56 protein-coding genes (1 of these 56 only partly in view) are annotated in these 56,106 nt (G+C 64.0%); 28 read left to right on the top strand and 28 right to left on the bottom strand.

The features are described 5' to 3' along the window. A partial coding sequence (locus AC1DX4_RS30535; protein WP_477223860.1) for a transposase occupies window positions 1-227 on the top strand: 227 nt, incomplete at its 5' end. A gap of 183 nt (window positions 228-410) precedes the next feature. Here AC1DX4_RS30535 and AC1DX4_RS30540 read toward each other — a convergent pair. The 6 genes from AC1DX4_RS30540 to AC1DX4_RS30565 form a co-directional block, all read right to left on the bottom strand. After that, entirely contained in the window at window positions 411-2,051 is a 1,641-nt protein-coding gene (locus AC1DX4_RS30540) for an ABC transporter substrate-binding protein (RefSeq protein WP_477223861.1), read from the bottom strand. A gap of 522 nt (window positions 2,052-2,573) precedes the next feature. Beyond that, window positions 2,574-3,080 (bottom strand): protein-export chaperone SecB, encoded by a 507-nt coding sequence (gene secB / locus AC1DX4_RS30545; protein WP_477223862.1) that lies wholly within the window; start codon window positions 3,078-3,080, stop codon window positions 2,574-2,576. A gap of 136 nt (window positions 3,081-3,216) precedes the next feature. Further along, a complete protein-coding gene (locus AC1DX4_RS30550) occupies window positions 3,217-4,683 on the bottom strand; it encodes an FGGY family carbohydrate kinase (RefSeq protein ID WP_477223863.1) in 1,467 nt (488 codons plus the stop codon). Further along, entirely contained in the window at window positions 4,680-5,645 is a 966-nt protein-coding gene (locus AC1DX4_RS30555; RefSeq protein WP_477223864.1) for an NAD(P)/FAD-dependent oxidoreductase, read from the bottom strand. Before AC1DX4_RS30555 ends, AC1DX4_RS30550 begins: the two co-directional genes overlap by 4 nt. 10 nt (window positions 5,646-5,655) lie before the next feature. Beyond that, window positions 5,656-7,059 carry an FAD-dependent oxidoreductase gene (locus AC1DX4_RS30560; RefSeq protein ID WP_477223865.1) on the bottom strand — a complete coding sequence of 468 codons (1,404 nt, stop codon included), beginning with the start codon at window positions 7,057-7,059 and terminating at the stop codon, window positions 5,656-5,658. Between the two features lie 108 nt (window positions 7,060-7,167). Beyond that, complete coding sequence (locus tag AC1DX4_RS30565; RefSeq protein ID WP_477223866.1) at window positions 7,168-7,668, bottom strand: FxsA family protein; 501 nt, start codon at window positions 7,666-7,668, stop codon at window positions 7,168-7,170. Between the two features lie 217 nt (window positions 7,669-7,885). Here AC1DX4_RS30565 and AC1DX4_RS30570 point away from each other — a divergent pair, with 217 nt between their 5' ends. From AC1DX4_RS30570 to AC1DX4_RS30585, 4 genes are read left to right on the top strand one after another with little or no spacing between them, the layout of a single operon-like run. Continuing rightward, window positions 7,886-8,593 carry a Tim44/TimA family putative adaptor protein gene (locus tag AC1DX4_RS30570; RefSeq protein WP_477223867.1) on the top strand — a complete coding sequence of 236 codons (708 nt, stop codon included), beginning with the start codon at window positions 7,886-7,888 and terminating at the stop codon, window positions 8,591-8,593. Window positions 8,594-8,615: 22 nt separating this feature from the next. Beyond that, the gene (gene mltA / locus AC1DX4_RS30575) at window positions 8,616-9,716 is read left to right on the top strand and encodes a murein transglycosylase A (protein ID WP_477223868.1); all 1,101 of its coding nucleotides are present in this window, start codon (window positions 8,616-8,618) and stop codon (window positions 9,714-9,716) included. Beyond that, window positions 9,713-10,243 (top strand): Smr/MutS family protein, encoded by a 531-nt coding sequence (locus AC1DX4_RS30580; protein ID WP_477223869.1) that lies wholly within the window; start codon window positions 9,713-9,715, stop codon window positions 10,241-10,243. Before mltA ends, AC1DX4_RS30580 begins: the two co-directional genes overlap by 4 nt. 25 nt (window positions 10,244-10,268) lie before the next feature. Beyond that, a complete protein-coding gene (locus tag AC1DX4_RS30585) occupies window positions 10,269-10,637 on the top strand; it encodes a helix-turn-helix domain-containing protein (protein ID WP_095205062.1) in 369 nt (122 codons plus the stop codon). A 93-nt stretch (window positions 10,638-10,730) separates the two neighbouring features. Here AC1DX4_RS30585 and AC1DX4_RS30590 read toward each other — a convergent pair whose 3' ends face one another. The 4 genes from AC1DX4_RS30590 to AC1DX4_RS30605 form a co-directional block, all read right to left on the bottom strand. Continuing rightward, a complete protein-coding gene (locus tag AC1DX4_RS30590; protein WP_477223870.1) occupies window positions 10,731-10,976 on the bottom strand; it encodes a hypothetical protein in 246 nt (81 codons plus the stop codon). 398 nt (window positions 10,977-11,374) lie between these two features. Further along, window positions 11,375-11,989 carry a transglutaminase-like cysteine peptidase gene (locus AC1DX4_RS30595; protein ID WP_477223871.1) on the bottom strand — a complete coding sequence of 205 codons (615 nt, stop codon included), beginning with the start codon at window positions 11,987-11,989 and terminating at the stop codon, window positions 11,375-11,377. 159 nt (window positions 11,990-12,148) lie between these two features. Next, the gene (locus AC1DX4_RS30600; RefSeq protein ID WP_477223872.1) at window positions 12,149-13,426 is read right to left on the bottom strand and encodes a polyhydroxyalkanoate depolymerase; all 1,278 of its coding nucleotides are present in this window, start codon (window positions 13,424-13,426) and stop codon (window positions 12,149-12,151) included. 289 nt (window positions 13,427-13,715) lie between these two features. Then, window positions 13,716-14,084, bottom strand: coding sequence for a septal ring lytic transglycosylase RlpA family protein (locus tag AC1DX4_RS30605; RefSeq protein WP_172221832.1), 369 nt, complete (start codon window positions 14,082-14,084; stop codon window positions 13,716-13,718). 309 nt (window positions 14,085-14,393) lie between these two features. Here AC1DX4_RS30605 and AC1DX4_RS30610 point away from each other — a divergent pair, with 309 nt between their 5' ends. Then, window positions 14,394-14,570 carry a hypothetical protein gene (locus AC1DX4_RS30610; protein WP_475455408.1) on the top strand — a complete coding sequence of 59 codons (177 nt, stop codon included), beginning with the start codon at window positions 14,394-14,396 and terminating at the stop codon, window positions 14,568-14,570. Window positions 14,571-14,864: 294 nt separating this feature from the next. Here AC1DX4_RS30610 and AC1DX4_RS30615 read toward each other — a convergent pair whose 3' ends face one another. From AC1DX4_RS30615 to tauA, 8 genes are all read right to left on the bottom strand, one after another. Beyond that, on the bottom strand, window positions 14,865-15,662 hold the full coding sequence (locus tag AC1DX4_RS30615) for an ATP-binding cassette domain-containing protein (RefSeq protein ID WP_477223873.1): 798 nt from the start codon (window positions 15,660-15,662) through the stop codon (window positions 14,865-14,867). Between the two features lie 7 nt (window positions 15,663-15,669). Further along, window positions 15,670-16,446: an ABC transporter permease subunit gene (locus tag AC1DX4_RS30620; protein ID WP_475436973.1), complete on the bottom strand. Its 777-nt coding sequence runs from the start codon at window positions 16,444-16,446 to the stop codon at window positions 15,670-15,672. Beyond that, window positions 16,443-17,615, bottom strand: a complete 1,173-nt coding sequence (gene ssuD / locus AC1DX4_RS30625) for an FMNH2-dependent alkanesulfonate monooxygenase (RefSeq protein ID WP_477223874.1) — start codon at window positions 17,613-17,615, stop codon at window positions 16,443-16,445. Before ssuD ends, AC1DX4_RS30620 begins: the two co-directional genes overlap by 4 nt. A 71-nt stretch (window positions 17,616-17,686) precedes the next feature. Continuing rightward, window positions 17,687-18,652, bottom strand: coding sequence for a sulfonate ABC transporter substrate-binding protein (locus AC1DX4_RS30630; protein ID WP_477223875.1), 966 nt, complete (start codon window positions 18,650-18,652; stop codon window positions 17,687-17,689). Window positions 18,653-19,006: 354 nt separating this feature from the next. Beyond that, window positions 19,007-19,195 carry a hypothetical protein gene (locus AC1DX4_RS30635; protein WP_258588406.1) on the bottom strand — a complete coding sequence of 63 codons (189 nt, stop codon included), beginning with the start codon at window positions 19,193-19,195 and terminating at the stop codon, window positions 19,007-19,009. Between the two features lie 25 nt (window positions 19,196-19,220). Beyond that, entirely contained in the window at window positions 19,221-20,081 is an 861-nt protein-coding gene (locus AC1DX4_RS30640; RefSeq protein ID WP_477223876.1) for an ABC transporter permease subunit, read from the bottom strand. After that, on the bottom strand, window positions 20,078-20,851 hold the full coding sequence (locus tag AC1DX4_RS30645; protein WP_477223877.1) for a taurine ABC transporter ATP-binding protein: 774 nt from the start codon (window positions 20,849-20,851) through the stop codon (window positions 20,078-20,080). The genes AC1DX4_RS30640 and AC1DX4_RS30645 overlap by 4 nt, the downstream gene beginning before the upstream one ends. A 183-nt stretch (window positions 20,852-21,034) precedes the next feature. Continuing rightward, window positions 21,035-22,048 carry a taurine ABC transporter substrate-binding protein gene (gene tauA, locus AC1DX4_RS30650; protein WP_477223878.1) on the bottom strand — a complete coding sequence of 338 codons (1,014 nt, stop codon included), beginning with the start codon at window positions 22,046-22,048 and terminating at the stop codon, window positions 21,035-21,037. Between the two features lie 920 nt (window positions 22,049-22,968). Between tauA and AC1DX4_RS30655 the strand changes: the two genes are divergently transcribed. After that, entirely contained in the window at window positions 22,969-23,418 is a 450-nt protein-coding gene (locus AC1DX4_RS30655) for an RrF2 family transcriptional regulator (RefSeq protein ID WP_477223879.1), read from the top strand. 25 nt (window positions 23,419-23,443) lie between these two features. Then, window positions 23,444-24,802 carry an FAD/NAD(P)-binding protein gene (locus AC1DX4_RS30660; protein WP_477223880.1) on the top strand — a complete coding sequence of 453 codons (1,359 nt, stop codon included), beginning with the start codon at window positions 23,444-23,446 and terminating at the stop codon, window positions 24,800-24,802. Window positions 24,803-24,816: 14 nt separating this feature from the next. Here the strand turns inward: AC1DX4_RS30660 and AC1DX4_RS30665 are convergent, their stop codons facing one another. Continuing rightward, complete coding sequence (locus AC1DX4_RS30665) at window positions 24,817-25,587, bottom strand: type 1 glutamine amidotransferase domain-containing protein (RefSeq protein ID WP_477223881.1); 771 nt, start codon at window positions 25,585-25,587, stop codon at window positions 24,817-24,819. A 112-nt stretch (window positions 25,588-25,699) separates the two neighbouring features. Between AC1DX4_RS30665 and AC1DX4_RS30670 the strand changes: the two genes are divergently transcribed. After that, window positions 25,700-26,053, top strand: a complete 354-nt coding sequence (locus AC1DX4_RS30670) for a winged helix-turn-helix transcriptional regulator (protein WP_477223882.1) — start codon at window positions 25,700-25,702, stop codon at window positions 26,051-26,053. An 8-nt stretch (window positions 26,054-26,061) separates the two neighbouring features. On the opposite strand, the gene AC1DX4_RS30675 is transcribed toward AC1DX4_RS30670, so the two are convergent. Then, window positions 26,062-26,712, bottom strand: a complete 651-nt coding sequence (locus tag AC1DX4_RS30675; RefSeq protein WP_477223883.1) for a cysteine hydrolase family protein — start codon at window positions 26,710-26,712, stop codon at window positions 26,062-26,064. Next, on the bottom strand, window positions 26,709-26,966 hold the full coding sequence (locus AC1DX4_RS30680; protein WP_477223884.1) for a hypothetical protein: 258 nt from the start codon (window positions 26,964-26,966) through the stop codon (window positions 26,709-26,711). The genes AC1DX4_RS30675 and AC1DX4_RS30680 overlap by 4 nt, the downstream gene beginning before the upstream one ends. Window positions 26,967-27,207: 241 nt before the next feature. On the opposite strand from AC1DX4_RS30680, the gene AC1DX4_RS30685 reads away from it, so the two are divergent. From AC1DX4_RS30685 to AC1DX4_RS30715, 7 genes are all read left to right on the top strand, one after another. Continuing rightward, complete coding sequence (locus tag AC1DX4_RS30685; RefSeq protein ID WP_477223885.1) at window positions 27,208-27,609, top strand: RidA family protein; 402 nt, start codon at window positions 27,208-27,210, stop codon at window positions 27,607-27,609. Window positions 27,610-27,753: 144 nt separating this feature from the next. Continuing rightward, complete coding sequence (locus AC1DX4_RS30690) at window positions 27,754-29,193, top strand: pyridoxal-phosphate dependent enzyme (protein WP_477223886.1); 1,440 nt, start codon at window positions 27,754-27,756, stop codon at window positions 29,191-29,193. Continuing rightward, on the top strand, window positions 29,190-30,371 hold the full coding sequence (locus tag AC1DX4_RS30695; protein WP_477223887.1) for a trans-sulfuration enzyme family protein: 1,182 nt from the start codon (window positions 29,190-29,192) through the stop codon (window positions 30,369-30,371). The genes AC1DX4_RS30690 and AC1DX4_RS30695 overlap by 4 nt, the downstream gene beginning before the upstream one ends. 107 nt (window positions 30,372-30,478) lie before the next feature. Then, a complete protein-coding gene (locus AC1DX4_RS30700) occupies window positions 30,479-31,447 on the top strand; it encodes a GlxA family transcriptional regulator (protein WP_477223888.1) in 969 nt (322 codons plus the stop codon). A gap of 265 nt (window positions 31,448-31,712) precedes the next feature. Further along, entirely contained in the window at window positions 31,713-33,017 is a 1,305-nt protein-coding gene (locus tag AC1DX4_RS30705) for a M24 family metallopeptidase (protein ID WP_477223889.1), read from the top strand. A 232-nt stretch (window positions 33,018-33,249) separates the two neighbouring features. Beyond that, a complete protein-coding gene (locus AC1DX4_RS30710) occupies window positions 33,250-33,930 on the top strand; it encodes an isochorismatase family protein (protein WP_477223890.1) in 681 nt (226 codons plus the stop codon). Window positions 33,931-33,942: 12 nt separating this feature from the next. Continuing rightward, window positions 33,943-34,896 carry an alpha/beta hydrolase gene (locus AC1DX4_RS30715; protein ID WP_477223891.1) on the top strand — a complete coding sequence of 318 codons (954 nt, stop codon included), beginning with the start codon at window positions 33,943-33,945 and terminating at the stop codon, window positions 34,894-34,896. On the opposite strand, the gene dnaQ is transcribed toward AC1DX4_RS30715, so the two are convergent. The 5 genes from dnaQ to AC1DX4_RS30740 form a co-directional block, all read right to left on the bottom strand. Next, window positions 34,891-35,589 (bottom strand): DNA polymerase III subunit epsilon, encoded by a 699-nt coding sequence (gene dnaQ / locus AC1DX4_RS30720; RefSeq protein WP_477223892.1) that lies wholly within the window; start codon window positions 35,587-35,589, stop codon window positions 34,891-34,893. The two genes, AC1DX4_RS30715 and dnaQ, sit on opposite strands and share 6 nt — an antisense overlap. Window positions 35,590-35,810: 221 nt before the next feature. Beyond that, window positions 35,811-36,404 carry a dephospho-CoA kinase gene (coaE, locus tag AC1DX4_RS30725; protein WP_477223893.1) on the bottom strand — a complete coding sequence of 198 codons (594 nt, stop codon included), beginning with the start codon at window positions 36,402-36,404 and terminating at the stop codon, window positions 35,811-35,813. Next, the gene (locus AC1DX4_RS30730) at window positions 36,401-37,243 is read right to left on the bottom strand and encodes a shikimate dehydrogenase (RefSeq protein ID WP_477223894.1); all 843 of its coding nucleotides are present in this window, start codon (window positions 37,241-37,243) and stop codon (window positions 36,401-36,403) included. Before AC1DX4_RS30730 ends, coaE begins: the two co-directional genes overlap by 4 nt. Then, window positions 37,236-37,835, bottom strand: coding sequence for a Maf-like protein (locus AC1DX4_RS30735; protein WP_477223895.1), 600 nt, complete (start codon window positions 37,833-37,835; stop codon window positions 37,236-37,238). The genes AC1DX4_RS30730 and AC1DX4_RS30735 overlap by 8 nt, the downstream gene beginning before the upstream one ends. 28 nt (window positions 37,836-37,863) lie before the next feature. Continuing rightward, the gene (locus AC1DX4_RS30740) at window positions 37,864-38,832 is read right to left on the bottom strand and encodes a pyruvate, water dikinase regulatory protein (RefSeq protein ID WP_477223949.1); all 969 of its coding nucleotides are present in this window, start codon (window positions 38,830-38,832) and stop codon (window positions 37,864-37,866) included. Window positions 38,833-39,088: 256 nt separating this feature from the next. Here AC1DX4_RS30740 and hemE point away from each other — a divergent pair, with 256 nt between their 5' ends. From hemE to rho, 3 genes are all read left to right on the top strand, one after another. After that, window positions 39,089-40,120 carry a uroporphyrinogen decarboxylase gene (hemE, locus tag AC1DX4_RS30745; protein WP_477223896.1) on the top strand — a complete coding sequence of 344 codons (1,032 nt, stop codon included), beginning with the start codon at window positions 39,089-39,091 and terminating at the stop codon, window positions 40,118-40,120. Beyond that, window positions 40,120-40,656, top strand: a complete 537-nt coding sequence (gene hemJ, locus AC1DX4_RS30750; protein WP_477223897.1) for a protoporphyrinogen oxidase HemJ — start codon at window positions 40,120-40,122, stop codon at window positions 40,654-40,656. The genes hemE and hemJ overlap by 1 nt, the downstream gene beginning before the upstream one ends. Before the next feature lie 235 nt (window positions 40,657-40,891). Continuing rightward, a complete protein-coding gene (gene rho, locus AC1DX4_RS30755; protein ID WP_027041130.1) occupies window positions 40,892-42,157 on the top strand; it encodes a transcription termination factor Rho in 1,266 nt (421 codons plus the stop codon). Window positions 42,158-42,280: 123 nt separating this feature from the next. On the opposite strand, the gene AC1DX4_RS30760 is transcribed toward rho, so the two are convergent. Continuing rightward, window positions 42,281-44,299 carry a thioredoxin domain-containing protein gene (locus tag AC1DX4_RS30760; protein WP_477223898.1) on the bottom strand — a complete coding sequence of 673 codons (2,019 nt, stop codon included), beginning with the start codon at window positions 44,297-44,299 and terminating at the stop codon, window positions 42,281-42,283. A gap of 61 nt (window positions 44,300-44,360) precedes the next feature. On the opposite strand from AC1DX4_RS30760, the gene mnmE reads away from it, so the two are divergent. The 5 genes from mnmE to AC1DX4_RS30785 all read left to right on the top strand — a co-directional run bounded on the left by mnmE (window position 44,361) and on the right by AC1DX4_RS30785 (window position 50,253). Beyond that, window positions 44,361-45,692, top strand: a complete 1,332-nt coding sequence (mnmE, locus tag AC1DX4_RS30765; protein WP_477223899.1) for a tRNA uridine-5-carboxymethylaminomethyl(34) synthesis GTPase MnmE — start codon at window positions 44,361-44,363, stop codon at window positions 45,690-45,692. Between the two features lie 252 nt (window positions 45,693-45,944). Further along, window positions 45,945-47,816, top strand: coding sequence for a tRNA uridine-5-carboxymethylaminomethyl(34) synthesis enzyme MnmG (mnmG, locus tag AC1DX4_RS30770; protein ID WP_477223900.1), 1,872 nt, complete (start codon window positions 45,945-45,947; stop codon window positions 47,814-47,816). Continuing rightward, window positions 47,813-48,445: a 16S rRNA (guanine(527)-N(7))-methyltransferase RsmG gene (rsmG, locus tag AC1DX4_RS30775; protein WP_477223901.1), complete on the top strand. Its 633-nt coding sequence runs from the start codon at window positions 47,813-47,815 to the stop codon at window positions 48,443-48,445. Before mnmG ends, rsmG begins: the two co-directional genes overlap by 4 nt. Window positions 48,446-48,500: 55 nt before the next feature. Further along, a complete protein-coding gene (locus AC1DX4_RS30780) occupies window positions 48,501-49,301 on the top strand; it encodes a ParA family protein (protein WP_258588435.1) in 801 nt (266 codons plus the stop codon). Window positions 49,302-49,365: 64 nt separating this feature from the next. Continuing rightward, window positions 49,366-50,253: a ParB/RepB/Spo0J family partition protein gene (locus AC1DX4_RS30785; protein ID WP_477223902.1), complete on the top strand. Its 888-nt coding sequence runs from the start codon at window positions 49,366-49,368 to the stop codon at window positions 50,251-50,253. Window positions 50,254-50,556: 303 nt separating this feature from the next. On the opposite strand, the gene holA is transcribed toward AC1DX4_RS30785, so the two are convergent. After that, on the bottom strand, window positions 50,557-51,600 hold the full coding sequence (holA, locus tag AC1DX4_RS30790) for a DNA polymerase III subunit delta (RefSeq protein WP_477223903.1): 1,044 nt from the start codon (window positions 51,598-51,600) through the stop codon (window positions 50,557-50,559). Window positions 51,601-52,065: 465 nt separating this feature from the next. Between holA and AC1DX4_RS30795 the strand changes: the two genes are divergently transcribed. From AC1DX4_RS30795 to lpdA, 4 genes are all read left to right on the top strand, one after another. After that, on the top strand, window positions 52,066-53,298 hold the full coding sequence (locus AC1DX4_RS30795) for a thiamine pyrophosphate-dependent enzyme (protein ID WP_477223904.1): 1,233 nt from the start codon (window positions 52,066-52,068) through the stop codon (window positions 53,296-53,298). 3 nt (window positions 53,299-53,301) lie between these two features. Beyond that, complete coding sequence (locus AC1DX4_RS30800) at window positions 53,302-54,315, top strand: alpha-ketoacid dehydrogenase subunit beta (protein ID WP_477223905.1); 1,014 nt, start codon at window positions 53,302-53,304, stop codon at window positions 54,313-54,315. 1 nt (window position 54,316) lies between these two features. Continuing rightward, complete coding sequence (locus AC1DX4_RS30805; RefSeq protein ID WP_477223906.1) at window positions 54,317-55,627, top strand: dihydrolipoamide acetyltransferase family protein; 1,311 nt, start codon at window positions 54,317-54,319, stop codon at window positions 55,625-55,627. A gap of 196 nt (window positions 55,628-55,823) precedes the next feature. Next, a protein-coding gene (gene lpdA / locus AC1DX4_RS30810; protein ID WP_477223907.1) for a dihydrolipoyl dehydrogenase crosses the window boundary here: on the top strand, window positions 55,824-56,106 show its 5' end (the start). Its footprint extends 1,112 nt past the window's final position; 283 of the gene's 1,395 nt are visible here — the first part of the coding sequence; the start codon lies at window positions 55,824-55,826; its stop codon lies off the right edge, out of view.

The raw sequence follows: 56,106 nt of genomic DNA on the forward strand, positions 1-56,106 counted from the left end.
AAGGTCGCCGCGTCATCTGGGGCGGCCGGCATGCTCTGCGCAGGGTGGTCTACATGGCAGCGCTCACCGCCAGCCGCTCAAATCCCGTACTCAGAGCCTTCCACCAGCGTCTCATTGCCAACGGCAAGCAACCAAAGGTCGCCATCGTCGCCGTGGCCCGAAAGATTATGACCATCCTCAGCGCCATGCTTCGACACAACCAACCCTGGTGTCCAGACAAAGCCTGAAAACACAGTTGCTCATCCGGCCGCTTTGCGGCCACCTTCTCCCCGAGGGGAGAAGAGGGAAGCGCTAGCGCCAACAGTCTCCTCTCCCCTCGGGGAGAGGGTGGCCGGAGCGAAGCGGAGGTCGGGTGAGGGGGTAGCGCCGACCTCGGCTTAGGAAGTTTCAACGCGTCTCGCTGGACGTCATCAACTCTCAATCCAAACCTTCTCGAAGTGCTGCTCCAGCGCCTGGTGCTGCTCGCAGCCTTCGACGCCCTTGCGATAGGTCCGGTAGACCGAGCGCCAGTAGGGTTGGATGATGATGCCGCTGTCGCGCAGATTCTTCTCGATGCCGGCCATGATCTCCTTGCGGGCCTTGGCATCCGGTGTCGCCAGCGCCTTGTCGAGCAGGTCGTCGAACTCCTTGCTGGCGTAGGCGCTTTCGTTCCAGGCGGCGCCCGATTTGTAGGCCAGCGCCAGCACCTGGACGCCAAGCGGCCGGCCCAGCCATTCGGTGCAGGAGAAGGGATATTTGCTCCAGTCGTTCCAGAAGGTGGCGGCGGGCAGCACGGTGCGCTTGACCTTGAGGCCGGCCTCGCGCATCTGCGCCGAGATGGCGTCGGCGGTGCTCTTTTGCCATTCGACGTCGACCGAGATCAGCTCGTATTCATGGTCCGCCTTGCCGGAGGCGGCGAGTAGCTTCTTCGCCTCCTCCACATCGCGCTTGGCCGGGCCGATATCGGCATATTCGGGGTGCATGGGGCCGACATGGTGGTTGTCGGCTGGTTTTCCCCGGCCATCGAGGCCGAGCTGCAGCACGGCGGAATTGTCGATGGCGAGCTGCGCGGCGCGGCGCAGCTTGACGTCGTCATAGGGCGCATTGCCGACATTGAAGCGGGCGACGATGGTGGAGCCGGTGGCGATCTCGGAATTCTTCAGCCCCATCTTGTCGGTCTGCGAGACGGCATCGGTGGCGGTTTCGTGATCGGTGTCGATCTCGCCGGATTCGAAGGCCGACAGCATGGCGTTGGGGTCGGAGCCGTAGTCGATCCACTGGATGCCATCCAGGTAGAAGTCGCCCTTCCACCAGGGCTTGTCCTTGCGCTTCACCTCTGCGCCGGTCTCGGCGTCCCACTTCACCAGTTGGCAGGGGCCGGTGGTGATGGCGAGCGCCTTCATGGGGTCGCCGTCGCCCTCATAGGAGCGGTGCATGATCAAGGCGGGATAGTCGGCCATGCCGGCGATCAGCGAGATGTCGGGCTTGGGCAGGTTCAGCTTGATGGTGAAATCGTCGACCTTCTCGATGCCGCCATCGACCACCTTCTTGGTGTCGGCATTGACCAGCGCGCCCATGCGCGCGGCGACCGAGTTGCCGGCGACGCCGGCCTCGCACCAGCGGGTGAGGTTGTGGACGACATCGTCGGCGTTGAAGGCATCGCCATTCGACCAGGTGATGCCCTTGCGCACATGCAGTGTCAGGGTCTTGGCGTCGTCGCTCATCTCCCATTTTTCGAGCAGCCAGGGCTCGAAGGAAAAATCTGTGTTCCAGCGCACCAGATATTCGTTGCAGTGGCGGGCGACATTCGACATCTCCACGCCGTCGAAGGTGCGCGGGTCCTTGAACCCCTTGACGTTCATGGCGACGCGCAAGGTGCCGCCCTTCTTGGGCTCGGCGGCGCGGGCCGGGGTCGCGGCCAGGCCACCCAGCGCCAGCGCGCCGGCGGCGCTGACGCCGAGACCGGCCATCAGGGCAAGATATTCGCGGCGGTTGATGCCGCCTGTTTTGAAATCGTCGGCGACGGGCTTGGCCCGCGGGTGCAGTTTGCGGTCGGTCAGCATGAATTTCATCGTCGTTCCCCTGATTGTTGGTGCATGCCGCCCAAAAGTGCCTAGCGGTTTTGGGAAAACGGCATGCACAGAAAGAATTCGTCCCGACGAATCGCCAACGCGGGGGCGGCTGCGACCGCCGGGACGCCTTTGCCTGAGAGGCCGATGATAGAGGGGGGTGACGTTGGGGAGTGTTCTGGAATCCGCAGGAGTTGTGCGGTGCTCCGCAGGGAGCAACGGGGTGTAAGTGGGCGATAGAGTAGAAACTCGCCGCCGCCGAGTTCCGTCACACCCCCCTCGGCCCTGCCGGGCATCTCCCCCGCAAGGGGGAGATTGGCAGTTCATGCGTTGCGCCACCTTTGAGACGCATGAGATTGGCGAAGGCCGAGACGACATCCGATCTCCCCCCTTGCGGGGGAGATGTCCGGCAGGCCAGAGGGGGGTGCTGTCCCGCCAGCATTGCCCAGGATCCTGCAAGTAGAAGCACCCAACAAAAAACCCGGCACAAGGCCGGGTTTTTCAGAACATCCGTTCAGGCCGAAATCAGCTCACCTGGACCTTGGACGCCGCGGCCTGGTCTTCGGCGATCTTCTGCTGGAACATCTGCGCAAAGTCGATCGGGTCGAGCATCAGCGGCGGGAAGCCGCCATTGCGGGTGGCTTCGGCGATGATCTGGCGGGCGAAGGGGAACAGCAGACGCGGGCATTCGATGAACAGGATCGGCAGCATGTGCTCCTGCGGGAAGCCCGAAATGGCGAAGACGCCGCCATAGACCAGCTCGACGTTGAACAGCACTTCCTGGTCGAAGGAGGCCTTGGCGTTCAGCGTCAGATTGACGTCGAACTGCTTGTCGGAGAGCGGGTTGGCGTTGACGTTGACGTTGATGGCGATGCCGGGGGCCTTGTCGCGGCCGCGCAGCGAGTTCGGCGCGCCGGGGCTTTCGAAGGACAGGTCCTTCACATACTGGGCCAGGACGTTGAGCGACGGTTGCGCCGCCGTGTTGCCGTTTCCGTTGGCCGCGCCGGCTGGCGCGTCATCATTGCTGGCCATGAGCCTAATCCTTTTCCCCTGGGCAGCCTTGCTGACCGAATTGAAATCGGGCGTTGGCTAGCATGGCCGTGATGACAAGACAAGGTTGGCCGCCTTGTGCACCCCGCGGGCAGGCACGCCGCGGGTCCGGTGCCGATCAACGCCCAACGCCTTGCGGCGAAGCCAGCTTCCCTGCCAGGTCGATCGCCATCTGGAAATACGCGCGCCGCTCGCGGATCATTTGGGATCGGGGGCTTGGCACGACCAGGCGCGGTGGCTCGCCCAATCGGTGCGGCACCGGCAAGCCCGACGCTTGATACGCCATTTCCGCCGCCCCCAGCCCGGTGAGGTCGGCGCTTTCCTGCAAGCGCACCGGACGCGCCATGGCGTCGGCAAGGAACTGGACGAAGTAGCTGTTGCGGGCAAGCCCGCCATCGATGGAGACGGGCTCGTCACCCTCGCCGCCTAGTGCCTCGATGAGCTCCGCCCCGCGATAGGCTATGCCCTCGAGGACGGCCTTGCGCAGATCCGTCGCCGTCGTCGATTGCCTGAGGCCGACAAAGCTGGCGCCGACATCGCGTCGCCAATAGGGGGCGGCGAGGCCGGCAAGTGCTGGAACAAAGGCAATCTCGCGGACGATCGCCGGCGTGGCGTCCTCGAAGGCGAAATCCTCGTAGGAGGCGGCCAGGCCCAGCGAGATTGCCCAGTCGACCGCGGCCGCGGCCGTATAATCACCCCCGTCGAGCGCATAGAGCGGCGCTTGGTCAGCCAATTGCCAGGCGATTGTCGGAACAAGGCCCGGCCTGTCGAGGATCGGCGCGGCGCCCGACAGCGCCAGCGCGAAGCTCCCGGTCCCGAAGGTGATCTTTGCATCGCCCACCGTGCGGCAGCCATGCCCGAACAGCGCAGCCTGTTGATCGACGATGCTGACCACGAGGGGAAGCTCCCGGCCAGAGCGCCGGATCAGGCCGAAGAAGCCCGACGTCGGAACGATTTCGGGCAACAGGTCGCGCGGCACGCCGAAGATCCGGCAGAGCTCATCGTCGAACCGGCAATCGTCGATTTTCATCAGGCTGGTGCGCGAGGCGGTGGTCGGATCGGTCACATACTGGCCGGTCAGCCGGTCGATGAAGAAACTTTCCGACGTGCCGATGCCAAGGCGGCCGGCGCGCGCGGCTTCGCCGACAGCCGGCACGTTCTCCAGCAGCCAGGCAAGCTTGGAGGCGGAGAAATAGGCGTCGACAGGAAGGCCCGACAGCGCCGTGATCCGCGCCTTCGTCGAGGCCGGGAGGGCGTCGAGCTGGCCTTGTGACCGTTGATCCTGCCAGACGATGGCGTTGTAAAGCGCACGTTTCGTCACCCGGTCCCAGGCGACGACCGTCTCTCCCTGATTGGCCAGCGCCACCGCCGAAATTTTGGGGTTGGCGGCAAGCGCGCGATCGATCAGCGTCTCGATATTGCCGATCAATTCCTCCGCGTCATGCTCGACAAGGCCGTCCCGTGGCAGGATCTGGCGATGCGCCAGCCCGCCGCACGACAGGAAATGACCGTCGCCGGTCAGCAAGAACGCCTTGGTGGAGGTCGTTCCCTGATCGATGGCAAGGATGACCGGGGTTTGCGTCATGTCGGGCGGCTCCCTGCGCGTGTCCGGGCCAGATCGGCCGCGATGCTGGCCACGGCGTTGCGCCCATCGATCGCGCAAGGCCCGGAGGACCGCACCGAGCGAAGCACATTGCCCGCCGCATAGATATGCGGATCGGCCGTGCGGAACGCCGCATCGACCGCAGGGCCGCGTGTCGTCGCATCGACCCCCATTGGATGAAGCCGTGCGAGCGTCGCTTCGGGCAGCCAGTCGCCGGAAAACACGACGCCGTCGCAGGCGACTGTGTGGCGCAGGCCGTCATGCTCGAAGGTCAAGGCCTCGACGCGCTTCTCGCCTTCGATCCCGATGATCCGGACATCGGTTTTCACCGCGACGCCAAAGACCACACGCGATCCCAGCGCCACGAGCGCCGGGCTGCGCAATCGTGGTGCTTCGTCGATGATCATGCGCGGCCTGCCGCCGAGATGTCTTAGCGTCAGGATTGTCGAGAAGGCGACGATCTCGCTGCCGACGATGATGGGGTTCCGGCATGGCAGGCGATTGTGCAGATAGACGAAGCGTTGCAGGGCGCCTGTCGTCAGAATGCCGAACGGCCGTCCGCCGGAGATCAGTCGCGCGGCCCGAGGTGTCTCGCGAATACCGCTGGCCAGCAGCACGCGGCGCCCGGCCAACTCATAGGGACCGTCCGGCCCGCTGACGGCAACCACGCCTCCCGGGCGCAGCATCGTCACCGCATGGCCGCAGCGAAGATCGATCCCGTCGGCACGCTCGCGCAAGGCGCTGGCATAGCGCGGCCCGGTCCAGAGACGGGCGAAATCGCGCATTCCGAACCCAATGTGTCCGCAATGACGTGGGGCGCCACCCGCTTCGGCCTCGCGCTCGAGAACCGTAACGGAGAGCCCAAGGCGGCGCGCGGCGATCGCCGCGCTCAAGCCCGCCGGCCCGGCGCCGATGACAAGGAGATCAGGGGTTTCAGGCGTCACTGTTGGTACCTCACGGCAATGGCGGCACTTCCAGCAGCTTGTTGTTCGCCATCTCGCACACCGCCGCCAGGCAGTTGAAGCCCTGGCATCGACCCATCATTGCGCGTGTGCGCCGCTTCAACCCGCCGAGATTGCCCGCAGGCAAAGGGCCGGCGAGCGCCGCACCGATTTCGTCCCCGGTGACGAGTTCGCACAGGCAGATGATGTCGCCGCGTCCCGGCCGTTCGTGGTCTCGCGGCAGATGTTCGGCAAGGTTCGGCAGTGACGGCCAGGTCAAATCCTGCAAAGGCCGGAGTGGAAGAAAATGCTCTCCAACGAGTTCCGTGACATGGTCCGCAATGCCGAGCGCCGCCGTCAGGCCGGTGGAACGGATGCCGGCCACCGTCACCCAGTGACGTTCGGGGATTGCCTCGATGATGTAGTCCTTCTGGTCGCTTGCCGGCCGAAGCCCGGCATAGGTGGCCGTGACCGGCTCTTCGCCAAGGACTGGCACCATGCGCGCCGCCTCGCCGATCAGATGTTCCAGGGCGCTGCGCTCGACCGTCGCCAGGCTGCGGTTGTCCTGGTCCTCCGCCGTCGGCCCGACGAGCACATTACCGAAGATGGTCGGGCAGACGACGACGCCCTTGGTTCGTTCCGTCGGCACAGGCAGCAGGATCGTCGGAACGTGGCGTTGTGCCGTTTTGTCGAAGACGACGAACTGACCCTTGCGTGGCCGAATGGCAAACGAACTCGGTCGCGACAACGCCTCGACATGATCGCCGTGATTTCCGGCGCAGTTGATGACGATACCGGCGTCCACCGTGCTGTTCCCGGCGGAGAGCCGCCAGATCCCGCCAAGTCGCTCGGCCTTGTCGACATCGAAAAGCCGCCGCACCGCTCCGCCATGAGCCATGGCTTGCAAGACGTAGGCCAGCGGCGAAGACCAGGGATCGATGATGTGCTCGCCCGGCACGCTGAGGGCAGCGACCGCCGAGGCGGCGAGCTCCGGCATCCGATGGCGAAGCGCGTCCAGCTCGATTGGCCGCACGTCGGTCACGCCATTGCGGTGCGCCTTGTCGACGATCGCGGGAAGGCGCGTGGCTTCCTCCTCGCTCCAGGCGACAAGCACGGCGTCGGTGTGGAGGATCGGCAGGCCGAAAAGGCTTCTCTCCGCCAGGTAGCGCTTGCGGCCGCCTTGCATCATCCGCACTTCGCGGCTGCCAGGCGGGGCGTCGAAGCCGGTATGAAGGATCGCCGAATTGCCTTTGCTCGCGCCGTCCAGGATATCGGCGCCACGTTCGAGCAGAATGACGGACAGCCCAGAGAGCGTCAGTGCCCGAAACACGGCGCAACCGACCACCCCGGCGCCGATCACAGCGACGTCAAATCCGGCAGCGGCCTTGAGCGGTGGAGGTGGAGCGGAAATCGCCATCCGGCCATTCATATGCGATGTTGGCGATCCACATCAAAGCAAAACTCAATCAGATTGCAAGGCCCGGCGGACTGCAAGGCTGGGCAGCCGGCGCGCCCCGTTCAGGACCTAATCATCCTTCAGACGCCGCCACGGCGAGTTGTGATCCGGTCCGCGCTTGAAATCGTCCGAGCGCGAATAGTCGCCGTCGTCGAGGTCGATGACCTTGTCGCGCTGGCGGCCGCGAAAACCGCCGGCCGAGAAATCGGTGGCGACGACGATGCGGCCCTTGAACCGGCGCCAGGCGAGGTCGCGCACCGGCGGCAGGAACAGCAGCAGGCCGATAATATCCGTGATGAAGCCGGGGATGATCAGCAGGATCGCGGCGACCACGATCATGGCGCCGTGGGCAAGATGGCGGCTGGGATCGTGGCCGGCAGCCATCTCGGCGCGCACCCGCGCCATGACGCCAAAACCCTGGTACCGGAGTACAAGCACGCCGGCAATGCTCGACGCCAGCACCAGGCCGACCGTCGCCAGCGCGCCGACCTCACGGCCGACGATGACGAAACCGGCGATTTCCAGCAGCGGAAGGGCGAGAAGAAAAAGGGGAAGCAGCGAAATGCGCAAGTCTTGCCAATCTTTTTTCGAATGTGTTGGTCGTTTGGATGTTTTGCCCGTCGGCAGCCAATCGCCGCTGGCACTGAGGCTGTTAGATAGGTATGCCTGCCTTTGATTTGAATGATTGCACCTTGCGTTCTATATGCTTTGAATGTTGAACGCTATGCGACCGCGGCCTGTTGGCTGGATGGTCCGGCCTCGAGGCAGGGATTGATTGGCGGAAGATATGGGATTCTTCGACTTCGGCACGATTTTCTTCCTGATCGCGGCGGTGGTGATCTTCTTCCAGCTGCGCAACGTGCTGGGCCGTCGGACCGGTAGCGAGCGGCCGCCCTTCGATCCCTATACCGCGACCCGCACCGACAAGGACGCCACCCAGAAGCCCGAGAATGTCGTTTCGCTGCCGCGCAAGCGGCTGCCGGGCGAGCCGGCGCCGGCCGACGCCTATACGGCGATCGACGCCTTCGCCAAGCCGGACACCGACCTTAACAAGGGTCTGCGCACGATCAAGGACAATGATCCGTCCTTCGAGCCGAAGGGTTTCGTCGACGGCGCCAAGATGGCCTATGAGATGATCGTCATGGCCTATGCCGACGGCGACCGCAAAACGCTGAAGAACCTGTTGTCGCGCGAGGTTTTCGACGGTTTCGTCGCCGCCATCGGCGAACGCGAGGCCAAGGCGGAAAAGATCCAGTCCTCCTTCGTCGGCATCGACAAGGCCGATATCGTCTCGGCCGAGATGAAGGGCGGCGAGGCGCATGTCACGCTGCGCATCATCAGCGAGCTGATTTCGGCGACTCGCGACAAGGCCGGCGCCGTCATCGACGGCGATCCAGAAACCGTGGCCGAGGTCAAGGATGTCTGGACCTTCGCCCGCGACACACGCTCGCGCGATCCGAACTGGAAGCTCGTCGCCACCGAAGAAGAAGACTGAGCCCAGGCAGAGCGGGGCTCCGGTGTCGCTATCGCCTCTCTTTTTGGCAAAGTCTTTCGATGATCTCCCCGGCTGGGGCGACGATGACCATCTGCCGGCCTTCGAGGCTTTTCGCCGTTCCGCTTTCCATATCCTGGTAAAACCCTATCGCAGCGGTGCGCTCGGCGTCGATTTCAGCGCCTTTGCCGAAGCCTATGCGCAAGCGCGCGAGGCTTCTCCCGCCGACCGGTCAGAAGCCCGCGCCTTCTTCCAACGCCATTTTGTCCCCATGCTGGTCCGCGCCGAAACCGGTGCCGGGCTGGTCACCGGCTTCTACGAGCCGCAGGTCGAGGCGTCGCCGGTGCGGACCGAGCGTTTTGCCGTGCCGCTTTTGTCGCGGCCGACCGATCTCGTCGATGTCGATGACGCCAACCGGCCGAAGGGGATGGATTCTTACCTGGCCTTCGCGCGCCGGACCGCCAACGGACTGGCTGAGTATTTCGACCGGGGCGCGATCGAGCGTGGCGCGCTTGGGGGCCAAGGGTTGGAGATCGCCTGGCTGGCCGACAAGGTCGACGCCTTCTTCGTCCATGTGCAAGGGGCGGCGCGGCTCGCCATGACCGACGGCCGGCTTCCCCGCGTCACCTACGCCGCCAAGTCCGGCCAGCGTTTCACGGGGCCGGGCAAGGTGCTGAGTGAGCTGGGCGAAATCCCGCTCGCCGAAGTGACGATGCAGTCGATCCGCGCCTGGTTCAAGGCGCATCCGAACCGCGTCGACGAGATCCTGTGGCAGAACCGCTCCTATATCTTCTTCCGCGAGGCTGATGTCGAGGATGCCGCCCTTGGTCCGATCGCGGCCGCCAAGGTGCCGCTGACGCCGGGCCGCTCGGTCGCCGTCGACCGGCTGCTGCACACTTTCGGCACGCCTTTCTACATCGACGCGCCGACATTGACCGCTTTCGACAAAAACCCGTTCCGGCGGCTGATGATCGCGCAGGACACCGGCTCGGCCATCACCGGGCCGGCCCGCGGCGATCTGTTCGCCGGCTCGGGCGATGCGGCCGGCGAGATCGCCGGCGTGGTGCGCAATGCCGCCGACTTCTACGCGCTGGTGCCACGCGCGCTGGCCGGGGGCGCAAAATGAGTAAGCGTCCCGATAAACTCAGCGAAGACGACCGGGTGCTGTGGAACCTGGTGGCGCGCACGGCCAAGCCGCTCAAAGGCCGGATTTCTGTCGACATCCCCGACCTGGCCATCGAGGCCAAACCGACGGCGCCGCAGACGGCCCAGCCCGCCGCGAATGCGCCGGGTGCGGCAAAGCCGAAGGTCCAGCATGTCACGCACCGGCTCGACGAGCCGACGCTGGACAAATTGTCGAAGGGCCGGCTGCCGATCGAAGGCCGCGTCGATCTGCATGGGATGACGCAGGACGAGGCCTATTCGCTGCTGTTCTCGTTCCTGCACCGGGCGCATGCCGGCGGCATCCGCTATGTGCTGGTCATCACCGGCAAGGGGTCGTCCTCCGGCGGTGATGGCGTGCTGCGGCGCGCCGTGCCGGCCTGGCTGTCGACGCCGGCGTTCCGGCCGCTGGTCTCCAGCCACGACCATGCCGCCCGCAACCATGGCGGCTCGGGCGCGCTCTATATCAGGCTGCGGCGGCTGCGCGCATGAGGGCTGACGCTGGGAGGCGGGGCGCATGACGCCGTTCGGCGAACGGCTGCGGGCGCTGCGAGCCGAGCGCGGCGTCAGCCAGAAGGACATGGCGGCGGCAATCGGCGTCAGCGCCGCCTATCTCTCGGCGCTCGAGCATGGCAGGCGCGGCGCGCCGACCTGGACGCTGATCCAGAAGATCATCGGCTATTTCAACATTATCTGGGACGATGCCGAGGAATTGGCGCGGCTGGCCGAAGCCTCGCATCCACGCGTAAAACTCGATACGTCGGGTCTTAATCCCGCCGCCACCGAGTTGGCCAATCTTCTGGCCGAGAACATCGAAAAGCTGGACGAGGCGGAACTGCGCCGCATCACCGCCTCGATCCGCGCGGCGCTGGGCCGGCTGAAGTAACTGGTTTTTGCCCGGTTGTTGCGACGGCCGGATGTCTGCCTGATCGCAAAACAGTGCCCGCCGGCGAACCGCCAGCGGGCAGCTGTGGCGAGATCAATACTTGCCGGCGGTGCCGCCATTGGGGTTGCCGCCGTTGGTGCCCGGGCGGCCCTGGTCGCCGTGGCCACCGTTGCCACCGCCCAGGCAGTCCGAGGCGCCGACAGTGCCGCAACAACGGCCAGCCCAAAGGTCATTGAGGTTGGTGTGGACGCAGCTGACCGTCTGGTCGGCCATAGCGGATCCGCCCAGGGCCGATACGGCAGCGACGGCGAGAAGGGTGTTGCGCAGGAAAGCAGTCATTTGAAGTCTCCATGGTTGGGTTTTCGTCATTCACGGCTGTGTGTCGCCGGGCGAACGGAAATGGTTCATGGAGAGGTGGAGAAAATTTTCGGGACGGCTGCCGATGGGCACGGTGCCTCGAAGGCGGAGGACCTTCTCGCCTTCGTCATCCACGGGCGGAGCGGGAGCGAAGCGGACGCGCAGACCCGAGGATCCATGCCGCGACTTGCGAGCGCCGCAGCGGTGCAAAATCTAACGATGCTCGGATGAAGACGACGCCCGTTCCTGGGCCGCCGTGTTCTGTGTTGGGGTCACGGCATGGATCCCAGGGTCTCCGCGACGCCGCTTTGCGGCTGCTCCGCCCTAGGATGACGAAGCGACGGGTGCGGCCGCTCGAACTGGGCCGCAGCCCCAGTCCCCTATTCCACCGACCCCACCAGAACCTGCTGGCCGCCGCGGATCGAGACCCAGCGGCCGGTGTTGTCGATCGCCTGCCGCTTGAGGAAGCGGTAGCCGGTCTGGTCCCAGGCCTTGACCTTGTCGGTCAGATTGTCGAGCACGTAGTCGCCCTTGTCGGTGCGCACCGTCAGCACGGAATGGCCTTCGCCGTCGGGCTTGCGCACCACGGTGATGAGAAGATCGGCAAGCGAGATGCCCATGTGGGACAGCCGGCGGCGCTTTTCCAGCACATAGTCCTCGCAATCGCCGACGCCCTTGTCGGGATAGGCCCAGACCTCGTCCTTGCCGTAGATGTCCATGTCGCTCATCGGCTTGACGGCGGCGTTGACCCTGGCGGTAACGCCGGCGAGCTTGCTCATCAGCCCATTGGTCATCCTGGCCGGTGCCAGATTGCTCGGACGGATCGAGCACTCGCCGGGGTGCAGCTTGCAGAAATCATAGTGGCCGATCGGCTGCGAGGTGATGCCCCCGGTCGCCATCGCTCCGGCTGCCATTGCCGGCCAGCTTCCCGTGGCGGCCAGACCGGCCGCAGCCGCGCACAAGCGCAACCTTCTCGCCATTGTTGAGGAATTCATTGTCCCCGCCCACCCTGTTGTTAACGAAACGTTAAGGGCGATTGACAGTCCGTGTCAATTACGGCGACGGCCTGATTTGCAGCATGGTTACCCGCGGGGAGGGACAGCGTCTATTGTGCAACAGAATCGGCCCGAAGGCCGATTTTGCAGCGGAATTACTTAGCGCTTGGCGGTGCGGACCAGCCTTGGCTTCACCGCGACGCGGTTCTGGCGGCCATAGCTGGTGATGAAGTCGACGATGCGCGGCACGATCTCGGAGCGGAAGCGCGAGCCGTTGAAGACGCCGTAATGGCCGACCGCCGGCTGCATGTAGTGCGCCTTCTTGTCCGCCGGAATGTTGACGCACAGATCCTGCGCCGCCTTGGTCTGGCCAAGGCCCGATATGTCGTCGTTCTCGCCCTCGACGGTGAACAGAGCGACGTTGCGAATAACCGAGGGATCGATCTTCGTGCCGCGATGCGTCATCTCGCCCTTGGGCAAGGCCTGGCGGACAAAGACGGTGTCGACGGTCTGCAGGTAGAACTCCGCCGTCAGGTCCATGACCGCCAGATACTCGTCATAGAAGTCGCGGTGCTTCTCGGCATTGTCGCCATCATGCTTCACAAGATGCATGAAGAAGTCCTTGTGGGCGATGATGTGGCGGTCGAGGTTCATGCTCATGAAGCCGGATAGCTGCAGGAAGCCCGGATAGACCTCGCGGCCGAAGCCGGGCACCGGCCAGGGCGCGTGCATGATGACATTGTCGCGGAACCAGTCGATGCCCTTTTCCTCGGCCAGCAGATTGACCGCGGTCGGATTGCGGCGGGTGTCGATCGGGCCGCCCATCAGGGTCATCGTCGACGGCACGAAAGGGTCGCCCTTCGCCTCCATCAGCGCCACCGCCGCCAGAACCGGCACGGAAGGCTGGCACACCGCCATCACATGGGTGTCGGGCCCGAGCGCATGGAACATGTCGATGATGTAGTCGATATAGTCGTCGAGATCGAAGCTGCCGTCGGCCAGCGGCACCATGCGGGCATCGACCCAGTCGGTGATGTGGACATCGGCATAGGGCAGCATGGCTTCCACCGTGCCGCGCAGCAGCGTGGCATAGTGGCCCGACATCGGCGCCACGATCAGAAGCTTCGGATCCGGCTTGCGGCCAGCAGGGACAGCGCGCTCGAAGCGGACGAGATTGCAGAATGGCTTCGACCAGACGGTCTTTTCGGTGACCGCGACGCTCTTCCAGTCGACGACGGTCTTGTCGAGGCCGAAGGCGGGCTTGCCATAGCGGCGCGTGGTGCGTTCGAACAGTTCGGCGCCCGCCGCGATCGAACGGCCCCAGGGGGTGTGCGAGATCGGATTGAGCGGGTTCGAGTAGAACATCCGCACCGCATCGGCGTAGAGGCGCGCAGGCTGCAAGGCAGCGTGGTTCATTTCGTAGAGCTGGTAGAACATTAAGAACCCCGCTGCTGCCTCGACCGAAGGGACGACGAGCAGCGCCGAGCCTCAAATGTCTCGCGGCGAAGTTAACAACTAATTGCTGCGACGCAATACGTCACGTTGCGTGACCAATGGTTCTTTCGTCCAAAGGCTTGCAAATCCGCCTGGAATGGCCGAGCCGGCTCAATGTGCAGTGCCGAAATGTGTAGGAAATGTGTCCGGCCCTGGTGGCGGACACCAGACCATGATCCCGAAAAGTGGTTCCGGTTTTCGGAAGAGATCATGGTCCAAGGAAAAGACTACATCAGACCCGCGCCACGCAGACAGCGGTCTGGCCGGAGCTGATAAAGCCGAGCTGGCCGGCGGCGCCCTTCGACAGATCGAGCATGCGACCCCTGATGAACGGGCCACGATCGTTGATGCGCACGATGACGCTTTTGCCATTGTGCTGGTTGGTGACCCGCAATTTGGTGCCGAACGGCAGTGTGCGGTGGGCGGCGGTCATCGCCGAAGGGTTCATGCGCTCGCCCGATGCGGTCTTCGAGTGCAGCGCGTACCAGGAGGCGCGGCCGCACTGGCCGGCGGCAGCGGTTGCCGAGGTAGCAGAGGCGCCGACCATCAGGCCAGCAGCGATCGTTACCGCGACAAGCGCGGTCTGGTTTAGGTTCTTCATCTTTAGGGGGTGGCTCCGTTTTTGACAGACCCCAGCCGTTAGGTGGCGAATAAGGCAGGAAATGCGGCAAGCATCTGTCCGTTCCGTGGCGAGATCACACGTTTGGAGTCAGCGGGTAACAGTCTGTTAGGGATTTCTTGGCGAGATTTGATCAATTCTCGATGATCTTCGGGCCGATATCCGAGATCGCTTTGACAAGATATCGGATTAATATCCAAGTAGAATTCGGCGTGATTGAGCCAATTCCTTTGGCTCTTTCATCACGCCGGTACCGCCGCAAACGATCGACTTGAAAAGCGAGATCCGTCAATGAGACTGACCAAAAATCTTCTGGCCTTGATTGTGCTGGCTATCGGCGCGGTGTGGTCGCTGCAAGGCATCGGCGTGGTCGGCGGCAGTTTCATGACCGGCCAGTCGCAATGGCTCTATATTGGTCTGGTCGCGATGTTGGTCGGCTTGGCCGGACTGGTGTGGGCGAACCGGTAGGGGCGGCGCTGAAAGGTCGACCCCCACTCCGTCGAGCTTCGCTCGACACCTCTCCCCCGATCGACGAGGGAGAGGAAAGGCGCGAGCTTAACCGAGATTAGCGCCCTTCCTCTCCCTCCGGAGGGGGGAGAGGTGGCGCCGCGAAGCAGCGACGGAGTGGGGGAAGGCGGTCCTCAAATGTGCCGCCGCAAGACAGCAATAGCCCGGCGAGCAAGAAAATAGTCACCCATGCTACCCGGTCGATTCCGTTACCTATCTATCCGGTTCGGACAGAAAGCCTTGCCCCCAACAACCCTAACCGAACAGCTGGTCCAGAATCATGCCTTCGAGGCGGGCGAGCTCGGCGGAGCCGCGCCGGCGCGGCCGGGCTACCGGCACCTCCAGGTCGAGCGCGATCTTGCCTTCGCTGATCACCACCACCCGGTCGGCGAGCGCGACGGCCTCGGCGACATCATGGGTGACCAGCACGGCGGTGAATTTCTGGGCGAGCCAGATGCGTTCCAGCAATTGCTGCATTTCGATGCGGGTCAGCGCGTCGAGCGCGCCGAGCGGCTCGTCGAGCGCCAGGATCTGCGGCTGGCCGACCAGCGCCCGGGCCAGCGCCACGCGCTGTTTTTGGCCACCGGACAGCACCGAGGGCCATTCATCGGCGCGATCGGCGAGGCCGACCTCACCCAGAATGTCGAGCGCGCGTTGCCTTGAGTCCGTGCCGGAAGCGATGCCGGTCAGCCCGACCTCGACATTTCTGACCACGCTGGCCCAGGGCAGCAGGCGCGGCTCCTGGAACATGAAGCGAGTGCGGCTGTGGCCTTCTTCCTCGGCGCCCAGCGTCAGCGATCCCGATGTCGGCCGGTCGAGCCCAGCGAGCAGCCTGAGCAGTGTGCTCTTGCCGCAGCCGCTCTTGCCGATGACGGCAACGAACTGCCCAGCCGGCACGTCGAGGTCGATGCCGTCAAGCACGGTCTTGTCGCCGAAGCGTTTTTCAACGCCCTTGAAGGCGAAGGCACGCCGGCCTTCGACCGATATCGCCGGGCGCGCCGGCGCCGGAGCGGCAACGAAGGAGCGGACGGAGGTCAGGCTGGCGGCTGGCATCGAAGACTCATCCGTTCTGGAAGGCGGGATGCCAGCCGAGCGACAGCCGCTCGAGCAGGCGGGCGAGACTGTCGGCGAGCTTGCCGAGCAGCGCGTAGATCAGGATCGACAGCACGACGACATCGATCAGCAGGAATTCGCGCGCCTGCATGGCCATGTAGCCGAGGCCGGAACTGGCCGAGATGGTCTCGGCGACGATCAGCGTCAGCCACATGATGCCCAAGGCGTAGCGCAGGCCGACGAAGATCGCCGGCAGCGCGCCGGGCAGGATGACGCGGAAGAACAGCGCGCGCCGGTCCATGCCGTAGACGCGGCCCATCTCGACCAGTTGCGGATCGACGCTCTGGATGCCGAGCAGCGTGTTGACGTAGATCGGAAAGAACACGCCGAGCGCCACCAGGAAGAGTTTTGCTTCCTCGTCGATGCCGAACCAGAGGATGACGAGCGGGATCAGCGCCAGATGCGGGATGTTGCGGATCATCTGCAGCGTGGTGTCGGTCAGGCCGCGGCTGAGCCGCGACAGGCCGTTGGCGAGGCCGAGCGCGAAGCCGATCGAACCGCCGACGGCAAAGCCGGCAAGGGCGCGCGCCGTGGAAACACCGATGTTGCGGATCAATTCGCCCGAAAGCGTCAGCCGCCAGAAGGCCTCGGCGACCGCGCTTGGCGCCGGCAGCACATTGGCCGGCATGACACCGGCGCGGCTGGCAATCTCCCAGCCGGCGATGACCAGGACCGGCAGCACCCAGCCGATGGCGTTGGCGTGGAGGCGCGCGGAAAAGCTCATGACGAGGCCTGCAGGCGGGCGGCACCATGGAAGCCGACCGAGAATTCATTGGCGATGTTCTCATGCGCCCGCTGCCGCCTGGTGCCGAGCCCGAGGAGCGGGAACAACAGCTCGGCGACGCGGTAGGCTTCCTCGAGATGCGGGTAGCCCGAACCGATGATGGTATCGATGCCGATCGCCTGGTATTCGCGGATGCGTTCGACGATCTGCTCCGGCGTGCCGAGCAGTGCGGTGCCGGCGCCGCCGCGCACCAGGCCGACGCCGGCCCACAGATTGGGCGCGACGACGAGCTTGTCGCGGCGGCCGCCATGCAGTTCGGCCATGCGGCGCTGGCCGACCGAATCCATCTGGTTGAGGAAGCGGGCCTGGGCATTCTCGATCTGCGCGTCGGTGACATGGCTGATCAGCCGGTCGGCGGCGCGCCAGGCTTCGTCCTCGGTCTCGCGAACGATGAAATGCAGCCGGATGGCGAAACGCAGTTTCCTGCCGCGCAGCGCTGCCTTTTTGCGCGCTGAAGCGAGCTTCTCGGCGACTTGGGCCGGCGGTTCGCCCCAGGTCAGGTACATGTCGACGAGGTCGGCGGCGAGATCCTGCCCGGCGTCGGACGAGCCGCCGAAATAGAGCGGCGGCCGTTCCTGGCTCGGCAAAAGATCGAGGCGGCCATTCTCGACGCGGTAGTATTTGCCGTCGAAATTGACGCGCTCGCCGGACACCAGGGCGCGCCAGATGGTCAGGAATTCATGCGCCTGCGCGTAGCGCTCGTCATGCGGCAGGAAGACGCCGTCGCCGGCGAGCTCGGTCGGATTGCCGCCGACCACGACATTGAGCAGCAGGCGGCCATTGCTCAACCGGTCGAGCGCCGCGGTCTGGCGCGCGGCGAAGGTCGGCAACGTCACGCCGGGCCTGAGCGCCACCAGGATTTTGAGTTTTTCGGTGAGCGTCGCAAGGCCCGTCGCGGTGATCCAGGAATCCTCGCAATTCTGTCCGGTCGGCAGCAGCACGCCGGGAAAACCGAGCCGGTCGACCGCCTGGGCGATCTCCTTGAAATAGCCGAACTCCGGCGGCCGCTGCTGCTGTTCGGAACCAAGATAGGAACCGTCGCCATGCGTCGGGATGAACCAGAAGAAATCGAGCGGCCGTTCTGGCGTGTTCTTGGCTGGCTTGGTCATGGGCGGGCCTTTTCGAGAATACAAACGGCGATGGCGCCGGGCGTTCTCACCCGGCGCCATCGAGGAAAAAATCAGTTGCCTGGCGCGGTCCACACCGCGTCGGAGATGCGGACCGCCTTCGGAATCAGGCCGAGTTTGAAGAAGCGGTCGGCGGTTGCCTGCTGGCTGGCGATGATCTCGTCGGTGATCGGAAAGATGCCGAATTTGCTGCGGTTGGCGGCGATGATCTGGGCGTCGAGCGGCACGCCGGTCACCTCATGCAGCGCCTCGGCCACCTTGTCGCGATTCTGGTCGGCCCATTTCACCGCCTCGCCGAGAGCGGCGACGGTCGTGGTCACGACCTCTGGATGCGCCTTGGCGAAATCCTTGTTGGCGAGGAAATAGGTATTGACCTTGAGCACCTCGCTGGAGCGGGCCAGCACGCGCGGCTGGTAACGCGTCTCGGCGATGGCGAAGAACGGATCCCAGACCGCCCAGGCATCGATCTGGTCGCTGGCGAAGGCGGCGGCGGCATCGGCGGGGCTGAGATAGATCGGCGTGATCTGATCGAACGGGACGCCGGCCTTCTCCAGCGCCGCCACCAGAAGATTGTGCGCGGAGGTGCCCTTGCCGACACCGACGCGCTTGCCCTTGAGGTCGGCGACCGACTGGACCGGCGAGGCCGGCTTGACGAAGATCGCCTCGCCGTCACCATTGGACGGCAGGGCCGCGACATAGACGATGTTGGCGCCCGCCGACTGACCGAAGATCGGCGGCGCGTCGCCGGTCCAGCCGACGTCGATGGCGCCGACATTGAGGGCCTCGATCAGCGGCGGGCCAGCGGTGAACTCAACCCACTTCACGGTGACGCCGGTAAACGCCTTCTCGATCACCTGCTGCTGCTTGGCGATCACCGGCAGGCTGGTCTTCTGATAGCCGATGCTGAGCTGCTTCAGCTCCTGCGCCGAGGCGCCGAACGACAGGGCAACCGTCGCGGCGACAAGGCCGATGCCGAAAACGCGTCTTGTTAGATTGAAGCGCTTGGTCAGATTGAACATGATCCCTCTCCTTCGCTGCGGATCGGCGCCGGGAAAATGTCCTCGCCGGTTGGATGAGGGATCAGGTTAGGTAGTTCTATAAATTTAGTAGAGGAATGATTTTGCGAGTTAGCGCATAGAGATGGAATCGATTTCTCCCTTTGGCGGGACAGCGCCCGCCTCTGCCCTACCGGGCATCTCCCCCACATGGGGGAGATCGGCTGTCACCGCGGTTTTCGCCAATCGCCAACGTTGTAGAAGAGAGCGCGGCGCTGAAGCTGCCAATCTCCCCCCTCGTGGGGGAGATGTCCGGCAGGACAGAGGGGGGCGCGACAGAGCGCGACGCTCGTCATTATCGCTGTGTCGGTGTGCCCCTCACTGCGACCAGTATTGCCAGGCCCAGTAAAAACTCTCGTCGCGTGGCGGCAGGCGGTCGCGGCCGGCCTGGAATTGGACCGGCGCCGGGGAGCGCTGGCTGTCCTGCCTCGCCGCTTTGTCATCGGACGCAAGGCCCAGCAGCCAGGCACCGAAATGGGCAAACAGCACGGCGGTGGAATGGGTCATCTCATTCTCCTGCGCTTGCGGTTGATCACTCGCGCCCCGCCCATGGGACGAGCACGCGCTCGAGCCGGCGGATGATGAATTCGAGCACGAAGGCGATGGCGGCGATCACCAGAATGCCCATGATCACCACATCGGTGACCAGGAACTGGGCCGCCGACTGGATCATGAAGCCAAGCCCGCGCGTCGCCGCCACCAGTTCGGCCGCGACCAGCGTCGACCAGCCGGCGCCGAGCGCGATGCGCAGTCCGGTCAGGATCGAGGGCAGCGCGCTGGGCAGGATGACGTGGCGGACCACTTGCGCGCGCGTCGCGCCGAGTGAGCGCGCGGCGTTGATGCGCTCCTGCGAGACGCCGCGAACGCCCGACGCGGTCGACAGCGCCACCGGCGCCAGCATGGCGATGGCGATCACCAGGATTTTCGACGGCTCGCCAATGCCGAACCAGATGATGACCAGCGGCAGATAGGCGAGCGGCGGGATCGGCCGCAGGAATTCCAGCAGCGGATCGAAGATGCCGCGCCCGACGGTGCTGATGCCGATGGCAAGACCCACCGGCACGCCGATGAGAAGGGCCGCGACGAGTGCTGCAAACACGCGGCCGAGGCTGGCGACGGCGTGCTGCAGCAAGGTTGCATCGACGAAGCCGTCATTGGCGACAACGAAGAATTTGTTCCAGACGGCGGCAGGCGAAGGCAGGAACACCGGCGATACCAGTTGCAGGCGGGCCGACAACGCCCATACCGCCAGAACCACCAGGATGGTGACCGCGCTGATCATGCGCGCCGAAACGCCCTTGCGCTTCGGAGTGGCCGGCGACCATGGCACGGACAGACCATCGACCTCGTCGATCTTCTGGCTCGGTCGCTCGGTATAGGACGTCACGGTCATGCCGCCTCTCCTTCGAAGATGGCGTCGGTCAGTTCGCCGCGCGCCGCGGCGAAGGCTGGGTCGGCCTTGATGGTACGGATGGCTTCGCCCGAGGCGTAGCGCCTGGAGAAGCCCGGCTCGAAGGTCCGCACCACACGGCCGGGGCCCGGTGCCAGCACGACGATGCGGGTGGCAAGCACCAGCGCCTCCTCGATGCCGTGCGTGACCATCAGCACGCCGGCATGGCTTGCCGTCCACAGATCCAGCAGTGTCGTCTGCATGCGTTCGCGCGTCAGCGCGTCGAGCGCGCCGAGCGGTTCGTCGAGCAGCAGGAATTGAGGTTCGGCGGCGAGCGCGCGGGCGAGGCCGACACGCTGGCGCATGCCGCCGGACAGCTCCCAGATGCGCTTGTCGCCGGCGTCGGCGAGCTTGACCAGGTCCAGCAATTCGTCGGCGCGCCGCGCCCGCTCGGCTGGCCTGACACCGCGCAGCCTGAGCGCGAAGGCGACGTTTTCGCGCGCGGTCAGCCAGGGAAACAAGGCATCGTTCTGGAACACCACCGCCCGATCGGAACCGGGGGCGGTGATCGGCTGGCCGTTGATCGTGGCACTGCCGCGCGACGGCGTAACAAGGCCGGCGGCGACATTGAGCAGCGAGGTCTTGCCGCAGCCGGAACGGCCGACAAGGACGACGAAATCATCCCCGGCAATGTCAATCGACACCCGCTCGACGGCCGGTGCCGGCTGGCCGTCATAATGGATCGATATCTTGTCGAGCACGAGATGCGGCATGAGGCCTCGCAGGAGGGATTCCAGAGCATGATCCCGAAAAGTGGCGTCCGGTTTTCGGAAAAGATCATGCTCAAACGAATGGATAATCCGACTGCCCCGGAAAGGCTCCTCGTCAGCAGTTCCGGGGCAGGCAGCACGCGGCGTCAGGGAAGGAGATCCGCGCGTTCAGGTGGCGTCAGGCGCTCAGTTCGAGGCCAGCGCCTCGGTGACGTATTTCGATGTCACATATTTCGAATAGTCCGGCAGCACGACGTCGACCTTGCCCTGCTCCTTGAGGAAGGCGGATGCCGCCGCGACCGCCTTGACCGTGCCGCCGCCGAGGAACTTGTCGGAGGCCTGCTCTTCGAGCGTCGGGAAGACATAGCCCTTCAACAGCTCCGGCACCTCTTCCAGCTTGGCGCCGGTGAGCTTGGCGATCTTGCCGGCCTGCGGCGAGGACACCGACCAGGCGTCGGGCTTGGCGAGGTATTCGGCATAAGCGGCGCCCGTCACCTTGACGAAGTCGCGCACCGCTTCCGGGTTCTTCTCGGCAAAATCGGTGCGCACGATCCAGGCGTCGAAGGTCGGCGCGCCCCAGGCGGCAACCTGCGAGGAATCCAGTACCACCTTGCCTGTCGTCTTGATCTGGCCGAGCGCCGGATCCCAGACGTAAGCCGCATCGATGTCGCCGCGGGCGAAAGCGGCGGCGATTTCCGGCGGCCTGAGATTGAGGATCTGGACCGACTTCGGGTCGACATTCTCGTGCTTGAGCGCGGCAAGCAGGCTGTAATGCGTCGTCGAGACGAAGGGCACCGCCACCTTCTTGCCGGCGAGGTCGGCGACCTTCTCGATGCCGGCACCGTTGCGGGCGACCAGCGCCTCGGACGGCCCGATCAGGCCGACGACGAAGATGGTCTGGATCGGCAGTTCGCGGCTGGCGGCGGCCGCCAGCGGGCTCGAACCGACATAGCCGATATCGACCGAGCCGGAAGCGACTGCGGCGATGACGTCGGCGCCGGAATCGAATTTGCGCCAGTCGATGGTGGCCTTGGTGGCCTTTTCATAGACGCCGTCGGCCTGCGGCACTTTGGAGGGCTCGACCACCGTCTGGTAGCCGATGGTGATCTTCAGATCATCGGCCAAGGCTGGGCTGAGGAAGGCGGCGCCGGCAAGGGCGGCCGACGACAGAAGGAGAATGCGTCGCGAAATGGTGGACATCAAAGGGCTCCATGAAAACAGAGAAAACCGGATTGCCCTATGATAGTCCGCTAATTCTATCGCTCTTGTAGAGTTAAATCCTTCCAACGAAGGTGGGTTTGTTGGAAAAAACCTGTCGGTGGTGGAGCACCCGAGCGCATAGGTCGGCTGCTGCCGCCTCACCGTCCCGATGACAAACCGAACAGGGATGGTACTCCGCGAGCCTCCCCGGCTTCGTCATCCTAGGGCGAAGCAAGGAGCGAAGCGACGCACGCAGACCCTAGGATCCATGCCGTGACATCAAAGCGTCTCGACGGTGATCAGGGATGGCAACGGGACAAGATTTCATTCCTCACCGCTGCACTCTTCGATCAACGTCGCGGCATGGATCCTCGGGTCTTCGCGACGGAGCTTCGCTCCTGCTCCGCCCGTGGATGACGAAGTTGGGAGGCTCAGGCAACTCGATAACCGTCGGCGCCATCACCCACGAAATAACAATTTTCGCTTTTGCGATTGTCACGCAAATCCATACCTCAAACAGTTGCGGAATTGACAACCCGTTCCGCGTGTTCGAGGGTAAGTATAGTATCCTTATCGACATGCGGGAACTGGAGGCGACGATGAGAGGGCACCCCATCACCATGATCGCTCACGGCATGCATCGGCTCCCGGCGCCGCGTGAGTCGGCACGTGACACGGCTGTCATGCGGAAACCATTTGTCGCCTTGTTGCCGTCGACGCGCATTTCTGTGCTCTTAATGGCACAAAGGCCTGACAAAATGGCTACAGCGGCTTGAAAACGAAGCAAATTCAACGTTCCTCGGCTTGTATATCATGTCACTAGAATTTATGTGTCATGGATGCTTGAGCGTGGCGGGGAGGCTCGCCAGGCGTTTCGCAGGGATGGCCCGGCCATCGCATGACAGAGAAACGTTGGATCTATGCTCACCAAAAAAGGCAAGTACGGCCTCAAGGCGCTGGTCCACCTGGCGCAGATACCGGCCGGGCAGCTCGCTTTCGTTGGCGACATCGCCACCGGCAACAATATTCCGAAGAAATTTCTCGACGCCATTCTCGGCGAGTTGCGCAATGCCGGTTTTGTCCAGAGCCGCAAGGGCAAGGATGGCGGCTACCGCCTGGCGCGGCCGGCCGACGAGATCAAGGTCGGCCATGTCGTGCGCGTCCTCGATGGGCCGCTGGCGCCAATTCCCTGCGCCAGCCGCACACAATATCAGCGCTGTGAAGACTGCAACGAGGCGACATGCCAAGTCCGACATCTGATGCTCGAGGTCCGGCAGGCGATCGCCGAGGTGCTCGATCAGCGCAGCCTTGCCGAGATGCGCGATATCGGCCTCGACGACCTGCCGGTCACGGTGAAGGTCCAGGCCTGACGCCTCGCACGCCGCGGAGGCGCGCATGAGCGGGCGTGCCAATTCCATTATCCCCAGTTCCATCATCATTGTCGGCGGCGGCGCCAGCGGCGTGGTGATGGCCGCGCACCTGCTGAAATCATCCAACCCTGATCTGCGCGTGACGCTGATCGAAAGGCGCCCGCATTTCGGACAAGGCGTCGCCTATTCGACGCTGCTGTCGGCGCATGTGCTGAATGTCAGTGCCGCCGGCATGAGTGCCTATGCCGACGATTCCGGCAATTTCTGGCGCTGGCTGCAAGGGCGTGGGCTGGTTAGCCCGGAGCAAACGCCGCAGACGCCCTTCTACGCGCCGCGCAGCATCTATGCCCGCTACCTCGGCGAGTTGCTGGACGACCTCGAAGCGCAGGAGCAGCCGACCGGCAGGCTTCGCCTGATCCACGAGGAAAGCCGGTCGATCACGCCGACCCCGTCCGGCGTCGAGGTGGCGCTTGCCAACGGCACCAGCGTCGTCGCGCATCTGGCCATACTGGCCACCGGCCATGACGAACAGCCGGCGCAGGGCAGTGCAATCCGGATGGGCTCGGAAGCCGACACGGAGCTTGCCCCGGACAGCCGGGTGATGGTGCTGGGCACGGGCCTCAGCATGGTCGATGCGTTCCTGGCGCTGGAACAGCGCGGCCACACGGGCGAGATCGTCGCCGTTTCCCGGCGTGGCCTGCTGCCGTCGCCGCACCGCAAGGGCAACCCGATCAAGCTCGATGTCGCCGACATCCCGCTCGGCACCCAGCTCTCCTATTTCGTCGGCTGGTTCCGCGACCTGATCAAGGAAAACCAGAAGGCCGGCGTCGACTGGCGCGACGTGGTCGACGGTCTGCGGCCGTTCAACCAGAAGATCTGGCAGAACTGGCCGGCTTCGGCCAAGCGCCGCTTCGTCGAGCACACCAAGGCGTGGTGGGACATCCACCGCCATCGCATGCCGCCCGAAGTCTATGCGCGTGTGACCGAGGCGGTGAAATCGGGACGCATCCGCCTTGTCGCCGGCCGCGTCGTCGACATCGCGAAAGGTGGTGACTTCACCGTCCAGGTCCAGTCGCGCCACACACAGCGCCTCGAGACCTTCGACGTCGCCCGCATCTATGATTGCTCCGGAATCGTGCGGGACATTTCGACCTCGTCGAACAGCGTCGTGCGCTCTCTGGTCGACCGTGGGCTCGCGCGGCCGGATCCGATGCGCATCGGCCTCGACGTCTCCGCCAATTGCGAGATCATCGCCGGCGACGGCACGGTCTCGCGAAAGATCCTCGCCGTCGGCCCGCTGACGCGCGGCACCTTCTTCGAGATCGACGCCATTCCCGACATCCGCGTCCAGTGCGCGCGGCTGAGCAAGCAGTTGCTGGGGTAGGCGCTGGCTGGCGTTCAGCCGCCCAGCGCCTCGCAGACAAGGCGTGCGGTCTCGGCGCCGGAAAAATTCTGCTGGCCAGTGATCAGATTGCCGTCGCGTATGGCAAAGCCGCGCCACAACCCGGCCTGGACATAGTTGGCGCCTGCTGCCTTCAACTCATCCTCAATGCGCCAAGGCATCAGGTGCTTGCCGCGCTCAAGCGCGCCCATCTCCCAGGTCGCCTTGTCGGCGAAATCCTCCTCGGCATTGGCGAAACCGGTCACGGTCTTGCCCGTGACGAGCAGGGATCCGTCCCCGCGCCTGGCGTAGCGCAGCAGCGCGGTGCCGTGGCAGAGCGCGGCGGCCACCTTGCCGGCTTCATGGAAGGCGACGAATGTCTGTTGCAGGTCGGTCGCGCTCTCGTAAGTGAACATCGGCGCCTGGCCGCCGGCGACGACGATGGCGTCGAAACTGTCGATATCGATCTCGGCCACCGGCCGCGTGTTGTCGACCAGAGCAGCCAGGTTCGGGCTCGACAGGAAGCCGAGCGAGATGAGGTCTGTCTCGGAGTAACCCGAGGGGTCACGCGGGTCGCTCAACGCGTCGGCCTCGCATCTGCCGCCATCGGGCGAAAAGATCTCCACCGCGTAGCCGCGTTCGGTGAAGGCGAACCAGGGATGCGTCAGCTCGCTCCACCAGAAGCCGACCGGCCAGCCGGTCGTGGTCGAAATGGCCGGATTGGCGATGACGATCGCGACATTTTTCGGCCGACGTGCATTGACCGGATTGGCATCCCTGACACTCATCTTGGCTCTCCCGTTATGAAGCTGTCGCCGACAAAGCCGGGCGCTGCAATCTGGCCATATGGCGGGGCAAAATCCGCTTTCGCCGCGGCGGCGCCTTGCCTAGGATCGGTGCATGACCCAACGCGGAAGACTGTATGGCTGCCCGGTCGAGTTCGCGCTCGACGCGCTCGGCGGCAAGTGGAAAACGGTGATCATCGCGCGGATCAAGCAAGGCCCGTTGCGCTATTCCGAGTTGCGCCGGCTGATCCCCTCGCTGTCCGACAAGATGCTGACGCAGCGGCTCGCCGATCTCGTCGAGATCGGCTTCGTCGCGCTCGAGCCGTCGCCCGACGGCAAGGCACGTTACGCCTTGACCGGGCGCGGCCACGATCTCGCCGCAGCGCTGCAGGCGCTCTACGACTGGGGCAGCGAGCACGGCCGTGCGGAAGGCGTGCGCTTTCGCACCGACATTGATGCCGCCGCCTAACAAAGCGTCTATCTCCTGCTGGCGGCAAGCGAACCGCAAAAGCCCGCGACATCCGACATGACGGCTTCGCCGAGGTAGCGCAGCGTCGCCATCGAGCGGTCGCGCGCTTCGCGGTTGCCGAAGCCGCAGGCGTCCTTGATCACGACAGCCGTAAAGCCGTTGTCGGTCGCCTGGCGGACGGTCGGCTCAATACCGATCTCCATGGCGATGCCGGCAAGGGCAATAGTGCGCACGCCGCAATCGCCGAGCGCGAAGCCAAGCGCCGTGGAATCGAAGGCCGACATGGTCAGCTTGTCGAACACGGCTTCGTCAGCGCGCGGTGCCAGTTCGGGCACAATCCCGGTCGCTTCGGCGTCGCGCAAGAACCACGGCTCGACCGCGTCGGGGCTGTCGCGCCGCTGCCAGGCCATGGCGGTGCGCAGCTGGGTGGCGCCCATCCATTTGCGCGGCAAGGAGAGGTGGCGGGTGAACGCCACCCGCATGCCGGCCGAGCGCGCGGCTTCAAGCACGATGCCGGTGCGCTCGACAATGTCGGCCGCGCCGGCAACCTGGCGGCAGATGCCGACCTGCATGTCGTAGACCACCAGCGCCATGCGGTTGGGATCGCACCATTCGGCCAAGTTGGTCGGGATCTCGATGCCTTCGCTCGACCGGATCATGCCGCGGTCCGGTCCCAGGGTTTGGCGATGTCGACAGTGGGATCGAACAGATATTCGAGCGGCAGAGGTGCGGAGTCGAAGGCCAGGAAAACCCACTCCAGCAGCCCGGCCTTGGACAGTGGAAAGTCGTCGGTGTAGCGGCGCGCTTCCTCGACGCTGTCGAGTTCGAAGACGATAATGACGCCGCCGACATCGGCGCGGGCGTAGTTTTCGCGCACGATGCCGGCCTTCCAGAGCCGCCAGACATTCGACACTTCGTCGCGCAGTAAGGCTTGAGGTCGTCGAGGGTGACGCCGGGCTTGAAATTGTCATAGGCAATGATCTTCATCGGCTGTCTCCTCCTGGGATGTCAGGATCGCGCGGCCCGCTTGTTTCGGCTGGCATCCCGTTCGGCTAGCATGATGAAAATGGCGGCTTCAACGAACGAGATGGTTCGTTGAACGGGGAAACTGATTGCCCTTTCGTGGCGCGGCATTTTTTGGAGGAGGAGACAAAATGGGTATCGAGCGGCTGAACCCGAAAGGCATGCACAGCAACCCGGCCTATTCGCAGGGGGTGGCGCTGCCGGCCTCGGCACGCATCGTGCTGATCGGCGGCCAGAATGGCATCGACGCCAATGGCCAGATCGTCGGCAAGGGCGACATCGCAGCGCAGACCAGGCAGGCGCTCGCCAATCTAGCGATGGTGCTCGAAGCCGGCGGCGCCAGGCCGGAAGACCTTGTCCGCCTGTCGCTTTACATTGTCGGCGACGCCGATATCAGGCCGGCCTTCGGCGTCTGGATGGCGTTCTGGGCAGATCGCGGGCCGCCACCGGTGGTGACGGGCATACGCGTGCTCGGCCTCGCCAATCCGGATTTCCTGATCGAGATCGAGGGCCAGGCGGCGGTTGAGACATAATGGACTAAGCACCTCCTGGAATTTCATTCCCCGTCTGGCCAGTTGATTGGCACGTTCTATCTTCTTTCCCGCGACAAACGGCTGGAAAAGAGGCTACGCTGCCGCTCTGCCCCCGAGCCGGTCGCTTGATCAGGGAGCTTCGATATGAGCGAGCACGGAAAAGCTGCGCCAGGCAGCACCCCCTCGGATGGTCCATTGTCCCGCTTGCGGCCACCTTATGCCTCGGTTCTCGACCTCATCGGCCAGACGCCGGTGGTCGAGCTGACCAAGTTCGACACCGGCAAATGCCGGCTGTTCATCAAGCTCGAAAGCCAGAACCCGGGCGGCTCGATCAAGGACCGCATCGCGCTATCGATGATCGCCGCCGCCGAAAAGCAAGGCAAGCTCAAGCGGGGCGGCACCATCGTCGAGGCGACCGCCGGCAATACCGGCCTTGGGCTTGCGCAGGTCGGCATTCCCAAGGGCTACCGCATCGTGCTGGTCGTGCCCGACAAGATGTCGCGCGAAAAGATCCAGCATCTGCGCGCGCTGGGCGCCGAAGTGCGCATGACGCGTTCGGATGTCGGCAAGGGGCACGCCGAATATTACCAGGACATGGCCGAGAAGATCGCGGCTGAGGTGCCGGGCGCCTTCTACGCCAACCAGTTCGCCAATCCGGCCAATCCGCTGGCGCATGAGACCACCACCGGTCCGGAAATCTTTTCGCAGCTCGATGGCAATGTCGACGCGGTGGTTGTCGGCGTTGGTTCGGGCGGCACGCTGACCGGGCTTGGCCGCTACTTTGCGAAGGTATCGCCGAAGACCGAAATGGTGCTCGCCGATCCGGTCGGCTCGGTGCTGGCGCCGCTGATCAAGACCGGCAAGATGGAAGAGGCGGGCAGTTGGACCGTGGAAGGCATCGGCGAGGATTTCGTGCCGCCCAATGCCGATCTGTCGCTGGTCAAGAAGGCCTATTCGATCACCGATAAGCAGAGCATGCTGGCGGTGCGCGATCTCCTATCCCGGGAAGGCATCCTGGCCGGCTCGTCGTCGGGCACGCTGTTGTCGGCCGCCTTGCGCTATTGCCGCGAGCAGACGTCGGCCAAGCGCGTCGTCACCTTCGTTTGCGACAGCGGCAACAAATACCTGTCGAAAGTGTTCGACGATTTCTGGCTGGCCGAACAGGGGCTGGCCGAGCAGGAACATCATGGCGATCTGCGCGACCTGGTCATGCGCTCGCACCGCACCGGCGATACGGTCTCTGTCGGGCCGGACGAAAGCCTGCTCAACGCCTATGGCCGCATGCGCCGCTCCGATGTGTCGCAACTGCCGGTGCTCGATGAGGGCAAACTGGTCGGCATCGTCGACGAAAGCGATATCCTGGCCAAGGTCGAGGGTCCGCATGACGGGCGCTGGGAACGCTTCAACGGCCCGGTGCGCACGGCGATGACCTCCAATCTGCACACGCTGCAGGCCAGCCAGACGCTGGATGCGCTGCTGCCGGTGTTCGACCGCAACGAGGTCGCCATCATCTTCGACGGCGACGAGTTCGTCGGCCTGATTACCCGCATCGACCTGATCAACCATCTGAGGCGCGCCCGATGACCAAACATACCCCGCCGGCCGGCAAAAACCGCCTGGCCTTCTCGACGCGCACCATCCATGGCGGCCAGAGCCACGACCCGCTGACCGGTGCGGTGATGGTGCCGATCTATGCCACCTCGACCTACGGCCAGCAGTCGCCAGGCGTGCACAAGGGTTTTGAATATGCCCGCAGCCAGAACCCGACGCGCTTCGCCTTCGAGCGTGCCGTGGCCGATCTCGAAAGCGGCACCGCAGCCTTCGCTTTCGCTTCCGGCCTGGCGGCGATCTCGACGGTGCTGGAGCTGCTCGATTCCGGCGCCCATATCGTCGCCACCGACGATATCTATGGCGGCTCGTTCCGGCTAATGGAGCGGGTGCGCAAGCGCTCGGCCAATCTGCAGGTCTCCTTCGTCGATTTCACCGACCTTGCGGCGGTCGAGGCCGCGATCCGACCGGAGACGAAACTGCTCTGGGTCGAGACGCCGACCAACCCGCTGCTGCGCATCGTCGACCTCGAAGGAGTGGCGGCTCTGGCTAAACGCAAGGGCATCCTGTCGGTCGCCGACAACACGTTTTGCAGCCCCTATATCCAGCGGCCGCTGGAACTCGGCATCGACATCGTCGTCCATTCGACAACAAAGTATCTCAACGGCCATTCCGACATGGTCGGCGGCGTCGCCGTCGTCGGCGACAACAAGGAGCTGGCCGCCCAGCTAAAATTCCTGCAGAACGCCATCGGCGCCATATCGGGCCCGTTCGACAGTTTCCTGGCGCTGCGCGGGCTGAAGACGCTGGCGCTCAGGATGGAGCGGCATTCCGAAAACGGGCTGAAGATCGCGCAGTGGCTGGAAGCCCGCAAGGATGTGCGCCGGGTGATCTATCCCGGCCTCGCCAGCCACCCGCAGCATGCCATCGCCGTGCAGCAGATGCATGCCTTCGGCGGCATGATATCAGCCGTGCTCGACCGCGATCTCGCCGGCACCAAACGCTTCCTCGAACGCACGCAATTGTTCACGCTGGCCGAAAGCCTCGGCGGGGTGGAGAGCCTGATCGAACACCCGGCGCTGATGACGCATGGGTCTATTCCGGCCGAGAAGCGGGCGGAGATCGGGATATCGGATTCGCTGGTGCGGCTGTCGGCGGGGATCGAGGATGGCGATGATCTGATTGCGGATCTGGAGCAGGCGCTGGGGGGATAGGGGCAGAGTCGCTCCGACTGGGACGAGCCAATCTCCAAAGCCAGCGGTCCAGGTTCAAGCATCGGCCCGGTTGACCTCGCGCGCCATTCGCCCGAGATGTAGCGCCCATGGCGACGCGCGAACCCGAAAAACCCACCGAACCCCTCACCTTCGCGGTGCTGGTGTTCCCCGGCTTTCCGATGATGGCGTTCAGTTCGGTCATCGAGCCGCTGCGCGCCGCCAATGTGCTGGCGAAGCGGCAGTGTTATCGCTGGATCATCGTCGGCGGCACCAAAGGGGCGGTCGAGGCATCGAACGGCGTCGTCATCCAGCCGGGTTTTTACGCGGAGGACGCGCCCAAGGTCGACCGCATCGTGGTGTGCTCGGGTGGTGACGCCGATCACCTCGTCGCCGAGGATGCGGCAAGCTGGATCCGCCGCAGCCTGCGCAATGGCGCGCATATCGGCGCGGTGGCGGATGCGGCGTTCTTCCTGGCGCGTGCCGGCCTGCTCGACGGCCATGCCTGCACCTTGCACTGGACCAGCCAGGCCGCTTTCACCGAAGCGTTTCCCAACATCGAACTGCGGCGCGATCTCTATGTCATCGACCGCAAGCGTTTCACCTCGGCCGGCGGCGTCGGCAGCCTCGACATGATGCTGGAGATCATCACCCGGGATTACGGCGCCGAGCTTGCCGCCGGCGTCGCCGAATGGTTCGTGCATAGCCAGTTGCGCTCCAGTGTCGACCGCAAGCTGATGCCGCTGCGCCTGCGCACAGGCGTGCAGAACGAGTTGGTGCTGTCGGCCATCGCCATCATGGAGGATGCGGTGGAGGAGCGGCTCGGCATGGCTGAACTGACCGCCCGGCTCGGCGTGTCGTCCGACAAGCTCGAGCGCTCCTTCCGCTCCGAACTCGACATCTCGCCCAATGGCTATTACCGGCGGCTCAGGCTGAAGCGCGCCGCCGACCTGCTGGCGCACTCGACGCTTGCCGTGCGCGACGTGGCGCTGGCCTGCGGCTTTGCCTCGATGTCGAGCTTTGCTCGGGCATTTCGCGAGGAGCACGGGCATCCGCCGAAGCTGGCGAGACGGCATTAGAGTCGGCGCTTATCAGGGTAGACCCCCTCATCCGGCCGCTTCGCGGCCACCTTCTCCCCGAGGGGAGAAGAGGGAAGCGCTAGCGCTCGTGATCTCCTCTCCCCTCGGGGAGAGGTCAGCCGAGCGAAGCGGAGGCTGGGTGAGGGGCAGCGCCATACGTTGCAAGGCTAGCGGCATTCCGCACAACACACGCGGTTTTTCGCACAACCCCCGCTCATCGCATACGCCATGGTCAGACCTCGCAACCGACCCAAGGCTAGCCCCCATGAGCATCGTCGTATTCGACCCCGACAGCACCGAGGACGTCGACTTCAAGGACCGCATGCGCCACCCCGCGGCGGCTGATCCGGCGGGCGGCATGTGGCTGTCGGACACCGAGCCGTCCTTCATCGATGCCGACGCCTTGCGTAAAGGCCGGCTGGCAAAACTGCGCGGCTGGATGCGCGAGGCCGGTTATGGCGGCGTCGTTCTGTTCGACCCCTACAACCAGCGCTACGCCACCGGCTCGCGCAACATGTTCGGCTATTTCCTGCGCAACTCGACCCGCTATTTCTTTATCCCGACCGAAGGGCCGATCGTGCTGTTCGAATATCCGCAGAGCTACCATGTCTCCATGGTGCTCGACACGATCGACGAGGCGCGTCCTTCCAAGCTCGTCTGGTCGTCGGTCTCCGGCCGCGACGACGAGACCGCCGGGCCTTTCGCCGACGAGATCGCCGAGCTCCTGAAGAAGCACGGCGGCGGCTCGATGAAGCTCGGGCTCGACCGCTGCAGCCATCTGCAGGCGCTGGCTTTGGAAAAGCGCGGCTGCGATGTGCGGGATTGCCAGGGCGAAATCCTCGCCGTGCGCGCTATCAAGACACCCGAGGAGGTGAAATGCCTGCAGGTGTCGATGGCGGGCGCTGAAGCCGCCGTCTACGCGGTGCGGGAGGCGATCAAGCCCGGTGTCTCCGAAAACGATTTGTTCGCCATCATGTATGGCGAGGTCATCCGCCAGGGCGGCGAATTCATCGAGACGCGGCTCTTGACGTCAGGCCAGCGCACCAATCCATGGTTCAACGAGGCCAGCGGCCGCAAGATCCGGCCGGGCGAATTGCTGGCGCTCGATACCGATACGATCGGCTGCTACGGCTATTATTCCGATTTCTCGCGCACCTTCCGTTGCGGCCCGGGCAAGCCGACGCCCTACCAGAAGTCGCTCTACCGCATGGCACATGACCAGGTGCAGCACAACATCGGAATCGTCAAACCCGGCATGGCGTTTCGTGAGATCGCCGAGAAGGCGTGGAAAATCCCCGACCGTTTTGTCGACCAGCGCTATACCTCGGTCATGCACGGCGTCGGCATGCATGGCGAGACACCGTTCATCGCGCATGCCATGGACTACGAGACCTATGGCCGCGACGGCCATATCGTGCCAGGCATGGTGGTGAGCGTGGAAAGCTATATCGGCGAGAAGGGCGGCCGCGAGGGCGTCAAGCTGGAGGACGAGATCCTGATCACCGAGACGGGGACAGAGCTGCTGTCGCGCTTTCCCTATGAGGATGAGTTTCTGGAGAAGCAGGTTTGATGGTGGCAACCAACGCTCATAACGAGCGCCTCGTTCCCTCCCACCCCCCTCTGTCCTGCCGGACATCTCCCCCGCAAGGGGGGAGATTGGCAGCGTCGCCTGCAGCGCTTTTTTCTGCAAATCTGGCCATCGGCGAAGGCATTCGTGACCGGCGATCTCCCCCCTTGCGGGGGAGATGCCCGGCAGGGCAGAGGGGGGTGCTGTCCCGCCGGCATATGGAAGAAGGCGCAGCATGAAAACCCCCATCTCCCTCAACCGCGGCACGGTGGCCGCCGTCTTCATCGATCTGCAGGAAGAGCACCGGCAGGACCCGCGCTATCTGGTCGAGGGCTTTGCCGGCATCCTGGCCAACGTCCAGCGGCTGCAGGCGGCGGCGCGCGCGAACAAAGTGCCGCTCCAGCACTGGGCCTACATCGTCGATCTCGACAAGCAGGATCGGCCCTTTCATCCGCTCGATGCCGACGGCAAGTCTGCCTTTTCGGACAAGAGCGATCCGCTGACCGAGATCTGCCATGAGGTGGCGCCGGCGGACGGCGAAGGACTGCTGATCAAGGCCGAGGCCAGCGCCTTCCGATCAGGGCCGGGGGCTGATCGGCTCAAGGCTTCCGGCATCGAATGGCTGGTTGTTGCCGGGGTCTGGACCGAGGCCTGCATCGACGCCACTGTGAAAGATGCGGTGGCCAAGGGGTTCCGCGTGCTGCTGGTCAAGGATGCCTGCGGCAGCGGCAGTGCGGCCATGCACCAGACCGGCATCCTCAACCTTGCCAACCGGCTCTATGGCGGCGCCGTCACCGACACGGATGGCGCCTGCCGGCTGCTGGCCGGCGAGACGGTCACCGTCTGGCAGGTCGAGGGCTCGGTGCCGCTGCGCTTCAGCTTCGACAATGCCGCCGCGCTCTACGCCGATCTATGACAGCAGACTGACATGAGCGGCCGCGGCAAATACGAAACACGGCTCGATCCGGTGCTGTGGGCGTACATAGACAGCGTCAACGCCTGGTATCCGCCCGAGATCATCGGCCTGCCGATCGACAAGCAGCGCGAAATCTATGACCGCATGTGCCGCGCCTTCCACCGGGGCCGCCCCGCAGGGGTCAAGGCCAGCGATGGCCTGGTTGCCGCTGCGGGTCACGGCATCCCGATCCGCCACTACCAGCGCGCTGGCAAGGCCGCGCGGGCGATGGTGCTTTATTTCCATGGCGGCGGTTTTATCCTGGGCGGGCTCGACAGCCATGACGACATCTGCGCCGAGCTATGCGCCGGCACCGGTTTCGACGTGGTGTCGGTCGACTACCGGCTGGCGCCGGAGCATCTTCACCCCGCTGCCTTCAACGATGCGATGTCCGTCTTTGCTTGGGCGGCTACAGCCAGCGACCTGCCGCTCGTGCTGTGCGGCGAAAGCGCCGGCGGCAATTTGGCGGCGGCCGTCGCGCAAGCGACGCGCAAGCATATCAGGGCCGCGATCGGCCAGGTGCTGATCTATCCCGGCCTGGGCGGCGACGAGAGTTCGGGCTCCTATGTCGAACATGCCGAGGCGCCGCTGCTGTCGGTCGGCGATATCGCCTTCTACCGCGACATCCGCTCGGCCAAGAAGCAGTCGCCTGACGATCCGACCTTTTCACCATTGCGCGACAGCGACTTTTCCGGCCTGCCGCCGACGGTGATCATCACGGCCGAGTGCGACCCGCTGTCATCCGATGGCGAGACCTATCGCGACCGCATTGTTTCGGCCGGCGGCAAGGCCTGGTGGCATGAGGAGCCCCGTCTCGTGCACAGCTTCCTGCGCGCCCGCGCGACCGTGCCGGCTGCTGCGGAAGCTTTTGGCCGCATCATCGTGGCGGTTGCGGCACTAGGGCGGGGCGAGTGGCCGTATCTATGAGGAAGCTTTCAGCCACAGTGCCTTTTCGCCGAGCGTGGCGACCATGGCGGTGTGCGCGGCGCGCTCTGCTTCAGTCAGGCGCGGCAGCAGCGGCCTCGGGCGTTGGGCGACGATGATTTCGATGTGCCTGATATTTTCGCCCTGCGCCGGCGCGGTGGCGCTGTCGAGGATGAGCGCAGCCTGCTTGCCGCCGATCAGCTCGATATAGACCTCGGCCAGCAGTTCGGAATCGAGCAGGGCGCCGTGCTTGGTGCGCTTCGTGTTGTCGATGCCGTAGCGCCGGCAGAGCGCGTCGAGCGAATTGGGGCCCATCGGATGCTTGCGGCGCGCCAGCGCCAGCGTGTCGACGACAAGCCCATTGTCTATGACCGGATGACCGAGCCGGCCGAATTCGACATTGAGGAAGCCGATGTCGAAAGTGGCGTTGTGGGCAACCAGCTTGGCACCGTCAGTGAAGTTCAGCCACTCCTGGGCAATGTCGGCAAAGGTCGGCTTGCCCTGAAGATCCGCCGCGCTGATGCCGTGCACGGCCTGCGCCTCGGCGTGGATCGCACGGCCCTGCGGATTGATATAGTGGTGGAACGTCCTGCCGGTCGGGAAACGATTGACCAACTCGACGCCGCCCAGCTCGATCACGCGGTCGTCGCGCGAATCAAGGCCGGTGGTTTCCGTATCGAAGATGATCTCGCGCATCGAATCAGGTGCTCCTAGGGAGCAGAATCGGGACACGAGAACAAAATGGCAATGCCTCTTTTTCCTTCTCCCCTTGTGGGAGAAGGTGGATCGGCGCGCAGCGCCGAGACGGTTGAGGGGTGGGTGACGGAGTGCCGTCGGCGTCAAGCTGGAACACCCCTCATCCGACCTCGCTGCGCGAGGCCACCTTCTCCCGCAAGGGGAGAAGGGAAGGAAGGGCGTCAGCGATCAGACCCGCCGATCAGTTCCGCGATGATCGCATCGACCGCCGCACGTGCGGCATCCAGCCCCTGCCCGGTATCGATGACGAAATCCGCCAGCCTGCGCTTCTCCTCATCCGGCACCTGCTTGGCCAGGATCGCCGCCAGTTTTTCCTCGGTCATCCCAGGCCGCGCCAGCACGCGCTGGCGCTGGACTTCGGCGGGTGCGGTGACGACGACGACCTTGTCGACGCGGCCACGGCCGCCGGTTTCGAACAGCAGCGGAATGTCGAGCACAGCGATCGATTCGCCGGCGTTACGATGCCTGGCCAGGAAGGCATCGGCATCGACGCGGACCAGCGGGTGGATGATGGTTTCCAGCCGCTTCAGCGCGCCAGTATCGCCGAGCACGCGCGCACCGAGCTTGGCGCGGTCGACCACACCGCCAACAGTAGTGCCGGGAAAGGCGGCTTCAATCAGAGGCGCCGCCACGCCCGAATAAAGGCGATGCACGGTCTCGTCGGAATCGTGGATGGGTACGCCCGCCTCGGCAAACATCTTCGCCGTCGTCGACTTGCCCATGCCGATCGAGCCGGTGAGACCGAGCACGATCATGGTTTTGGCACCAGATCGGCAACGATGATCGCGCGGAGCTCAGCCGTGACTTGCGGCCTGACGCCGAACCAATATTCGAAGCCGGGCACCGCCTGATTGAGTAGCATCCCAAGGCCGTCGACCGTCTTCAGCCCCCTGGCGCGCGCGGCGGCGAGCAGCGGCGTTTCGAGCGGCACATAGACGAGGTCGGTGACGACAGCGTGGTCCGGCAGCAGGGCCGGATCGGCGGCGAGACCTTCATTGCCGACCATGCCGAGCGCCGTGGTGTTGATCAACAGGCCGGCGTCGGCCAGCAATTCGTTGGTCGCCGCCGTGCCATGCGCCGAGACACCGGCGCCGAAACGATCGCGCAATTCCTGCGCCCGGGCGAGCGTGCGGTTGACGATGCGGATGTCACCAAAACCGCGCTGCTTCAGCGCCTGGATGACGGCGCGCGATGCGCCGCCGGCGCCGAGCACGACCGCCGGTCCCGAACTCGCCCAGCCCGGCGCGTAATCATCGAGATTGGCGGCAAAGCCGTGGCCATCGGTGTTGCCGCCCCACAAGACACCATCCTCGAACCACAGCGTGTTGGCGGCGCCGATCTCTTCCGCCGCCTGGTCGCGGCGGTGGGCCAGCGCGAAGGCGGCCTCCTTGTGCGGAATGGTGACATTGCCGCCGCGAAACCCGTTTGCCTGCAACGTCGCGATGAATTCGGCAAAATCCTGCGGCGCCACGTCGATGGCCTCGTAGCTGCCGTCGATACCGTGTTTGGCCAGCCAGTGGCCATGGATCTTCGGCGAGCGCGAATGCTTGATCGGGTGGCCGGTGACAAAAGCTTTTTTCGACGTCTCAGCCATCGATCGCTCCCAGCGTCCGCAGTTCCGCCAGCAGCGGCAAAAGCGGCAGGCCGACAATGGTGAAATGGTCGCCTTCGACCTTCTCGAAAAGCTGAATGCCTTCGCCTTCGATCTGGTAGGCGCCGACACTGGCCAGCACCTTGGCGCCGACACGGGCGAGATGCCGGCCGATGAAGGCGGGGTCGAGCTTGCGCATGGTCATCGAGGCGATGCCGACATGGCGCCACAGCACCTTGCCGTCACGGACCAGCACCGCGGCGCTGTTCAACTGATGGGTCTTGCCCGACAGCGTCAGCAGATGGCGACGCGCGCCCTCCATGTCGGCCGGCTTGTGGAACACTTCATCGCCGAGCGACAAAGTCTGGTCGCAGCCAAGCACCAGCGCGCCCGGCTTGCGCTCACTCACCTCGGTGGCCTTGGCCTCGGCCAGCACCAAAGCGACATCCTCGGGCGAGACGCCGCTGTTCTGCAAAGGCGCCTCAAGCGCGCGCTCGTCGACATCGGCCGGCACCGCTTCGACGTCGATGCCGGCATTGACGAGCATCGCCTTGCGGAACGGGCTGCCTGAGGCGAGGATGATTTTTTCGGTCATGCTTGTTTACCAGGGTTGGCGTTCCGCCCTAGCGCGTCTTCCCCCTCAGGGCAACGATGGCCGCGGCCGTTTCCTCGATCGAGCGGCGGCTGACGTCGATCATCGGCCAGCCATGGCGCGTGCAGATCTGGCGGGCGTAGGCGAGCTCCTCGGTGATGGCCGCGCGGTCGACATAGTCGCCAGCCTCATAGTCGCTGCTGTTGCCCAAAATGCGGTTCTGGCGGACATGCGAGATGCGCTCGGCGGTGGCAATCAGCCCGACGATCAGCGGCGTCTTGGCTGCGACCAGGCTTTCGGGCACCGGCACGCCAAGCACGATCGGAATGTTGGCGGTCTTGATGCCGCGGTTGGCGAGATAGATGCTGGTCGGCGTCTTCGACGTGCGCGAAATGCCGATCAGCACGACATCGGCATCGTCCATGTTGAGCGGTAGCTGGCCGTCATCATGGTCCATGGTGAAGTTCAGCGCATCGATGCGGCGGAAATATTCGGCGTCGAGGACATGCTGGGCGCCGACGCGGCGGCCGGCCGGCGTGCCGAGATAGGACTGGAAGACAGTCAGCACCGGCTCCAGCACCGACACACAGGGCAGGCCCATTGTGGCGCAGCGCTCGTCGATGCCGCGCGCCAGCTTCTGGTCGACGACGGTATAGAGGATGATGCCCGGCTCCTCCTCGATATCCTCGAACACCTTGGCCACCTGCTTTTCGGTACGGATCAGCGGATAGATGTGCTCGATGGCGCGCGCGTCCTTGTATTGCGCCGAAGCCGCGCGCCCGGCGGCGAGCAGCGTTTCGCCGGTCGCATCGGAAATAAGGTGCAGGTGAAAGAAGCTCTGGGGTTTGTTCACAGGGTACACCTGGGGCTGTGGGCTTGTGTGGATAAACCGGGACAGAAAGAGAGGCCGGTCGGAGGCGACTGTATCAGATGGCAGTTTGTCCACAATTCGCTGTGCTGTCAGTCTCGTCGGGCGGCTGGGGACAAGTCTGGGGACCAGTTTTCTTGCCCTGCATCCATCCACAGGGCCGAGTTTTCCCGCAGTATCGTAAGGCTTTGACTCCAGTGGCGGAATCCGAACTATCCCCAGAACCCTACATCCGGGAGAACGAAGCGCGCGACAATATGCTTGCTGGTGTTTTTCGGGGCAAAGCGGGACAGGTGACAACCACCACAACCAACAGACTCTTAGAATCAGAAGAATCTTAGATATAAGAATCTTTAAGATTATAGGGAGGCTGGGAGAGGCGAGCTCGATGCCCAAAAGCCGGATCATGCTGGACGTCCTCAAGGGCGAGGCGGTGTTTCCGCCTCCGCTCTGGATGATGCGCCAGGCCGGGCGCTATCTGCCGGAGTATCGGGAGACGCGCAGACGTGCCGGTTCGTTCCTCGACCTTTGCTATGATCCCGACCTTGCCGTCGAAGTGACATTGCAGCCGATCGAACGCTTCGGCTTCGATGCCTCGATCCTGTTCTCGGACATCCTTGTCGTTCCACATGCCCTTGGCCGCGACGTTCGCTTCGAAGAGGGAAGAGGACCGCTTTTGACGCCGATCTCGGTGGCCGAGATGGCGGCTCTGGAAGGCGATGTGTTTCACGTGAATCTCGAACCGGTCTACGAGACGGTTCGCCGGTTGCGGGCAAAACTGCCTGAGGAGACCACCCTGATAGGCTTCTGCGGAGCGCCATGGACGGTGGCGACCTATATGATTGCTGGCCATGGAACACCCGACCAGGCGCCGGCGCGACTGTTTGCCTACCGTGAGCCGGAAGCGTTTCAACAGCTGCTGAAAGTGTTGGCCGATCACTCGGCAGCCTATCTGATCCGACAGATCGACGCCGGCGCCGATGTGGTGCAGATCTTCGATTCCTGGTCCGGCGTGCTCGACGACGCGTCGTTCGACCAGTTCTGCGTTTGGCCGGTGGCCGAGATCGTCAGGCAGGTTCGCGCTGTCCATCCCGAGGTTCCGATCATTGGTTTTCCCAAGGGTGCCGGGGCTCGCTATCGCACCTATCGTCAGAAGACCGGTGTAACGGGTCTGGGGATCGACTGGACGGTGCCGCTGGCGGCAGCGAAGGATTTGCAGCGCTCGGGTGCCGTCCAGGGCAATCTCGATCCCTTGCGCCTCGTGGCTGGCGGCAAGGCCTTGTCGGATGGAGTCGAGACGATCCTGAAAGCGCTGGGTGATGGGCCGCTGATCTTCAATCTCGGCCATGGCATCACGCCGGAGACGCCGATCGCCCATGTCGAGGCGATGGTGAAACAGGTTCGGAGTGCGACACGCTGATGGCTGAGATGAACAACACCAACAGCACGGGTCAGGCGATGATGCGCATGACTATCGGGATCATCGTGCTGGTGGTTCTCACCGCGCTTTTGTTTTTCGCAGCACCCGAAAGTTTCTATCCCTGGGCGAAGGCGATCCATATCCTTGCCGTCATTTCGTGGATGGCCGGCATGCTCTATCTGCCGCGGCTGTTCGTCTATCACGTCGATGCCGAGAAAGGCTCGGTGCAGTCGGAGACCTTCAAGGTGATGGAGCGGCGCCTGCTGCGCGCCATCATCAATCCGGCTATGATCGTAACCTGGGTGTTCGGGCTGTGGCTGGCCTGGAAGGTTTTCGGATTCCAGGGCGGATGGCTGCACGCCAAGATCGGCCTGGTGCTTTTGTTGTCCGCTGTTCATGGCTATCTGGCCGGCGCGGTGCGGAAATTTGCCGAGGACCGCAATGAAAAGCCCGCGAAGCACTGGCGGATCGTCAATGAGATCCCCACATTGCTGATGATCGCAATCGTGATCCTGGTTGTCGTCAAGCCGTTCTAATGCATGTCGCCCAAAAGTGGTCCCGGTTTTGGGACAACGACATGCATAAGGTGTTTTAAGCCTTTTCCGTCTCCGCAAAACGCGGCTTGCTCTTTCACCCGACCGACGATAAAAGACGGGTCTTCCTTCCCGTCATGCGCCGCCCCTCATTGCTTTCGGCCGCGCCCGGCATTTGTCGCATCCCGTCGATATCCTCCCAAAGCCTGCCCAGACTCCATCTATTCAAGGTCCGTTTATGCAAGAAATGAAACTCGCCGAGTTCAAGAACAAGAAACCGCCAGAGCTGATCGCTTATGCCGAATCGCTCGAGGTCGAGAACGCCAGCGTCATGCGCAAGCAGGAACTGATGTTCGCGATCCTGAAGAAACTGGCCGCCCAGGACGTCGAGATCATCGGCGATGGTGTGGTCGAAGTGCTCCAGGACGGGTTCGGCTTCCTGCGCTCTGCCAATGCCAACTATCTGCCAGGTCCCGACGACATCTACATTTCGCCGTCGCAGATCCGGCGCTTTTCGCTGAAGACCGGCGATACGGTCGAAGGACCGATCCGCAGCCCGAAAGAGGGCGAGCGCTATTTCGCGCTGCTCAAGGTCAACACGATCAATTTCGACGATCCCGAAAAGATTCGTCACAAGATCCACTTCGACAATCTGACGCCGCTTTACCCGACCTCGCGGCTGAAGATGGAAATGGAGGTTCCGACCTCCAAGGACATCTCGGCCCGCGTCATCGACCTGGTGGCGCCGCTCGGCAAGGGCCAGCGCGCCCTGATTGTCGCGCAGCCGCGTACGGGTAAAACCGTTCTGCTGCAGAACATTGCCCACTCCATCACCACCAATCATCCCGAATGCTATCTGATCGTGCTTTTGATCGACGAGCGGCCGGAAGAAGTGACCGACATGCAGCGCTCCGTGAAGGGCGAGGTCGTCTCCTCGACCTTCGACGAACCGGCGGTGCGTCACGTCCAGGTCGCCGAAATGGTCATCGAAAAGGCCAAGCGCCTGGTCGAACATGGCCGTGATGTCGTCATCCTGCTCGATTCCATCACCCGTCTCGGCCGTGCCTACAACACCGTGGTGCCGTCATCCGGCAAGGTGCTGACCGGCGGTGTCGATGCCAACGCGCTGCAGCGGCCGAAGCGTTTCTTCGGCGCCGCCCGCAACATCGAGGAAGGCGGCTCGCTGACCATCATCGCCACCGCGCTGATCGATACCGGCAGCCGCATGGACGAAGTCATCTTCGAAGAGTTCAAGGGTACGGGTAACTCGGAAATCGTGCTCGACCGCAAGGTTGCCGACAAGCGCATCTATCCGGCCATGGACATATTGAAGTCCGGCACCCGCAAGGAAGACCTGCTGGTTCCGCGCTCGGATCTGCAGAAGATCTTCGTGCTGCGCCGCATCCTGGCGCCGATGGGAACCACCGACGCGATCGAGTTCCTGATCGACAAGCTGAAGCAGACCAAGACCAATGGCGATTTCTTCGACTCGATGAATACGTAACCGTCTGTCCGGAGTTTTCCGGCCTGCGAATTGAAACCCCGTTCCGGGAAACCGGGATGGGGTTTTTCATTGCGTCGGGTCCGGGTCGCGACAGGCAGAAGCTTTGGCAGACGCGCCGTGACGTTACGGACGGCGCAGAAGCCGGCCAAGTTCTTCCGGATCGGCCACGACGGGGAGGCAGACCTGACCTGTACAAAGCCAGGCACCGATTTTCTCCGTCGGCGGTAGAATCCCGCCGGGTAGCAAGGGTCGATTCGTTTCCGAACCGATTGCGAGGACAATGGCCACGCGGCGTGGGTCAGGGTTTCGATTCGCAACCGGAACAAGCTTGGGATTCGCCGGATCGTCTATCAGAACCAGCTTCAGCGGCTCGATGGCAAGGGCGCAGGCATTGACGATGCCGGCCTGACCATAGGCCTGGTGCGCCGCGCGGCCGGCCGCATGCTCGGCAACCTTCCAGGCCTTTTCCCCGAGGTCGAAGTCGCCGGTGACGGAAGCGAGCCGCACCAGCGCTGCGATAATCTGGCTGGTGGCCGACGAAATGGCCTCATCGACATCGCCGCGGATGCGGATCGGGACATCGGTGCTGTCCGAAGCGGTGAGATAGTAACCCGTCCCTTCGGCGTCAGCATGCCAATGGTCGAGCTGTTCAATGAATTGCTTTGCCTGGTCGATATAGTTCCAGTCGCCCGATGCCTCGAACAGCGAAATCCCTGCATTGGCCATGGCGGCATAGTCAATCGACAGAGCGGGAAAGAGTTTCCTGGCGCCGAGCATGGAATGCGGCAAGCGGTTGTCGCGGCTGGCGCCGGAGATGTGGGCAAAGGCCTTGGCCGCGGCCTCGATCCAGACGGGCCGCCCCAGTGAGCGGCCCGCCTCTGCGAGCGCTGCAATCATCAGGCCGTTCCAGTCGGTCAGGGTCTTGGCGTCCAGGCCAGGCCGAACCCGCTCTTCCCGGGCAGCGAGAAGCCTGGCCTTGAGCGGGATCAGCCGCTCGCGCTCGGCCACGCTTTGGGCTTGCTGGGCGCGGGTTTGATGGACAACCGGCTTGCCTTCCCAGCCATGCGGGCTGGAGAGCGTGAAGTATTTGAAAAACAACGCTGAATCATCGCCGAGCACGACCTCGATCTCGTCCTTGCTCCAGGTGTAGAACAGCCCTTCCTCACCATCGCTGTCGGCGTCGAGGCTGGCGGCGAAGGCACCGCCATCGACGCGCATTTCTCGTAGCAGCCAGTCGACAGTGTCTTCGATTCGTACCCGGAACAAATCATTGCCGCTCGCCGAAAAGGCCCAGGTGCAGAAGCGGATCAGCTCGGCATTGTCGTAGAGCATTTTCTCGAAATGCGGCACCAGCCATTCCGCGTCGGTCGAGTAGCGGCTGAGCCCGCCGCCAATATGGTCATAGATGCCGCCGCTCAGCATCTGTTCGAGGCTGACGAGCACGTCGTCGCGGTGGGAAGCGTTGCCGTCGCGTAGCCAGGACAGCCACAGGGTAAGCATGAATGGCGCGTTGGGGAATTTCGGTGCGCCGCGCAGGCCGCCAAGGTCACGGTCGATCATGCCGTCGATGCGGCCGGCGAGGTCGGTGAGCGTGCCGCGATCAAGGCTCTCCTTGGCATGCGAGCCGGACAGCCGCGCCTCGACATGGGAGGTCAGGCCGTCAGCGCTCTGATGCAGACTGTCGCGCTTCTCGCGCCAGGCCTTGTCGACCGCTTCCATCACCTGGATGAAGCCAGGACGGCCATAACGCGCCACGCGCGGAAAATAGGTGCCGCCCCAGAACGGCTTGCCATCCGGCGTCAGGAACATGGTCAGCGGCCAACCGCCTTGCTCGCCCATCGAGGACAGGGCGGCCATATAGATCTGGTCGATGTCCGGACGCTCCTCACGGTCGACCTTGATATTGACGAACAGACGGTTCATGACGGCCGCGACGTCGTCATTCTCGAAGCTTTCGTGCGCCATGACATGGCACCAGTGGCAGGCGGCATAGCCGACGGAAAGCAGGATCGGGCGATCGAGCGTCTTTGCTTCGTCCAGAGAAGCCGGCGACCAGGCCCGCCAGTGGACGGGATTGCCGCTGTGCTGCTGCAGATAGGGGCTGGCTTCCTGGGCAAGCAGGTTTTGCGCGGGCAATGTCACGATGGGCACACTCGGGTTGTTTTGAAGGCGCGAAGCTAGGGCGGTTCAACAGAGCGGGCAAATGATTTCAGGCGATTCGATCGTTGCGTTGTCGAGCGGCCGGCTTCCGGCCGGTGTTGCCGTGCTGCGTATCTCCGGTCCGCAGACTCGATTCGTGGTCGAAACGATCGCCGGCGGCATGGTTAAGGAGCGTGCGGCGGTTCTGCGCAAGTTCCGGGCGCCGGACGCAACCGTGCTGGACAGCGGTCTGGTGATCTTTTTCCCCGGTCCGGCCAGCTTCACCGGGGAGGATGTCGCCGAATTCCATGTTCATGGCGGGCGTGCCGTGGTCGCCAGGATGCTGGAGGTGATCGCCGGATTTGACGGCGTCAGGCACGCAGAGCCTGGTGAATTTACCCGCCGTGCCTTTCTGAATGGCAAGTTCGACCTGGTGGAGACCGAGGCGCTGGCGGACCTGATCAACGCGGAGACCGAGGCGCAGCGCCGCTTTGCCATCCGGAATGCCGAAGGCGTCCAGAGCGATCTTTACATGAGCTGGCGTCGCCAGCTGATCCATGCACGGGCGATGATCGAGGCGGAGATCGACTTTGCCGACGAGGATGACGTGCCCGGATCCGTTTCGGATACGGTTTGGTCTGATGTAAGGGCGATGATCGACGAGGTTGATCGCCACATCGCCGGGTTTCACGCCGCGGAAATCATCCGCGACGGCTTCGAGGTGGTTATTCTGGGCGCGCCGAATGCCGGCAAATCGAGTCTGTTCAACGCCCTGGCGCGCCGGGATGCAGCTATTGTAACGGATGAGCCAGGCACGACGCGCGACCTGCTCGAGGTGGTGCTGGACCTAGAGGGATTGCGCGTCAGGCTGACAGACACGGCTGGATTGCGCGAGGCGCCGGGCAAGGTCGAGGCCATCGGTATTGAGAAGGCCAGGGCCAAGGCGGACCGCGCCGATCTTTTGCTGCTGCTGGAAGACATTCCGGCTCCCACGGACATCGGCCCAGTCCCGGTTGCTGCGCCTTTGTTGCGCGTCGGGACTAAGCTTGACCTGTTGGATGAGCAGTCGGCTGGGGGTGTGGCCGGTCGCTATGACCTTGTCATTTCAGTCGTAAATGGAACTGGTGTTGAGGCGCTACTTGCCGAGATCGGCCGGCGCGCGGCTAGTGCAGCCGGCGATGTGGGCGATGTTCTCCCTTCGCGGCTGCGCCATGTCGAATTGCTGAGCGATGCGAATCTCCATCTGCTTCGAGCGATCGACGGCGATGCCACTGGCCAGGAACTGCGGGCTGAGGAGTTGCGGCTGGCCGCTGACCGCCTGGGCCGAATCGTCGGCGCCATCGATGTCGAAGACATGCTGGACGTGATCTTCGGGCAGTTCTGCATCGGGAAATGATTCACGTGAAACAATGACTTGGCTGAAACGTGAGCTGAGTCTTCGATGATGGCTCATGCCTAGTCGATTAGCGAAGGCGCCCTTAGCGTGACTCACGTGAAACAATCACCGCAGTCGTGACTCACGTGAAACAAAGGCCGGACGTGCTGCCTCTCAACCTGTTTCACGTGAAACTTGCCGCGAAGTTTTCTTGACAGCTTCGCCCTGCGGGGACATGTGTCCCTCAATCTCTACTGAGTCCAGGATTTGGAAATGACCGATCACTATGATGTGGTTGTGGTGGGCGGCGGCCATGCTGGTTGCGAGGCGGCCAGTGCGGCCGCGCGCGCCGGCGCCAAAACCGCGCTCGTGACGCTGCGCTTCGACACGATTGGCGTGATGTCGTGCAATCCGGCGATCGGCGGCCTCGGCAAGGGCCATCTGGTCCGCGAGATCGACGCCATGGACGGTCTGATGGGCCGGGTGGCGGATGCGGCCGGCATTCAGTTCCGCCTGCTCAACCGCCGCAAGGGTCCAGCGGTGCGCGGGCCGCGCACGCAGGCCGACAGAAAGCTCTATCGCCTTGCGATGCAGGAAGCGATTCGGGAGCAGAACGATCTCGACGTGGTCGAGGGCGAAGTCCTAGACTTCGAGATCGTCGAGGGGCGAATCGCCGCTGTCCTGCTGGCAGATGGCCGCCGGCTGGCCTGCGGCGCCGTGGTTTTGACGACCGGAACTTTCCTGCGCGGACTCATTCATATCGGCGAAAAGAAGATCGTCGCCGGCCGCATGAACGAGCAGGCAAGCCTTGGCCTGTCGGCGACGATGGACCGCGCGGGCTTCAAGCTCGGCCGGCTGAAGACGGGTACACCGCCGCGGCTGGATGGAAAGACAATCGACTGGGCCTCGCTGGAAAGCCAGGCAGCGGACGAACATCCCGTACCGTTCTCGCTGATGACGGACCGGATCGAGACGCCGCAGATCGAGTGCGGCATCACCCGCACGACGTCTGCTACGCATGAGTTGATCCGCGCCAATCTTGGCCGTTCCGCAATGTATTCGGGCTCGATCGAAGGCGTCGGCCCGCGCTATTGCCCGTCGATCGAGGACAAGATCGTCAAGTTCGGTGACCGTGATGGGCACCAGATCTTCCTTGAGCCGGAAGGGCTCGACGACGACACCGTCTATCCCAATGGGATTTCGACCTCGCTGCCTGAGGACGTGCAGCTCGACATCCTGAAAACCATCCCCGGGCTGGAGCGCGCGGTCATGCTGCAGCCCGGCTATGCCATTGAATATGATCACGTTGATCCGCGCGAACTGCGTCAGACGCTCGAGACGAAGCGCGTCGGTGGTCTGTTCCTCGCCGGGCAGATCAACGGCACGACCGGCTATGAGGAAGCCGCCGGACAAGGCCTGCTCGCCGGCCTCAACGCGGCGCGGCGGGCGGCGGGCGGCGAACAGATCGTGCTGAGCCGCACCGAGGCCTATATCGGCGTGATGGTCGACGATTTGACCAGCCGCGGCATCAGCGAGCCCTATCGCATGTTCACCTCGCGGGCCGAATTCCGCTTGTCGCTTCGTGCCGACAATGCCGATGAACGGCTGACGCCGCTGGCTGCGAGGCTGGGAATCGCCTCGGCGCAACGGATGCAGCGCTATGGCGATGTCATGCAACGGCTCGGCTCGGCACGGGAATTGGCAAAGTCGCTGACGATGACGCCCAATGAGGCGGCGCGACATGGGCTGGAGATCAACAGGGATGGCGTGCGCCGGTCCGGCTATGAGTTGCTGGCCTATCCCGATGTCGACGTCGCCTGGCTGGCCAGGGTCGAGCCGAAATTTGCAGCCGTCGATGCCAAGACCGCCGAGCGGCTCGAAACGGCGGCGAAATATTCGGTTTACCTCGATCGCCAGAAGAGCGATGTCGCGCAGATCCGCCACGAGGAGGGTCGGTTGATCCCGGAAACCGTCGATTTTGCCGGCGTGCCCGGACTGTCCAACGAGTTGAAGCAGAAGATGCAGACGCGGCGGCCGCGCTCCGTTGCTGACGCCCAGCGCATGGAGGGCATGACGCCGGCGGCGCTGGCGATCATTGTCGCGCATGTCCGGCACCATGAAGGCGCGCAGAGAGACGTTGCGTGAGCTCTTTCTCCCTAGAGAGCCTGCAGGATGCGGCCGGCCCGGTTTCACGTGAAACATTCGATCGCCTGGTGGCGTTCGAAGAGATGTTCCAGAAATGGAACCGCAGCATCAACCTGGTCGCGCAGTCGACAGCGGGCGATGTCTGGCAGCGCCACATATTGGACAGCGCGCAGCTGGCTCGCATAGAACCCAGCGCCACGCGTTGGGTCGACATTGGTTCGGGCGGTGGATTTCCGGGCCTGGTCATGGCCTTCCTGCTCGCCGAGCGTCCGGGGGCCAGCATCGATCTGGTGGAAAGCAACCGCAAAAAAGCGTCGTTCCTGCAGACTGTCATTGGCCAGTTCAGCCTGCCGGCGCGGGTCGTGGCGCGCCGGATCGAGGACAGCCATGCACTTGTTTCAGCACCGCAAATCGTCACGGCGCGGGCTCTGGCCTCGCTTTCTGCCCTGCTCGATCTGTCGGCGCCCTGGCTGACGTCTGGCGCACGCGGGCTGTTCCACAAAGGCCGGGATTATCGCGCCGAAGTGCAAGAAAGCATTAACCGATGGGCCTTCGATCTGGTAGAACATCCCAGTGTGACCGACCCTCATGGCGTCATCCTCGAACTGTCCGACATCAGGCCTGTCTGAGCTTCGACGTGTCGGGTTATTTGGCGACCCAAAAATGAATTCCTGGCATAGATCCATGATGAAGAACGGCCCCCGAATCATCACCGTAGCCAACCAGAAGGGCGGTGTCGGCAAGACGACCACCGCCATCAATCTGGCCACCGCGCTCGCTGCAATCGGCGAAAAGGTGCTGATCGTCGATCTCGACCCGCAAGGCAACGCCAGCACCGGCCTCGGCATCGACCGCAAGGATCGTACGGTCTCATCCTACGACGTTCTGACCGGCGAACTCGAGCTGGAAGCCGCGGCCATTCCGACCGCCGTGCCCGGCCTGTCAATCGTGCCGTCGACGCTCGATCTGCTCGGCATCGAAATGGAGATCGCCTCGGCGCCGGACCGGGTGCTCAAGCTGCGCAATGCGCTGCGCGCCGCCACCGAACGCGGGGCGCCGTTCAATTACGTGCTGATCGATTGCCCGCCTTCGCTCAACCTTTTGACTTTGAATTCAATGGCGGCAGCCGATTCTGTTCTTGTGCCGCTGCAATGCGAGTTCTTCGCGCTCGAAGGCCTCAGCCAGTTGCTGGAGACCGTCGAGCAGGTGCGCCGCTCGATCAATCCGGACCTCATCATCCAGGGCATCGTGCTGACCATGTATGACGGCCGCAACAACCTCGCCAACCAGGTGGTGCAGGATGTACGGGCGCATATGGGCGACAAGGTCTACGAGACCATCATTCCGCGCAATGTGCGGGTGTCCGAGGCGCCGTCCTACGGCAAGCCGGCGATCCTTTACGATTTGAAGTGCTCGGGCAGCCAGGCCTACCTGCAGCTGGCCTCGGAAGTGATCCGCCGCGAGCGCAAATTGCGCGCCGCTTGATTAGCCCGTCAGCATAATTAACAGCCGATTCGATACCGAAACGATCTAAACACCTGGAATAGAGATGAGCGAAGACCTTTCGAGAAAAAGACTGGGCCGTGGGCTGGCCGCACTGATCGGCGAGATCGATCGCCCGGCAGCGCCGGAAAAGCCCGGCATGAGCGCCGACGGCAAGGTGCCGATCGAGTTCCTCAGCCCGAACCCGAAAAACCCACGCCGGCATTTTGGCGACGCCGAACTCACCGACCTTGCCCAGTCGATCCGCGAACATGGCGTGGTCCAGCCGGTGGTGGCACGGTCGTCGCCGAACCAGGCCGGCCGCTACGAGATCATCGCCGGCGAGCGGCGCTGGCGGGCGGCGCAGCGCGCCGGGCTGACCGAGATTCCGGTCATCATCCGCGAGGTCAATGATCGCACCGCGCTCGAACTGGCGATCATCGAGAACGTCCAGCGCACCGACCTCAACGCGGTCGAGGAAGCGCTGGGCTACCAGCAGCTGATCGACGATCACGGGTATACCCAGGCCGATCTCGGCAATGTCATCGGCAAGAGCCGCAGCCATGTCGCCAACACGCTGCGGCTGTTGAAGCTGCCGGATGTGATCCGTGACATGCTGGTCGACGGCGCGCTGTCGGCCGGCCACGCCCGCACTCTGGTGACGGCCGAGGATCCGGCCGGCCTTGCCAAGCGCATCGTCGAAGAGGGCCTTTCGGTGCGCCAAGCCGAAGCGCTGGCGCAAATGCCGGCCGGGCCGACGCCGGCCAAGCCGAAGCAGGCACAAGCCGCGCCGGAAAAGGACACCGACACGCTGGCGCTGGAAAAGCTGATGACCGACACGCTCGGCATGATCGTGGCCATCGACCACAAGGGCAAGGGCGGCGAGCTGCGGGTGTCCTATCGGTCGTTGGAGCAGCTTGATGAGCTGTGCCGGCGATTGAAGCAGGAGCGGTAGGGCGGGCTTAAGGTTAGGCTCTACAGCTGATATATCGGTGATATACGGCCGCTGTGTCCCGACTCCGACAGAAATTCAGAATTCCGACTCGACTCTCGGCGGTCCACGAGCTCTGTAGGCGGCTGAAGGACCAGCGGTAGGTGCCTGAGAAAGCACAGTATTTAGCCGGCAAATCAAGTTTCAGCTTGAAATCAAAGAACGATAAAAGGGCTGGCGGTTGCCGGCACTTTCTTTCTGCGGCGCTGATGTTTGGCGACGGCGTCGAAGCTGCCAATCTCCCCCGCTTGGGGGAGATCACGCGTTTCACCGCTGCGCCAACCGGCTGCTTTCAATTGCAATCCCCAGCAGCGCCTGACGTGCCAGCGCCACAGCCAGATCCGGCCGCCGCCGCGTCTGCAGCACGGCCGTCTGCAGCCGGGTCAGCGCGCGGCTGAGCGCGTCGCTGCTCCAGCGGTCGAGCGCCTTCTCCACCAGCTTGCGCCTGGAGAAGAAAACCGGGGGCCGCGCGCCGGCAACGACCGACGCCGCGTTACGGCCGCCAGAGTCCATCTGGCCGCGCATGATCTGGATCTGCTGCAACTGCCGCATCGCCGACGACAGCACGAGAAAAGGCGGGCCCCCCGACTGGCAGTGACGGGTGAAGGCGGTGTCGAAGTCGCCGACCTTCCCCTCGAGCAATGCATCGACGGCGTCGTCGAAAGAGGCGCCGGAGACGTCGCCCGACATAGCCCGGACCTCTTCCAGCCCGATATCCTTCTGGCCATGGGCATAGAGAACAAGCTTTTCGATCTCGCCACGCGAGGCCAACCGGTCGCCGCCGAGATTGCGGCGCAGCGCCTGTCTCGCTTCCATGGTCATCGACATGCCGGCCTTGCGCAGCTCGTCGTCGATGACCGTGTCGATGTCGCGGGCCTCATCAGCGTAGCAAGGCAGCGCCATGGCACCGTCCGCCGCCTCGACCACGGCGCGCAACCCGACGCCTTTCTTGAGATCGCCTGCCTCGATCAGGATGATGGCATCCCGTGCCGGCTCCGCCGTCAGCGCCTTGACGTCGTCGGCCAGCGCCTTCTGGCCGGTGGCGTTGCGCACCCAGAGCAGGCGCCGGTCGGAAAACATCGGCACGGTGCGAGCCTCGTCGAGCAACCGGCCTTCGTCGCGGTCGACCTCCGAGCCCTCGAGCCGAACCACGGAGAACGGATCGTCTAGCGGCAGGCCGGTCTTTTCGGCAAAGGCCTTCGCCCGCTCGGAAACGAGACCGCGATCGGGTCCGTAAAGCAGGACGATCGAGATGCGCGGGTCAGGCTTCGCGAGCCACGAATCGACCTCGAAAGCTTTCTTCTGTGCCATGAGTGGTGGTTAGCATGGCACGAGCGCGGGGTGAACAGAGTTCGATCTCCCCCCTCGTGGGGGAGATGTCCGGCAGGACAGAGGGGGGGCGCTGTCCCGCTGTCTTTTCCATCTTCAGCCTGCTTTCTAGCTACCTGTAGAAAAAGTCAAAGGATGGCAAGGCTTGCGTTCCTTCACGCCCCCCTCTGCCCTGCCGGGCATCTCCCCCACGAGGGGGGAGATTGGCAGCTTCAACCGCAGCGCCCGACAGTGAATCGCCGAAAAATCCATCGCTCCCTTGCGCTAGATTGCGCGGCGCAGCGAAACATCGACAAGAAATTTCGCGGACATATCTACATCTTGTGGGCGGGAGGCTGGATCGGTCGGCGCGGCCGGTCCGATGCGTGAGGCCTTGCCCGACAAATTCGCACTGGACGCGTGGATGTGCAAATATCCCGAACCAGGCAACATTGGAGGACAAAGGTCATGGCCGATGCTGGGATGTTGCGTTTCCACGTTCCGGAACCGGAAGTGCGGCCGGGCGGCACGCCTGATTTCTCCAATGTGACCCTTGCGCCGGCCGGCTCGGTGCCGCGCCCCGACATCTCTGTCGATCCGCGCACCATCCGCGACATGGCATTCTCGATCATCCGCGTGCTGAACCGCGACGGCGAAGCAGTAGGGCCGTGGGCCGGGCTGCTCTCCAACGAGGAGCTGCTGGAGGGTCTGCGCCACATGATGACGCTCAGAACCTTCGATGCGCGCATGCAGATGGCGCAGCGTCAGGGCAAGACCTCGTTCTACATGCAGCATCTCGGCGAAGAGGCGGTGAGCTGCGCTTTCCGCAAGGCGCTGGCACCTGGTGACATGAATTTCCCGACCTATCGCCAGGCCGGCCTGCTTATCGCCGACGGCTATCCGATGGTCACCATGATGAACCAGATCTATTCCAACGAGGCCGATCCGCTGAAGGGCCGGCAGCTGCCGATCATGTATTCCTCGAAGGAGCACGGCTTCTTCTCGATCTCCGGCAATCTGGCGACGCAGTACATCCAGGCCGTCGGCTGGGCGATGGCCTCGGCGATCTCGAACGATTCCAAGATCGCGGCGGCCTGGATCGGCGACGGCTCGACGGCGGAATCCGATTTCCATTCGGCGCTGGTGTTCGCCTCCACCTACAAGGCGCCGGTCGTGCTCAATGTCGTCAACAATCAGTGGGCGATCTCGACGTTCCAGGGCATTGCGCGGGGCGGCTCCGGCACTTTTGCCGCCCGGGGCCTCGGTTTCGGCATCCCGTCGCTGCGCGTCGACGGCAATGATTATCTGGCTGTGCATGCGGTAGCCAAATGGGCGGCCGAGCGGGCGCGCAGCAATCTTGGGCCGACGCTGGTGGAATATGTCACCTACCGCGCCGGCGCGCATTCGAGCTCGGACGATCCTTCCGCCTACCGGCCGAAGACCGAATCCGACGCCTGGCCGCTCGGCGATCCGGTCATGCGGCTGAAGAACCATCTGATCGGGCTCGGCGTCTGGTCGGACGAGCGCCATGCGCAGGCCGAGGCGGAAATCCTCGACACGGTGATCGCGGCGCAGAAGGAGGCGGAGAGCCACGGCACGCTGCATGCCGGCGGCAAGCCGTCGACGCGCGAGATGTTCGAGGGCGTCTTTGCCGAAATGCCTGCGCATCTGAGGCGCCAGCGCCAGCAGGCGGGAGTCTGAGCCATGCCAAGACGGACCATGATCGAGGCGATCCGCGATGCCATGGATGTGTCGATGGGGCGTGACGACAAAGTCGTGGTGTTCGGCGAGGATGTCGGCTTCTTCGGCGGCGTGTTTCGCGTCACCCATGGCCTGCAGGCCAAGTATGGCAAGAGCCGCTGCTTCGATGCGCCGATCAACGAATCGGGCATTGTCGGCTCGGCCATCGGTATGGCGGCCTATGGGCTGAAACCCTGTGTGGAAATTCAGTTTGCCGACTACATGTATCCGGCCTACGACCAGCTGACCCAGGAAGCCGCAAGGCTGCGCTACCGCTCGAATGGCGATTTCACGTGCCCGATCGTGGTCCGCATGCCGACCGGGGGCGGCATCTTTGGCGGCCAGACGCACAGCCAGAGCCCCGAGGCTTTGTTCACCCATGTGTCGGGGCTGAAGACCGTGGTGCCGTCCAACCCGCATGACGCCAAGGGGCTTTTGATCGCCGCGATCGAGGATCCCGATCCGGTGATCTTCCTCGAGCCGAAACGGCTCTACAATGGTCCGTTCGATGGCCATCACGACCGGCCGGTGACGCCATGGTCGAAGCATGAACTGGGCGAAGTCGCCGACGGCCACTACACCGTGCCGCTCGGCAAGGCGGCGATCCGCAGAGCGGGCTCTGATGTCACCGTGCTCGCCTATGGCACCATGGTCTATGTCGCCCAGGCCGCTGCCGAGGAAACCGGCATCGATGCCGAGATCATCGACCTCAGGACGTTGCTGCCGCTCGACCTCGACACGATCGTCGCGTCGGTCAAGAAGACCGGGCGCTGCGTCATCGTGCACGAGGCGACGCTGACCTCCGGCTTCGGCGCCGAATTGTCGGCGCTGGTGCAGGAAAACTGCTTCTACCATCTGGAGGCGCCGGTGGCGCGTGTCGCCGGCTGGGACACGCCCTATCCGCATGCGCAGGAATGGGACTATTTCCCCGGCCCCGCCCGGGTCGGCCGCGCCCTTATCGAAACCATGGAGGCCTGACATGGGCGAGCACATCATCAAGCTGCCCGATGTCGGCGAGGGCGTCGCCGAGGCGGAACTCGTCGAGTGGCACGTCAAGATCGGCGACATCGTGCGCGAGGACACTGTGCTTGCCGCCGTCATGACCGACAAGGCGACGGTCGAAATCCCGTCGCCCGTCGATGGCGAGATCCTGTGGCTGGGCGCCGAGATCGGCGACACGGTGGCGATCGGCTCGCCGATTGTGCGGCTGAAAGTGGCGGGCGAGGGCAATGTGAGGGGTGGCGCCAAGGCCGAGGCGGTGGCCGCTGAGCCTGCGGCCAAGCTGCCGACTCCGAAACCCGAAACCGCCGCGCCGGCCGCGAAGACCCCGGCAAAGGCCAACGTTGCGGAGGTGAAACCGGCCACCGCCGCTTCTAAAAGCGCCGGGCAGACGTCCCTCTCAGGCGCGCCGCGCCCCGAGGGCGAAAAACCGCTGGCGTCGCCGGCTGTACGCTTGCGGGCAAAAGAGGCCGGCATCGATCTCAGGCAGGTTGCGGGAAGCGGCCCGGCCGGCCGCATCGGCCATGAGGACATCGAGGCGTTCCTGGCGCGCGGGCCGCAGGTCGCCAAGGTATCGGGCCTTGCCCGCAACGATTCGGTCGAGGACATCAAGGTGGTGGGCCTCAGGCGCAAGATCGCCGAGAAGATGACGCTGTCCAAATCGCGCATCCCGCACATCACCTATGTCGAGGAGATCGACGTCACCGCGCTGGAAGAATTGCGCGCCGCGCTCAACAAGGAGAAGCGCGCCGACAGGCCGAAGCTGACGCTGCTGCCGTTCCTGATGCGGGCGATGGTCAAGGCGATCGGTGACCAGCCCCAGCTCAATTCGCTGTTCGACGACGAGGCCGGCATCATCCACCAGCATGGCGGCATCCATATCGGCATCGCCGCGCAGACGCCGTCGGGGCTGGTGGTGCCTGTCGTCAAGCATGCCGAGGCGCGCGACATCTGGGATTGCGGCGCCGAGGTTATCAGGCTGGCAGAGGCGGCCAAGTCCGGCACGGCGACACGCGATGAGCTGTCCGGCTCGACCATCACCATCACCTCGCTCGGCGCCATGGGCGGCGTCGCGACGACGCCGGTCATCAACCATCCGGAAGTGGCAATCATCGGCGTCAACAAGATGATGGTGCGGCCGGTGTGGGACGGCACCCAGTTCATCCCGCGCAAGATGATGAATTTGTCGTCGAGCTTCGACCATCGGGTGATCGATGGCTGGGACGCGGCGGTGTTTATCCAGCGGATCAAGGCGCTGCTGGAAACGCCGGCGCTGATCTTTGTGGATTGAGGGTGATGAGAACGGTCGCAAGGTCCCCCTCACCCGGATTGCCAACCGAATTGCAAAGGCAATTCGGGGCAATCCGACCTCTCCCCGAGGGGAGAGGAGGTTGTCGACGCCGGCGCCAGTCTCTTCTCCCCAGCGGGGAGAAGGTGGCCGCGAAGCGGCCGGATGAGGGGGCCTTCACCAAAAAGAGCGTGCCAAGATGAAAGAAATCTCCTGCAAGCTGCTTGTCATCGGCGCTGGCCCCGGCGGTTATGTCTGCGCCATCCGTGCCGGCCAGCTCGGTGTCGATACGGTCATCGTCGAGGCCGGCAAGCCTGGCGGCACCTGTCTCAATGTCGGCTGCATTCCGTCCAAGGCGCTGATCCATGCGGCGGAAGAGTTCGAGAAGGTCGCGCACATGGCCGGCGGCAAGAGCCCGCTCGGCATTTCTGTCTCGGCACCCGTGCTCGACCTGAGCAAAACCGTCGCCTGGAAGGACGGCA

Source organism: Mesorhizobium sp. P3_A8, from assembly GCF_056402995.1.

Coding starts and splice junctions, on each gene's coding strand:
- AC1DX4_RS30540 (WP_477223861.1), bottom strand. CDS start 2,051: ATGAAATTCATGCTGACCGACCGCAAACTGCACCCGCGGGCCAAGCCC.
- secB (WP_477223862.1), bottom strand. CDS start 3,080: ATGGCCAGCAATGATGACGCGCCAGCCGGCGCGGCCAACGGAAACGGC.
- AC1DX4_RS30550 (WP_477223863.1), bottom strand. CDS start 4,683: ATGACGCAAACCCCGGTCATCCTTGCCATCGATCAGGGAACGACCTCC.
- AC1DX4_RS30560 (WP_477223865.1), bottom strand. CDS start 7,059: ATGGCGATTTCCGCTCCACCTCCACCGCTCAAGGCCGCTGCCGGATTT.
- AC1DX4_RS30570 (WP_477223867.1), top strand. CDS start 7,886: ATGGGATTCTTCGACTTCGGCACGATTTTCTTCCTGATCGCGGCGGTG.
- AC1DX4_RS30580 (WP_477223869.1), top strand. CDS start 9,713: ATGAGTAAGCGTCCCGATAAACTCAGCGAAGACGACCGGGTGCTGTGG.
- AC1DX4_RS30585 (WP_095205062.1), top strand. CDS start 10,269: ATGACGCCGTTCGGCGAACGGCTGCGGGCGCTGCGAGCCGAGCGCGGC.
- AC1DX4_RS30590 (WP_477223870.1), bottom strand. CDS start 10,976: ATGACTGCTTTCCTGCGCAACACCCTTCTCGCCGTCGCTGCCGTATCG.
- AC1DX4_RS30595 (WP_477223871.1), bottom strand. CDS start 11,989: ATGAATTCCTCAACAATGGCGAGAAGGTTGCGCTTGTGCGCGGCTGCG.
- AC1DX4_RS30600 (WP_477223872.1), bottom strand. CDS start 13,426: ATGTTCTACCAGCTCTACGAAATGAACCACGCTGCCTTGCAGCCTGCG.
- AC1DX4_RS30605 (WP_172221832.1), bottom strand. CDS start 14,084: ATGAAGAACCTAAACCAGACCGCGCTTGTCGCGGTAACGATCGCTGCT.
- AC1DX4_RS30610 (WP_475455408.1), top strand. CDS start 14,394: ATGAGACTGACCAAAAATCTTCTGGCCTTGATTGTGCTGGCTATCGGC.
- AC1DX4_RS30615 (WP_477223873.1), bottom strand. CDS start 15,662: ATGCCAGCCGCCAGCCTGACCTCCGTCCGCTCCTTCGTTGCCGCTCCG.
- AC1DX4_RS30620 (WP_475436973.1), bottom strand. CDS start 16,446: ATGAGCTTTTCCGCGCGCCTCCACGCCAACGCCATCGGCTGGGTGCTG.
- ssuD (WP_477223874.1), bottom strand. CDS start 17,615: ATGACCAAGCCAGCCAAGAACACGCCAGAACGGCCGCTCGATTTCTTC.
- AC1DX4_RS30630 (WP_477223875.1), bottom strand. CDS start 18,652: ATGTTCAATCTGACCAAGCGCTTCAATCTAACAAGACGCGTTTTCGGC.
- AC1DX4_RS30635 (WP_258588406.1), bottom strand. CDS start 19,195: ATGACCCATTCCACCGCCGTGCTGTTTGCCCATTTCGGTGCCTGGCTG.
- AC1DX4_RS30640 (WP_477223876.1), bottom strand. CDS start 20,081: ATGACCGTGACGTCCTATACCGAGCGACCGAGCCAGAAGATCGACGAG.
- AC1DX4_RS30645 (WP_477223877.1), bottom strand. CDS start 20,851: ATGCCGCATCTCGTGCTCGACAAGATATCGATCCATTATGACGGCCAG.
- tauA (WP_477223878.1), bottom strand. CDS start 22,048: ATGTCCACCATTTCGCGACGCATTCTCCTTCTGTCGTCGGCCGCCCTT.
- AC1DX4_RS30655 (WP_477223879.1), top strand. CDS start 22,969: ATGCTCACCAAAAAAGGCAAGTACGGCCTCAAGGCGCTGGTCCACCTG.
- AC1DX4_RS30660 (WP_477223880.1), top strand. CDS start 23,444: ATGAGCGGGCGTGCCAATTCCATTATCCCCAGTTCCATCATCATTGTC.
- AC1DX4_RS30665 (WP_477223881.1), bottom strand. CDS start 25,587: ATGAGTGTCAGGGATGCCAATCCGGTCAATGCACGTCGGCCGAAAAAT.
- AC1DX4_RS30670 (WP_477223882.1), top strand. CDS start 25,700: ATGACCCAACGCGGAAGACTGTATGGCTGCCCGGTCGAGTTCGCGCTC.
- AC1DX4_RS30675 (WP_477223883.1), bottom strand. CDS start 26,712: ATGATCCGGTCGAGCGAAGGCATCGAGATCCCGACCAACTTGGCCGAA.
- AC1DX4_RS30685 (WP_477223885.1), top strand. CDS start 27,208: ATGGGTATCGAGCGGCTGAACCCGAAAGGCATGCACAGCAACCCGGCC.
- AC1DX4_RS30690 (WP_477223886.1), top strand. CDS start 27,754: ATGAGCGAGCACGGAAAAGCTGCGCCAGGCAGCACCCCCTCGGATGGT.
- AC1DX4_RS30695 (WP_477223887.1), top strand. CDS start 29,190: ATGACCAAACATACCCCGCCGGCCGGCAAAAACCGCCTGGCCTTCTCG.
- AC1DX4_RS30700 (WP_477223888.1), top strand. CDS start 30,479: ATGGCGACGCGCGAACCCGAAAAACCCACCGAACCCCTCACCTTCGCG.
- AC1DX4_RS30705 (WP_477223889.1), top strand. CDS start 31,713: ATGAGCATCGTCGTATTCGACCCCGACAGCACCGAGGACGTCGACTTC.
- AC1DX4_RS30710 (WP_477223890.1), top strand. CDS start 33,250: ATGAAAACCCCCATCTCCCTCAACCGCGGCACGGTGGCCGCCGTCTTC.
- AC1DX4_RS30715 (WP_477223891.1), top strand. CDS start 33,943: ATGAGCGGCCGCGGCAAATACGAAACACGGCTCGATCCGGTGCTGTGG.
- dnaQ (WP_477223892.1), bottom strand. CDS start 35,589: ATGCGCGAGATCATCTTCGATACGGAAACCACCGGCCTTGATTCGCGC.
- coaE (WP_477223893.1), bottom strand. CDS start 36,404: ATGATCGTGCTCGGTCTCACCGGCTCGATCGGCATGGGCAAGTCGACG.
- AC1DX4_RS30730 (WP_477223894.1), bottom strand. CDS start 37,243: ATGGCTGAGACGTCGAAAAAAGCTTTTGTCACCGGCCACCCGATCAAG.
- AC1DX4_RS30735 (WP_477223895.1), bottom strand. CDS start 37,835: ATGACCGAAAAAATCATCCTCGCCTCAGGCAGCCCGTTCCGCAAGGCG.
- hemE (WP_477223896.1), top strand. CDS start 39,089: ATGCCCAAAAGCCGGATCATGCTGGACGTCCTCAAGGGCGAGGCGGTG.
- hemJ (WP_477223897.1), top strand. CDS start 40,120: ATGGCTGAGATGAACAACACCAACAGCACGGGTCAGGCGATGATGCGC.
- rho (WP_027041130.1), top strand. CDS start 40,892: ATGCAAGAAATGAAACTCGCCGAGTTCAAGAACAAGAAACCGCCAGAG.
- mnmE (WP_477223899.1), top strand. CDS start 44,361: ATGATTTCAGGCGATTCGATCGTTGCGTTGTCGAGCGGCCGGCTTCCG.
- mnmG (WP_477223900.1), top strand. CDS start 45,945: ATGACCGATCACTATGATGTGGTTGTGGTGGGCGGCGGCCATGCTGGT.
- AC1DX4_RS30780 (WP_258588435.1), top strand. CDS start 48,501: ATGATGAAGAACGGCCCCCGAATCATCACCGTAGCCAACCAGAAGGGC.
- AC1DX4_RS30785 (WP_477223902.1), top strand. CDS start 49,366: ATGAGCGAAGACCTTTCGAGAAAAAGACTGGGCCGTGGGCTGGCCGCA.
- holA (WP_477223903.1), bottom strand. CDS start 51,600: ATGGCACAGAAGAAAGCTTTCGAGGTCGATTCGTGGCTCGCGAAGCCT.
- AC1DX4_RS30795 (WP_477223904.1), top strand. CDS start 52,066: ATGGCCGATGCTGGGATGTTGCGTTTCCACGTTCCGGAACCGGAAGTG.
- AC1DX4_RS30800 (WP_477223905.1), top strand. CDS start 53,302: ATGCCAAGACGGACCATGATCGAGGCGATCCGCGATGCCATGGATGTG.
- AC1DX4_RS30805 (WP_477223906.1), top strand. CDS start 54,317: ATGGGCGAGCACATCATCAAGCTGCCCGATGTCGGCGAGGGCGTCGCC.